Raw genomic sequence first — 56,827 nt, forward strand, 5'->3', positions numbered from 1 at the left:
GATTCATGTACCGACAATACCGACACTGATCCATCGGTCGATCACCCCTTTGGGAACTCCGATTCATGTACCGACAATACCGACACTGATCCATCCGTCGATCACCCCTTTGGGAACTCCGATCACATTGCCGACTCGATATCTTTACGATACCGTGAATCCGACCTTCACCCGTCCGTCGATCACCCCCGTGGGAACCCCGATCCCTGCACTACTCAAGATGTTTGTTGACCACGTGGGTTGATCCTGGAATTTCTGTCCAGTAAAAATTTAGTGTAAATCCGATTGTTAAAAACCAGAATTTTTTCCAAATAATTCTTCCACTCTTCCTACTGGACAAAAGGACGAAGGCAGAGCCGCGGGAAAAAATCACTTTCTATGTAAAAAACGTTTCCCGCATCAGGTCGCACGGGTTTGACCATGTAAGGGTTGCCCGCAATCGCGAAACGCAGGTAACGTCGCGATCGAACGATTTGAAACCCACAAAAAATGGTAAAAGTTCGGCCCTGCCGGGTCGGAACTCACAGGGATCCGGCCCGGAGAGGCACGGGGGTTCCCCCTGCCCCTTCCTTATCCGTTCTCCCCCTCTGCCCAACGGAAGGCACCGTCGGGAACCGTGATCTCGAACCGTGCACCTGTTCCAATTCCGCTCGTCTCCAGGATAGTAATGCCGGTGATGGCCAGGATCTCACGGGAGAGGAACAGGCCAAGCCCTGTATGTTTGCCGTGCCCCCGTTCGAAAAGGTGCAACTTGTCCTCGGCGGTTATCCCTTCCCCGTCATCCTCGCAGACGATCACCTCGGTATCCCCGGAGCGACGGGCGGAGAACCTGATATTCGTCATCTTCGACCCGCCGTAGCGAAGGGCGTTGTCGATCAGGTTGAAGAAGACCTTCTCGAGGAGCGGATCGGCATAGACTTCCAGCCCGGTAAATTCCACCTTCACGTCACAGTCCCTCATGGGAAGGCCCGACATCGCACCGACGATGGTCGTACGCACGTCCTGCCATACGGGGGAAGTCACCCCCATGTCCTGGTAGTCCCGGGTGAAGAGGATCTGGCGCTCGATGGCTTCGGTTACCTGCTCTTCCTTCCGGATAAATTCCGCCAGTTCCGGGACCATGGGGACCTCGTGGGAGAGCTCCAGGTAGCCCTTCAGCGCGGTCACCTGGTTGATGATATCGTGCCTGGTGATGCTCGAGAGCAGGTTGAGCTTCCGGTTCACGACCTGGAGCGCGAGTTCTGTCCGCTTCCGGTCCTGGATGTCGTAACACGCACCGAGATACCCGGAGAAATTTCCTTCAAGGTCGTAAAAGGGTTTCCCTGATGCCAGGATCCAGTGATAGGTTCCGTCATGGCTCTTGAGACGAAACTCCATCTCGAACGTCTTTTTCGCCTGGAACGACCTGCGGTAGGTTTCTTCGACCGCCGCACGGTCATCGGGGTGGACGCCGTCCTTCCATCCGTCATGGTATTCCTGCTCCAGGCTCCTGCCGGTAAATGAGAGCCATTCCCTGTTGAAATAGTCGAACGTGCCTGACAGGTCCGAACGCCAGACCGGGTTTGGAAAATCGTCGAAGAGCTTGAGGTAATAATCCCTTGATCTCCGGATGGTCTCCTCGACCGCCTTGAGCCTGGTCACGTCCACCACGATGACCCCGATCCCGATGGTCCTGCCCCCCCGGATCCGGATGGGGTAGAGATTGGCCAGAAATCTCTGCGCCATGACCGAACGCGGAACATCCTCGCCGGGAACGTCGATCCCGGTAACCGGAACCCCGTTACTGAGTACCTGTGTGAATATGGGTCCCAGTGCCGGCCAGTAGTCCGGGATAAGTTCGACGAGCATCTTACCGGTCTGTTCGTTGCGCGGGACCGGGCTGAACCCTGCCAGAGCTGAATTTGTAATGATCACCCTGAAATCCGTATCCACGAACCCGAACCCTATCGGGGAGTTCTCGAACAGGGTGGTGTACAATGCGAGAGATTCCTCTGCTGTTTTTTTTGCCTCCGAAAGGGCGATTTCGGCCCGTTTTCTCGGGGTGATGTCCTGGTTGGCCCCGTGAGTCTTCACCGTTTTCCCTTCCGCGTCCTTCGTTATCCGGATTCGGACCACGATAAAGCGTATCTCGCCGTCCCTCCGTATGATCCGGTGCTCCACCTCCGATACGTAGTCCGGGTCTGTGGCCGTGATTGCCTTTTCGACCTCATGTGCGACCACCCCTGAATCGTCGGGGTGCACGAATTCCCGGGCGTACACCTCCGCGGACATGGTGTACCCTCCCTCGCGTTCGGCACTGGTCCCGTAGAGTGCGTAAAAACGGTCGTTAAAGGTGAAGATCCCGGATGGGACATCGAACTCCCAGTCGGCCATATGCGCCTGGTCCATGGCTTCCTCGAGGAAGAAATTGCTTTTTTTCAGGGCGGCCTCGGCCTCTGCCCGCTCGGTGATATCCTGGGTCACGCCGAAGGCCTTGATCGTTCTTCCCCCGTCATCCTTGGTGATCCTCACCCGCACGGTGACGTAGCGGATCACCCCGTCCCTGCGGAGGATCCGGTGCTCGGACTCGGAGATAAACCCCGGGTCTTTGGTGTGCAACGCCTTCTCCACCTCGCGGCCGATGATACCCGCGTCCTCGGGGTAGAGGAACTCATGGATATAGGTCCCGGTCGGCATGGTGTACCCTCCCTCGCGTTCTGCGCTGGTCCCATGCAGGGCGTAGAACCGGTCGTTGAACGTGAAGACCCCTTTTTGGGGGTCGGCTTCCCAATAGGCCATGTGAGCCTGGTCCAGGGCATCCTCGAGCAGGGAATGGCTCTCTTGCAGGGCCTCCTCCGTCTCTTTCCGTTCGGTGACATCACGGATCGACTCTATTGCCCCTGCAATCTTCCCCTCGTCATCGTAAACAGGACTCGCCTTCCCCCAGAGGACTTGTTTTCTCCCGTCCGGACGGGAAATGGTCACTTCTGCGATGAGGATTTCACGGTCCTTCCGGATTACTCCGGGGTACATCTCGGTTACCCCGGGGCCGGGATCGAGGACCATATCTATCAGTATCGGGCGCCGTTTGCCATAGAACGGGATGGCGTACTCCTGGTTTCCCTTCCCGATCATCTCATCGGCACCAACACCCGTGAGCTCCTCCATGGCCCGGTTCCAGGTGATCACCACCCCCTGCCGGTCGACCACGAGGACCGCGTCGGGGATAAAGTCGATAATATCGGAGAGCCGTCGTTCCGACTGCTTCAGCGCCTGTTCGGCGATCTCCCTTCTTGCGATATCGTTACTGAGCGCTTCAGTCCGCTCCTGCACCCGCTTTTCCAGATCTTCCCTCGACTTCCTCAACTGCGCATCGACGACCCGCCGTTCGGCGACCACTGCGATGAGGATTATTCCGGTCATGCTGGTGATGGCGATAAATCCCTCGGTGGTGAACAGCTGGATGGCCAGGGTCTGGCCGGAGAACGGCCCGGTCCCGGTGATCACCGCCCTGACGGCGAAGACCCCCGCGAGGGCCGATGCGGCGGTGACATGCCGTTCGCCGAGCCGGAAGACCGCCCACACGATAAAGATCAGGACCACGTAGGGCATCCCCCTCGTGATTGCCGGGGAGAATCCGGTAGAGAAGATGAAATACGCCGTGAACACCAGGGCGACATAAAAAAGGGCGTATTCGGTGAGATATCTCGTTGGGAACTTCAGGGCGGAAGGTCTGGACCAGGAGATAATGAGCGGAGTCGCGACGAGGATTCCCATAACGTCTCCGACCCACCAGATGGCGGCATTCGCTGCATACTCCCCGGGAAGGATCGCGCCGAACGCGTAGAGCGTGGATACTCCCGTGACGGCTGCTGCGGTGCAGGCGACTCCGGTCCCGAGGGCAAACCCGGCAACCCCGGAGAGTCTGCAGTAAAACGGCCCGGATCCTGAGATCCTCTGCACCACGGTATAGAAGATCCATGCCTCCGCAACGTTTCCGAGACCGTAGAAAACCAGGATAGTGGGGGAAAGTCCGGTATAGAGGTTTCCGATGACCTCGCCGAGCCATACCCCGGGTAAAATTCTCGGCCCGAATAAGAGAACGGCCGCCGCGGCTATTCCCGTCGGGAGCCAGATCGTGCTGATATTCCCCTCGCCGATGGAAAAGAACAGGCTGAGCCTCGCAAAAACTACGTATGCGATGACGAGAACTGCATTCCGCACGAGGTCCGCACGATATTTTTTCAGGTCAGGTAACAGGGGCACTCCTCCTCGGGCCAGGAATATTCCGGGGATAACAGGTCAGGCGGTATGAGGGAATATTATCCCGGATATGAAAAATCTTCTCCGGGAAACCAGGGACTGACCGTGCCACCGGTAATCCCGGAAAAAAAGGGGCCGATCCAAGGACAGGATCGATCAGGGACCCGGGTTTATCGACTGGAACGGCACGATCTCGTCGTATACCTTAATCCTTCCTACCTGTGGCGCGGTCACCCAGATCTCCACCCGGTTATTGTATACGCTGCAGGGGAAGGTGACATTCTGCCCCATGTAGAACGGCGCATACATGGACTGGGTCTGCACGTTGCCGTCCGGAGTCGTAAGACTCACGTCGGCCTGGGAGTCGAGGTTAAACCCGTTCCCACCCCGGATGGAGACCATCATGATCGGGTTTGCGGTGTTGCCGTTGCTCTGTACCTGGAAATCAAGCGAGTACTGGGGCGGCAGGGCCTGGGTAGGACCCGGGGTGCCGAGCCCGGAGGTCGGTATGGTCACCGGGGCGGAGGTAGGTACCGTAGTCTGAATCGGGGTAGGAGTCGGCGTCGGTGTCGCCGGTGGCTGGGGGTTCTGGACGCAGCCCGCCGAGAAGATCATTCCGGCGGCAAGCACAAGGGCCAGGATAAGTACTAAACGCTTCATGATGCATGATGGGGTAAACGAGAAGGATAAGCCTATCGGTACATTTTTCCTACAGGAAACGGTTGGCCGCCGTGAGAACAGAAGCGGGTGAAACGGATAATAATGGGTAAAAGGTAGGAAATAGGATGATTCAGACGGATTTTGCCGCCAGATCGATGTCCTCTTCCTTGATGGTCTTCCTGCCCGCGTGGAGCGCAAGTTTGTTCGCTTCACGGGTCAGGTTGCCGATATAGTCCTCAGCCTTTGCCACAAGTGCCGCAGCGGCATCGCTGCCGACACGCTCTGCTCCACTGTTCTTTGCAATTCTAACAACTGCAGCTACTGGTAAATCTGCCATTTTAGCCACCTCACACAATGTGCAACAATTATAGATTTAAACCTTTCGCTGATTTCGACCGATTTCACCGATAAAAAAGGCAAAAGTTACGAAACCGGGGAGGGAAAGGGGAAGGAAAATTCCCGGCACCGTGCCCTCTCCCGGATCACTTCTGGTAAAAGTTACAATGATTAACCCTGAAAAATCACGTATTTTAGCGTTATTCTCCTCAAATTGGCAACAATAGAAAAACGGGCCTTGCAGGACCAGGGGAATTTTTCCAACAGGTCGCCGCAATTTCAGGTGGTGCGCCCTTAATACTCGTCCTGGGGCTTGCTGGTCACCACGTCCTCGACCTCCGGCTCCAGGAGCCATAGCGCTTCCCGGACCTGTTCCCGTACCCCAGGATCACGGTGGTCACGCATGGTGTCGAGGATGGCAATCATTCCTGCGGAGATCAGCTCCTCCTCACCATCGTTTGCGGCTATGGCGACGATGATCTCCAGCACCGAGGACACAGTATGCAGGTTCTTATCGAGGAGCCGCTCCTTGAGGACCTCTATCCCCCCCTGGCGGATCATCTCTTCCGGTCTCCAGTCTTCGTCCTCCGTGTTCATTGCCATTGCTTCCGCAGCCGCTTCCCGGACGTGCCCGTCCGGGTCGTTTAACCGGGTGAGCAGGTCCCTGGTCAGGTCCCTCTCCATCTGGACGTCTTCTGCCATAGTACCTCCGGGCCCGGACCTCACATGCGGTCGTTCCGGAACCATCGGATCCATACTGGACCGTCATTGGTAAAAAAACACATGATCCTCAGATCCAGGTCTCCAGGGCCGGACCCGGGTCATAAGAGGGGTTTGGAATTCCGGTTCCGGCGTATACATCCTGCCGTTCCACCGTTCAGGGAAGAGCTGTCACAGCCCGGGTCCCGGCACATTGAACCGGGCCCCCGGGGATTCTTGAGGAGGACCGGGTGTCCGTCCCCCCTGATGATTTCCCTGAACTGCGGGATGCGGTGCGGTATGACCACTTCCGAGGATATGATGTATTCCCGGTTTTTTCCGGATTATCTCCTCATTACAGGTCGAAACCCTTAACCCCATCCTGTGTGACGTAGTAAGGAATACCTTCGTACCGGACAGGTGCACCGGAAAGTCCTGCAGTCAGGCGATATTTTGGAGCGAGAAAAGCCGGAAACACACACGCCCGGGGAGCACGGAAAAGACGTGGAAGGTGGAGGGCTTGCCTACAAGTGAGTGGCCCTCTCGAATACCACGATCGGGACATTCACTATATCAACGAATTCGAGGCGGAGAGGGTCAGTGCAAGCCCGCCCCCAAAGAGATCATTCATGAAGCGCAAGAGAGAGTAGTACTCATCATCTGAACCGAGGGATCACCCATGCAGGACATATACAAAAAAATTCTTATCGCTACCGACGGGTCGGAGAAGAACCGTGAGGCCCTGAAGGAAGGTCTGAAGATCGCATCTGCGTGCAACGCGATCGTGTACCTGGTCTACGTGATCGATACGGGCACCATCAGTTCGGTCCCCACCGATGTCGCGGGCGGGAGCATGTACCAGGTTCTCGAGGAGGAGGGAAGGCGGGCCATGGAGAACGCGGGGATGCTCGCCGGGGACCAGAAGTCAGAGTGTCTCCTCCTCGCGGGAAAACCCGCCCCGGAGATCATCCGGTTCGCCGGTGAGAACGGCGTCGATCTCATCGTGATCGGGACCAAGGGAAAGACGGGAATAGAACGCCTTCTCCTTGGGAGCGTCGCCGAGAACATTATCAGGAGTGCCCGCTGCCCGGTGCTGGTAGTGAAATCGAACCCCGAATCCCCCCACGGCGGGAAGCCTGGAAAGAGTACGCGAGAACGGTAAGAATTTACCTCTAAACTCAGGCAGGACATTCATAACCCCTATTTTCATGAAAACAACATCCTTTCGTCTCACCCGTGTGAAAGGGTATGGTTCGGGAAAATCCGTCGGATTTTTTTGAAACAAACAATTATCGATACTTTTATGCTTCCCTTGACGAATTCCTGCCCTACAGGAGTCATTGAGTAATGAAGATAATCGGACTGAACGCAAGCCCGCGGGGGGCGGAAAGCAGGACGCTCAAACTGGTCGAGGCCGTCCTCGCCGGTGCCCGGGAGGAGGGTGCCGAGACCGAACTGGTGGATATCTACGACCTGAAGATCGAGTACTGCACCGCCTGCGGGGCGTGTTACGCCACCGGCGAGTGCACCCTGATGGACGACTTTCCCGACCTGTTCGAGAGGATGCTCGATGCCGACGGGATCGTGCTCGGCTCGCCCAACTATATTGACTCCATCACCGCGCCGCTCAAAGCAGTATTCGACCGGGTCGCCGATGCCATACACTGTCAGATGTTCTCGGGGAAATTCGGGTGCTCCGTCTGCACCGCGGGCGGGAGCGGCCAGGATAAGGTGGTCGAATACATGAATCATACCCTCATGGTGCTCGGCTGCACGGTGACCGGCGGCGTGGGCGTCGCCATCGGCAGGGACCCGCTCGCACTCGTTCCCGCGGAGGAGGAGTCCTTCAGGCTCGGGAAAAAACTGGCCCGGTCGATCCGGGGCGAGCATCGTTACCCGGAACAGGAACAGTTTCACCGGGAACGCAGGGATTATTTCTGCCAGCTGGTGATGGCGAACAAGGCAGTCTGGCAGCACGAGTACGACTGGTACGCCCAGATGGGGTGGCTCAAAGAAGAAGAGTAACAGGGCTCGCCCGGCGTATCCCTGTATGAATTTGTACAATCTCCTGCGTGATAAAACCGCTCGCACAGGCGGGCTGTCTCCAGGAGGTTCGAACGGGATACGCCGCAGGGAAATGCCGGTGCAGGGCTGTCTCCGGGCCTGTGCCTTCCGGCCGGAAGACTATCCGCCGGTCCCTGCCCCTGGGTTCAGAACGGGATTCCTCTGATCCTGTCCTCTTTTCCGAAGTCCGCCATGGTCCAGAACCGTGCCTCGCCGTGGGCGATCCGGTAGAGGATGTAGTGCACATCGTCGGGACCGCTGAATATCCCCTGGAGGACCGGACTCTTTCCGAGGATGCGGGCCTTCATCTCCAGGTCATCGACGAATTCAACGTCCCCGGCGACCCTGAGTACCGTTCCGCCGTCGGATGGGGTCGTTGGGTCGTAGAAACAGGCCTCCACGAGGGGGTTGTCCAGGAGCTGGCGGTGCATCCGTTTTCCTTCGACTGTCGCGAAGTAAAACCCGCTCTCTTCGTCCATGACCGATACCGGGCGGACACGGGGTTGTCCCTCTTCCCGTGTCGCCATGAAGCATATTCCTGTTTTTCTTGCAAATCCGATTGCATCGCCCAGATTCATCGTTCTCACTCACGCGTGAATAGATGTTTCAGGTATATGAATGATCCCCTGGCAGGGCGAATACAGCATCGTGCGCCCGGTTAGGGATATGGACCGGGGAATCCTGCGTTCCGGCGGTAAAGGCAGCGCATTAAAGAGATCTCCCGGACCTGGGTTCGACGGAGCCATACCAATCCTTTTTTTGTCCGCATGACAACGGATGCTGGAACAATGGAGGCTGAACCGGCGGTACTGGCGGTAGATATCGGGGCCACCAACACCCGGGTGGCACTCGTGGACACAAAGGGGATAATCAGGGCATCGTTGTCGGAAAAGACCCCGGTTTCCGGGAACGATCCGACGATTATCGCCCGACGGGTGAAGGAGATGGCGGAGCGTCTCCTCGGGCCTGCCGGGTGGGAGGCGGTCGGATCCGTAGGAATCTCGGGTGCCGGCCCTGTCGATCGTGAACGGGGTTCCCTGATCAATCCTCCGAATATTCCATTCCCCGAAGTTCCCCTGGCCGGACCGCTCGGTGAAGGGACCCGCCTCCCGATAACCGTGCTCAATGACTGCCACGCGGGGGTTATCGGGGAACGGTGCTTCGGCGAAGGAATGGGGTATCGTAACATGGTCTACCTCACCCTCTCCACCGGCATCGGGGCCGGGGTAATACTGGACGGGAGGCTCATCCTCGGTTCGGAGGGAAACGCAGCGGAAGTCGGCCACTTCCATGTCGATTCTGCGCTCGACCTCCCCTGCGGATGCGGGTACACCGGCCACTGGGAAGGGTACGCGTCCGGAAGATTCCTCCCCCGGTTCTTCTCCGCATGGTGGGGAAAGGACCTCTCGCACCTCCCGTTCGATCCCCGGACCCCCGAAGGTATCTTTTCCGCAGCAGGCGAGGGCAACCCGATAGCCTCCGCGTTCCTGGACCGGCTTGCGGTGATTAACGGGCGCGGGATCTCGGATATCATCGTTGCCTACAACCCCGACCTGATCGTGTTCGACGGTTCGGTGGTGGTGAACAATGTCCCTGAAGTACTGGAAAGGGCGATTCCCAGGATCGACCGGTACCTCACGCTCCCGCGTCTTGCGGTCACCGCCCTCGGAGGGACCGCCCCGCTCGTCGGGGCCGCGGTGGCGTCAGGAATCGAATGCAGGGGCGGGGATCTCGCCCGGGTCGACTGGAACGACCCGTGCGGTGCAGGCAGATGAAAGGATCTTTATTTGTCCCTTGTGCTCCATCCTACATTCACCGGTCAGACCTGACCGCCCGGTGAATGATGAACAAGGTCTACCCGTTCCTGCTTTCGGTCCCCCACGGGGGCACCGCGATCCCTCCCGGACTCGGGGACAGGATCCTCCTGACAGGAGAGGAGATCCGGTATTACAGCGATCCCGCCTCTCTTGAACTCTACGATTTCAGGGAACGTGTGCAGGGGTACCTCGAGGCCTCCGTGTCCCGTGTCCTGGTCGACCTGAACCGCCCCCCGTACTATCTTCCGCCCCGGCACACGGACGGGGTGGTGAAAACGGTCACCCCGGACGGGATAGAAATATGGAAGGACAGATGTGTTCCCGACCTTCCCTGTATCCACCGCCTCCTGATGACTCATTACTTCCCGTACCACGACCGGATCAACATCCTCCTGGATACGCTCCCGGTGGAACTCGCCATCGACTGCCATACCATGACCCCGGTCGGTGCCCCCCGGAACCACGATGCAGGGAAGAAACGGCCTTTGGTCTGCATAGGGAACAATGGGAATTCTTCCGGGGAACCACGCCCGCACGCCCTCCTTACCTGCCCCCCGGGGTGGGCCCGGGCACTCGCCCGGACGTTCCGGGAGATCTTCCCCGGTCCGGGGGACGTGCTTCTCAACGAGCCCTATCCGGGAGGCTTCATCCCGAACGCCCATTACTGGCACAAAGGTGTCCCCTGGATACAGCTGGAACTGAACCGGTCGCTCTACGAGGTACCCTCCGGGACGCACCCAGGCCCGGCAGCAGTTGACGGGGAGCGGGTCCGGAACCTGCACGACACAATCTGGAACGTGCTTTCCACGTTCTGGGACGGGCTCCAGCAGGGACCAGTATAAGTTTCTACATGCCCGTGACGTTCCCGGGAAGGCCCGGATGCAAATTGCCCGAATTCTTCCGGGGGAGCGCCGCTCGCGCTTTAGGACTGGCACTTGCAATACCCGGTCGAATCCGGATACTATCGAAATTATCTGCCGCAAAAAAAATTTGAGATATTCTTACCGGGCTGTGAATCCTTCAGGGGGGAGCGAGGGCGGGATCTGCCGGAATGAAGGGTTCCGGCTCCCGGACCCTGCCGCCGGAATTCCGGTACTCTCTTCCCGGTTATCCATACTCCTGGTATATTTTCGGGATATTCAGGTTTTATGTGAGAATTAATATTCGGAACGGTTAAATCGGGGCCTGACCTAATATCTGATGTGAGTGCGCATGCATATCCATGACATCATGTATAACATGGAGGAGCGGGAGATCAAGGGAAGATATTCGTCCCTTGACGGCTGGGCCGTTACCCGCCTCTACCCGAAGAACCCCGCAGACCCACATTTCCAGGTTTCGAGGCGGAACGGGCAGGTCCGCGAAACGATTGCGGTATACGCGTCCTATACCCCGGTATCTTCGATCAGGTTGCCTGCAGACGGTATGAAGCGAGCGGTGCTGGTCCCCTCGGGAGCGGACACCGGCAAGATCGATCCTGCCGTAAAGGTCATCCCTATGGCGAGCTACGGTTTTTCCGGCAAGGACCTCGTCTGGCAGACGAAGAAGAAGAACGCCAAAACCGGCGTTATGACCCCCGTTGATTTCTAAAGGATTTTTCAATCCTTATTTTTTTATTTCGACTCCGCCTGGACCAGGGTGTCGTTATCACCTGCCGAATTGTGATGATTTTGATTTCCCCCGGATCAGTTCCCGGGAAGACTTTACAGGAAGATACTGATATCGGAAATTACGGGAAAAAGGGGGAGATGTGAAAAAAGGGAGAAGAACAGAACTCCTTCGCCGGTGAAATGACAGGGTTGGCTAAGGTCGCACAATCCAGCATTTTTGTTCGACTTTATTCCAGTCCGCCTCCAGGAGAATGAATTGTGCGATCTGCATTTCCCGCTCAATCCGTAACTTTTGGCGTATTCCGAAAATTTTTCCGGAATATTTCTGATCCCTGCGATATGAGCATCGCGAACCCGGTTCGGGGGGAAAATTTCGACAAAATTTTAAATCCATATATCAATTCTGTTAAGTCAGCAATCCAGGTATCCATCGGTCCTTTTTCAGGCTCGATTCCCCCCATACCGATACCCGGATTGCTGACAGAAGAAGTTCAATCCCCGGATTCCGACGGGGAATCAAACTACTCCTTCTTCTGGCACCCTCGATGCACCCGCGGTGCGGTAATATCCGGTATCCCGCCCGTGCACCGGCATTTGTCCCTGCGCAGAAGTTCCCCGGCCCCCGGGCTCCTTAAGTTAATTACCCCGCAGGAGCATCATCCTGTAATCCCGGGGGTATACGTCCCCGGGGGAGAAGGTCGGGACATGGACGAGTATCTGGTAGCCCTGCTGGTGATCGGTATCATCCTTAACGGCATCGCGGCGGTCAGTATCGTTTTCCTCGAGCGCAAAAGTCCCACCTCAGCACTTGCATGGCTTATTGTCCTCGTTTTCCTCCCACTTGCGGGGTTCATCCTCTACCTGATCTTCGGCCAGAACATCCATCGCGAACGAATGTTCCGGATCAAGGAACGGGACGACCTTTTCCTCTCAAAGGTTATCGCCGGCCAGCAGGAGGAGCTCCGCTCCGAGGAACTCCGTATCCCGGGGGATTACGGGGGACGGTTCCGCGGTCTGGCGATGATGCTGCTGCAAAGCACGCTGTCGTTCTTCACCATGGACAACAGGGTGGAGATCTTCACTACCGGGGAAGAGAAGTTCGCTGCGCTGTTTCGGGAGATCGAAGCGGCCCGCGACCACATACACCTCGAATACTATATCCTCCGCAACGACGGGCTCGGGCGGAAACTCACCGACCTCCTTACGGAAAAGTGCGGGCAGGGACTCGAGGTCCGCCTGCTCCTCGACGGGCTCGGGTCCGGCGGCCTCCCCCGCCATTTCTTCGATCGTTACCTCGCCGCCGGGGGAAAACTCGCCTATTTCTTTCCTTCCATTGCACCGTTGATCAACCCGCGTATGAACTACAGGAACCACCGGAAGATCGTGGTGATCGACGGGAACACCGGATTCGTGGGAGGGTTCAACGTGGGCGAAGAGTACCTGGGGAAAAACCCCAGGCTCGGCGCGTGGCGGGACACCCACGTCATGATCCGGGGATCCGCCGCGATGGCCCTCCAGCTCCGGTTCATCCTCGACTGGAGTTACGCCTCGAAGGAGTACCTGGGATCAGGACCCCGATATTTCCCGGGGAGCACGGGTGAACAGGGTGCCCTGCTCCAGATCGTTTCCGGAGGGCCCGATGCCCGGTGGAGCCTTATCGAGGACGCGTATCTCAAGATTATCGCTTCCGCCCGGGAGAAGATCTACATCCAGTCCCCCTACTTCGTCCCTGACGAGAGTGTGCTCGATTCGCTCCGGATCGCCTCGCGCTCGGGGGTGGACGTGCGGGTGATGATCCCGAGAAAACGTGACCACCCCTTCGTTCACTGGGCATCGTATTCATTCCTCGGCGACCTGCTCGATTCGGGCGTGAAAGCATACATCTACGAAGGAGGGTTCATTCATGCCAAGAGCATCGTGGTCGACGGGCTGGTCTCCTCCGTGGGGAGTGCAAACTGGGATATCAGGAGTTTCCGATTGAATTTCGAGACCAATGCCTTCATCTACGACAGGGAGATCTCCGGGCGGCTGGAAAAGATCTTCTTCGGAGACCTCGAACACTGTACCCTGGTCACACCCGGCCTTTATGCCGCAAGGAGCGTCAGGGTGAAGATAAAGGAATCCGTATCACGCCTTTTCTCCCCGCTCCTGTAATTACTTGCCGTTCTCTTCCTTCTCCCGGGACACGTAGCGGTTCCAGATCCGGGGCACGTTCTGTTCGTAGTGAATCCGGAGGGAGGGCAGGGTGTAGGGGAGGAAGCGGCCCATGATCACCCCGGCGGAGAGTCCCTTCCCCACGGTGCGGGAGGTGCGTCCCACCACGATATTCTTCCGTTTACGGATGGCATCCAGGAGCTCCGCCCCGTCCCCGACCCTTGCGCAGGTGACCACCGTTCCCGTCTCCCGGAGCAGGTGCCCGTCGGACCCCCCCGTGAATGCGAGGCGGTGCTCATGCGAATATTCCGCCGCTCTCCTGTTAAGCGCGGCGCTCATCCCCCCGCATATGACCTCCAGCCCGTCGATGGGATGCATCACCTCGGGAGGCATGATCTTTTTCTCAACCGCTTTCAGCACCCCCCTGTTGAGCACCGCGTACCCGAACGGGTGGGCGGCTACGATAAGGCAGGAATAGTCTCCCGCCCGTTCGAGCAGTGTGCCCGTGGGAAGCCGGATCGCCATCCAGGGGTTTTCCCTGAGCGCCCTTTCGATAACCCGGTGATAAAAGTCGAGGAGATCGGAGATCTGGTAAAAATAGAACAGGATGTGCGGACCTTCCGGGGTACTTACCTCGATCCCGGGGATTACTGCGATCGAACGTTCTTCGCTGCAGGCCGCTTTGGCCCCGGAAACGACGTTATGGTCGGTGATGGCAAAGCCGAACCCATGATGCCCGGCCCTGGCGAGGAGGTCCCGCACCGCGGGGAGCCCGTCCGAGTGACGGGAATGGACGTGCATGTCCACCGCGAGGTATCCGTCCCGTGCCAGCGCGTCGTGGTCCGGGATGGCGAACGAGACTCCCGGATGGCCTGATGAAGCCGGTCCCCGCATACGGATCGGGTCAGAGCTCTTTGATGATCTCCATGGTGTGCCCTGCGGGGACGGCGACCATGGTCTCGGTCCTGACCTCTCCCTGCTCGCCGAGGATCAGGAGCGCCCTCATCATCTCTTCCTCCCCCGGCGCTTCAACCAGGGCGACGAAATCGTATCTCCCGAATGTATGGAAGAGTTCGATGAGGTTTCCTCCGACACAGCGGAATATATCCCGTGACTGGAGCATTCTCCCGTGTGCATCCCTGATCTTCGAGAGCCCTTTCTCGGTGAAGTTACCGAGCACAATATAGTGCGGCATGGATGTCTCTTTCTCCTGATGGTACAGAACGGCCAGATCAACAAAAAAAGTTACGGCCACACCGCGAAGGAAAGGTGAAGAGGTGGACTTGATATCGAACCGGCGGATTCACGAACCACCCTGATGTTTCGCAGGGATTTATGGCAGACTGGCAGAAACCGTGTATACGAGAATCATGTTCATCACGCCGGACGGGATCCGGACAAACGAGGAATGGATCATCTGGCTCCTCGGGGAGGAGTTTCATGAGAAGGCCGGGGCCGAGATGCTGGTCCAGCGCACCCATCTCTCCCCGGAACAGGTGGATGAGGCTGTGCGGAATCTCGAGCGCGTAAAGGCACTGCGGGCGGAACGGCAGGCAGGGGTTCTTTCAAAGGTGTTCATGCTCCCCTACGGCCGGACCCTCGTCGCAGACCTGAAGGAAAGATTGGGCAGATAAGCGCCCCGCCCAAGGCCGTGCTCCTTTCCCCTGGGGACGACCCGGCTTTATTCCCTCCCGTAGTGCATCGTGAAGAGGGTCAGGTATTCGTCTGCATAGCAGGGAGAATCGCAGCGCAGGGAAAATTCCGGGCCGAATGACGAGGCGAAGAGATCGTTCCACTGGCTCCGGAGCATGTGATAGTCTTTCCTGACCCCCCGGTGCTCGGTGAGGAACGAGACCAGTTCGGTGATCAGGAACAGGTCCACGCACGCGATCGCGACCTCGACGGGAGCGTCGTGGGAGAACACGAAATCGATGATCCTGCCGTAGGACTGGTAGAGCGAGAGGGCCAGTTCCGGGCTCCCGTATTCGGGGGTATCGTTGTTGGCATCGAGCTCGAAAAGGAGAAAATGATCGATCATGGGGGCGAGCCGCGCGAGCTGCACCCGCTTCTCTTCGATCGGCATATGGTGGAAGGCCAGGGAACTGATCGCGAGGTCGTAGTGTCCCTTGAGTTTACCGGAAAACTCCTGGAACGAGTGATTTATCGTGGTGACGGAGGCATCCGGGAACGCTTCCCGGACCTCTGTTTCCGCGAGGGAAAGCATTGCCGGCGAAGGGTCGACCAGCATCACCTCCGCCACGTTCCCGGCCTTTCCCGACGCGGTGAGAGACTCGAGGAGCGTTACGGTGAGGGTGCCGTTGCCGCACCCGATGTCCATCATCCTGAGGGGTTCGCGGAATTCGGGGAGCGAATGGGTCGCCTGGGAGACGAACCGTTCCCGGGCCGATGCCATAACCGGTACGCCGGAGAAATGGATGAACGGACGGGGATCCCGGAACACGACGTCAGGCTGGACAAACCTCCCTTCGTGCCGCTCGAGGAACCCGATGAGAAATGCCGAAGAGAAGAGGCCGTCCTCTTCGATCACCGTCCCGGACGCGAGCCATTCCCTGCCTGCCTCCCGCATCCCTTTCGAGATCAGGAGGGTACCGAGGTAAAAGTGGAACGCGGGCAGGAGATTCTTCCTGACCGGGCACGGGATGTCGCCCGGTAGTGCACCGGTGCGGAGTACCTCTGCGGCCATCCTCTTCCAGTGGGCCGCCTCCCGGTGCGATAAGAACAGCATGTAACATTGTTCGCCTCTGCGGGTGAGAAATCTTCCTTTCTTGATGCACGCGGATCGGGGCGACAGGTATTAATGAGCGAATCGTGAATAGTTCCCCAATCACGCTATGACGACGAACCTGGAAACTTGGACCTGCACGGGAGCGGCGCTCCTGCTCCTGGCCATGCTCGCGGTCCCGGCGGGGGCGATCGAGACGGTACCCCTCGGCGAAGGATGGAACATCTTCTCGACTCCTGTATCCCTCCAGGCGGGCCAGGACACGTTCTCCGCCATTTTTGCCGAGGGACGGGGAGATAACCTCTCGATTATCATCACCTGGGACGACGGCATGTGGGTCATTCCGGATCCCGGGTATCACGTCGGGCCACTCGAGGCGTATTATATAAAGAACAACGGCTGGGCGGAAGCGGTCCTGGTACCGTCGACGAGCCTTGCCCCCCCGCCTTCCCGTGAACTTGCCGCCGGCATCAACCTGTTCGGGCCGGCCCCACCCTATGAAAACTCGACGTTCGTCCCCCAGAGTGTGGAGGAAGCCCTGATCACGGTTGAGGAGGTCGAGGGCGGCCTTCCCGGGTACGTCATGGTGATCAGTCCTGCGCACGGCCAGCCCGGCTGGGTCTACACCCCGGGCATGCCCGGACGTGAGATGCTCCCCTTCAAGGGATACTGGGTGATCATGGAGAACCCCGGCATGGTGGGCGGATTTACCAGTACTCCGCTCCCGGGATAATGATTTTCTTTTTTTAGTCACCCCGGTCTTATCGGTTATGCAGATCTGTTGCGGCCTCCTTCAGACGTTACGCGGGATTCTGACGAAAGAGAATCTGCGCTGTATCACGCTCCAGTGATATGCTCCACGGTTTCGTCACTCCCGGTGGACCTGTACCGGACCATGGCGCCGGAAAACCGCCTGTCGCTGTTGATATTGGGTGTGTAGGGGTCCCGCTGCATCCGGAAACCCGCCACGTCCCAGGATGGCAGGATTCGTACTATTATCCAGGAGTATCGGGGAATGGTATTCCGGGAAATGTCTCAAAAAGGGATTCTACCACGCCCACAAAAGATATCCATATGGTCTTCCCTGGATCCAATTGGACGACTTCTCTTCGCACCGAATCAGGGGTCCGCCGGTCAGCTTCCACCAAGACGTCGGAAGACCCTCGCAAGCCGTCGCATCCCTTCCTTGATCTCCTCCTCGGTCGGACTTGAGAAGTTCAACCTGATAAGGTCGTCCCCGCCGCCGTCCACGAAGAAGGGTGTCCCCGGAAGGACCGCAACTTTTTCGCGGATACCCTCTTCGAACACGCGGGAAGCAGAGATTTCCGGAGGCAGGCGGGCGACCAGGAACATCCCTCCCTGCGGACGGGTATGGGACACCCCGGGAGGGAGGAGGTCGTCGATCTCGTCGCACATCACACTGCACTGTCCGGCATATGCATCGGAGACCCTCCGAATGTGGGCGTCGAGGTCGTGTCCGGCCAGGTAACGGGAGAGCACCATCTGGCAGAGATGGTTTGAATGAAGATCCGCGGCCTGTTTTGCCACGTTGAACTGCCCGATCACCGGTTCGGGGCCGTAAATCCAACCGATACGCATCCCGGGGGCGACGGTCTTGGAGAAGGAGCCCGAGAGCACGGACTGTTCCGGGATGAGTGCCGAGACGGGGGGTCGCGGCCGGTGATCGAAGAAGAGCTCGCCGAAGGCATCATCCTCGTAGAATATTGTATCGCTTTCCTCTATGGTCTCGGCGACCATACGCCGGGACTCCGTCGAGTACGTCGCCCCTGACGGGTTCTGGGAGTTGGGAATGGCGTAAAATAATCCCGGCCGGGCATCCCTGATCACCGCGGCGAACCGTTCCGGGTCGGGTCCCTCCTCGCCGAGGGGGACACCGTGAAATACGGGCTCGTAGAGGGAAAAAGCCTCAATTGCACCGAGATATCCGGGGCTTTCCATCCCGATGCCATCCCCCGGGTTCACAAAGATCTTTGCGACCAGGTCGAGGCATTGCTGTGAGCCGTTCACGATCTGGATATTTTCCGGCGTAGCGGGGAGCCCGAGCCTTTTCCGGTACCGTTCCGCGATATACTCCCTGAGGGGGCGATATCCGTCGGTGGTGGAATACTGCAGCGCTTCCTGGCCCTCGTGTTCCAGCACTTCTTCGGCCGCCCGGGCTATTCCTTCCGTATCGATGAACCTGCTCCCCGGGAGGCCCCCGGCGAAGGAGAGTATTTCCGGGTCCCTGGAAACGGCAAAAAGGGTTCCCAGGAAAGATTCCGGAGCCCGCCGCATTCGGTCGGCAAACCGATAGGAGTGTTCCATGCGTCCTAAAGGTCTCTCCCCGGGCTCTTCAAGGAAACGGAAAGGTTCCCCGGAGAGGGTCACAGGTCTCACACCGGTTCTCCGTTCCCTTCGCGGGGAACAGACTTTTTCAGGTCCGTTTGCCGGGTTCGCCCTTCTCCGCGACCGGCTCCTGCTGGATCACGGTGACCGTTTCGGTCTGCGAGGCGACTGTGATGTCGGGTTCGACTTCGAGTCGTTCCAGGATCAGCCGCGAGAGACGGGTGTTCACCACCCTGCGGTTCCGGACGTCCGTGGTATACCGTGCATAGAGTGCGATCCAGTTGTCGGTGAACCTGAGGTAGACCGCGGGCTCGATCACGCTCCGGGAGAGGTAGTATTTTTCCCCGAGACGCTCGATCTCCGCCTCGGCCCGCGAGGTCACCTCCCCGGTCTCCCGGGTGATCACCTCGGTGATGATGGAAATCGCCTTTTTCCAGTCGCTGTTGTAGGTAACCGGGATGAAAATCTCGTCCCAGATGAAGGAATGGTCTTTTGTATAGTTGTGGACCGTGTGGGCGATCACGAGCCCGTTCGGGACCAGGTTGATCCTTCCTGTCGCCTGGTCGCCGTCGACCCACTCCCGGATCTCCATCAGCGTGCTGTTCATCAGCCCGATGTCCATTACGTCGCCGTAAAACCCTTCGATCTCGATCCGGTCTCCGACCCGGAAGAGGTTCCCGCCCATGATAATGATACTTCCCACGAAATTTTTGAAGACGTCCTGAAGGGCAAACGCGATCGCCGCCCCGATAATTCCGAATGTCACCAGGAGGGAAGAGGGGTCCTGCACCACAAGGAGCATAGAGACGACCAGGAAAATAACGATCGACAGGACGTAAAAGACCTTGTTCAGGGAGTACCTGGTCCGTTTATCGCTTATTCGGCTCGACCCGAACTTGATTAACAGGATCTCGAAGACCAGGTAGGTGACGGTCGCCACCAGGAGTACGGTCGCGAGATCCTGCAGGTACATGTTCTGGTAGGTGAGGGTCGCCGCCCAGCTCGCAATCGTCGAGATGAGCAAAGCGGTGAAGGTGAGTAGCTCCCTTGCCAGAATATTCCACCATCCCGGATCAGGGCGCCTTCCCGGGACGGGGCAGTCCCGGGGCGGGCGACACTATCCAGTCCAAGTCTGGACATGGATTCTATAAAATAGCTCCGGCAGACCGTGCTCCCGGCTCCCCGGTTTTCCGGCCAACTATCGGGACAATATGCAGAGCTGAAAAGAGAATATGTGGAGATTCCCGGAAGATCCGGAGTCTTCCGCGATACCAGGTTATTCCGGCTCGAATCCCCGCCCGAACCCTCGTTTATAGAGGTCTTCGTTGTTTCTCAGCCATTCCGCGGTGGTATGAAACCCGTTATCCTCGGCCTTCTTGATCACCTGTGAATAGTCGAGCGTGTAGTGGATCTCGCGGTTTATCACCGTCAGCTCTTCATAGACTTTCCGGGGAACTTTGACCTTTGCCATAGCTCTCTTGAAAAATGTGGCATCGGGAAGGAGATAAACCCTCTCACGTTATTTTCGGGAATTAAAGGAAGAAATGACAAATAAAAAATGGATAATCTTATAACCATGGAGATATATGTACGATTTGGTGGAAAAACTGATGCGCTATTCTTTACTGCTTGTGAGTGTCCTTCTAATATTTGCGATATCCGGTGCCGGCTCGGTAATGGCCGCCGAATTAACCCCTCTCGGATATAAAGATCTCGATACAGCCTTTAAAGCACCTACCGTAAAGTCACTGGGGTTCAAGGATTACGATGCTGCCTTTACCGCACCGGCTCTCAAGCTGACAGGCTTTAAAACCCTTGATGCGGCTTTTACCGCACCGACTGTAAAGCCTTTAGGTTATAAAACCTATGATGCAGCCTTTACCGCACCGGCATTCAAGCTGACAGGCTTTAAAACCCTTGATGCGGCTTTTACCGCACCGACCGTTAAGCCTTTAGGGTTTAAAACTTATGATGCTGCCTTCGCTATTCCGACCATTAAAAGGACAAGTCCGTAAGTGATGTGAGCATACTACCAATTTCCGTCTATTTTTCAGAGAATTTTTGAATTTACATATGGTCTAGCGAAGAACTGCAAGGATAATGCAATTAAAGATTAATTTATTTCATTAACAGGAAATAGGAGATTGATTTTCGTGGTTTTTCAGGCGGGTTATCTGTTTATGTTCAGGAAAAGATAATGGAGGCCCTGGAATGGCAACGAGACCTCAACGTAATTTGGAAAGTAGGAACGAAACGGCACCCGGTAACCCGGGAACTGAAGCGATTACCCTCAGGGCCGCCATCGACGCCGATAAGGAACCGGTCATGCAGATCTTCAATCACTATGCGACCGCGAGTTTTGCAGCATATCCTGACGGACCGGTGCCGGAAAGGATGTTCGATCTCCTGCAAGGAGAGGCGCTCGCTCTTATCGTGGCCGAATCCGGAGGTACGGTGATAGGCTTTGGCATGCTGAAACCGTTCATGCCGTTTACGGCGTTCCGTTCTGCGGCAACAGCCAGTTATTTCATCGGGCCCGGGCATACCCGCGTCGGAGTAGGGACGATGATCCTCGAACGGCTCGAACACACGGCGAAGGACGCGGGGGTGACGACGCTCCTGGTGCACATCTCCTCGAAAAACGAGGCGAGTATCCGTTTTCACCAGAGAAACGGGTTCGCGGAAGTAGGAAGGTTACATTCCGTGGGCAGGAAATTCGGAGAGTCCTTCGATATTGTATGGATGCAAAAGGATATCGGGTCGACCGGATAGACCTGACCTTGCATTCCGGCTACCGCGTGTGTCCCTTCTAAAGCCGTTCTATCTGAAGGGACTTCAGTTCGTCGCTCGGGATCAGGCGGCTTTCCCGCGGGGACCTGATGACCACCGAGATGTTATTGATCTTCTCGCACAGCCCTGAGACCTGGTGACCGTCCGGGAATGTAATCTGGTATCGCTGACCGACCTTGATATTCATACGGTATCCTGATACATACCGGTACTATAAAAAATTTAGGTGGCGGAGGGGGTAATGTCACGGAGTGCAAAAAAATATCACTGATATCTGACCATTTTTAAGAATTATCAGATATCCGGGATATGTTGAATTTTCCGGCTCCCTTGTACGAGGTGCCTCATGAAGATTTTTTTTTGAGTGTCAGAACCAGTTCCCTGTTGTTTTCAGCGGAAACATCTTCACGGTCGGGCAGACACGAATCCGTACGCGGGAGAGAGTCTGCCAGGGTGTGTTCACGTACCCCCGGGACTGGAACCCTTATTGTTCCTCCTTCGCCTCTTCGGTGAGCTCCGCTTCGATCCGCTTTGCCCTCTTGGTGAGAACCTCAAGCAGTCGTTCCTCCTCCACCGCATGCCGCTCGTCGGGGGTGAGCTTCTCCGGGAGCCAGGACGGGGCCTGTTTGTCCTTGTAATAGTTCCTGATCGCCCGGCGAAGCGCCCCGACTGCCAGGATCCCGCAGTGGGACTTCACCACGGGGAGTGTCCCGAGATCGTCCGATATATCTTTCCAACTGATCTTCCAGGCCTCTTCCAGGGACTTTCCCTTCGCCATAACGGTCATCACGCTTGATGCCGCGATGTTTGCGGCACACCCGTAGCTCTCGAACATCGCCTCCCTGATGATCCCGGTCTCCCTGTCGATACGGAGGTACACGGCGACCATGTCCCCGCATGCCAGGCTCCCCGCGAGCGCTTCAGCGTCGGGGTTCTCCATCTTCCCCAGGTTCACGGGGTTCCTGAACAGTTCCAGGACTTTCGGGTTATAGGCAAGTGGTATACGACTCGACATCTTTTCAACCTCCTCTCCCGAACGGGGAGAGCGACCGGATCCTGTTCACCGCCTCCGGGATGCAGGAGCGCACGTACGCGATCTGCTCGTCGGTGTGGAACGGGGTGGTCTTCATCAGGATGCTCCCGTGTGCCTCCTCGTACTTCCTGTGGATTGCGAGGAGTACGTGGCTCGGCTCGAGGATTCTGCTCGAGCAGGCGCTCCCGCTCGAGACGTATACCCCCTTTAAGGACAGCTCGATGGTGAGGGCCTCGCCTTCGCAGTAGAGCACGCTGATATTCGCGTTATCCGGAGATCTTTTCTTCCCGGACGGGCCGTTCAGGAGGGTATCGTCCACGGTTCCCAGGATCCCGTCGATCAGCCCGTCACGCAACCGGCTCATCCGCCCGAGGTACTCCCCTGCATGCGCCTGCATAAGGGTGGCCGCAGTGGAAAAACCCACGATGGCCGGGACGTTCTCCACCCCCGGCCAGAGTTTCTGGGTAGAAAGCTGCCCCTGGAGGACCGGTTTGAGCTCGATACCCTCCCTGACGTAGAGTGCCCCTGACCCTTTGGGCCCGTATATCTTGTGGCCCGAGAAGGACGCCATGTCAGCACCCGATGCCCCGAGGTCGAGGGGAACCTTGCAGAATGCGTCGCAGGCATCGAGATGGACCTTCACCCCGGGATCGCGGTCGCGGATGATCTCTATGATCGCCCGGGTGTCCTGGACCGTGCCGATCTCGTGGTTGACCGGGGCGACGCTCACGAGGAGGGTCTCCTTGTCCACTTCACGTGCGAGCGCTTCCTGGTCGACGAACCCCTCGCGGTCGACCGGGACCTTCACCACCGAAAACCCCCGGTTCTTCAGTTCCTCCGCGGGGAAGACCACGCTCAGGTGCTCGATGGCGGAGATGACGATCTTTTTCCTTCCCTCGGGAGCGGTCATCGCGAGGCCATTGATGGCCAGGTTATTCGCTTCGGTGCCGCTGTGGGTGTATGCGATCTCGTCGGGTTTGCAGTGCATTGCCTCCGCAAGTGCCAGTGTTGAAGTATAGAGTGTCTCGTAGGCTTCCCATCCTTTCCGGTTGGTTATCGCGGGATGGCCCTGGCCGCTTTCCAGATACGCGGCCCGCATCGCTTCGAGGGCTTCGGGAAAGATCATCCCGGAGTTCTCAGAATCGAGGTAAACCTCCTTGTCGGGAACGCCGTGCGAGTCGAGCAGCGCCCTGATGTCCCGGGACATGTCGCTGTAGATCATCCTGCGACCCTGATGTAGATCTCGTATACCTCGCCCGACTTCCCGGATGCGAGGAATTCGTGCCCTGTTCCAGAAGCCCACTCTTTCACGTCCGATGGAGCCCCCTGGTCGGTGGCGAGCAGTTTGATCACCTGGCCGGGGCGGGCTTTCCCCACCGCTTCGGCGAGCGCGATCATCGGACCGGGGCATGATTTGTATTTCGCGTCCACCACGATATCGGCGTTCATGACTTCACCACCTCGTGACGATGAAGGGAAGAGAGCCGACTCCACACCTTCGGGGGTTCGTGTTCACGTCTCGCCGCCTCTCTCATATCCTGAAGAGGCCCCATCCATTGTGGTCCGGCGTTCACGGCAGATCACCTCAGGAGATAAAGAGCGAGACATTCGAGTCCTTCGCCTTCGAGAGGAAGGTCGCTGCTCCCACGATATCGTTCACATAACTTTCCAGGTCTTCCGATTTGAGCCCGAACATCCCGAGCGACGCCGAGCACGCGTAGACCCTGATCTTCCCGGTGGAGATGCCCTGGGAGAGGACGTTTCTCCAGTCCGGGATCGACCCGGAAGCAAGTGCTTCGGAGAATCGGGGTTCATACTCCTTGTAATCGAGGCTCACACCGGAAGGCTGGAATCCTTTCTTTAAGGAGAGCAGGCCCCAGAATGTAAAGAACATCTCCACGTCCCACCCGGATATCGCCGCAGTGGTGCCGAGTGTGGCCGCAGGGAACAGTTTGTCCATCTTCTCAGATGCGACGATCAATGCAAGTTTTGGCATCTTATACGACCTCCATCCACGCGATTTTACACAGAATAAGAGTAAGGGGTTAAATAGGTATGGTCGGCGGGGAACGCACCCCGGGGGCGGTGAAGGCTTCGTATGCGAATAACGCAAAGACTGGGAAACGGGACGAAAACAGCTGATTTTCAAACCCGGAGTATCCTTAACTACCGGGTGTCGGGCTTCCCGAATCCCCGGTAGGCTCCTTTCGGGACCGAAATAACGAACCGCGCTCCCTTTCCCGGTTCACCGTTCTCCGCGATGGAGATCCCGGTGATCGCCAGGATCTCCCTGGAAAGGAACAGGCCGAGACCGGTATGTTTTCCAAAACCATGTTCGAAGAGATGAGCCTTGTCTTCCGGCGGGATCCCGACCCCGTCGTCTGCAAATACTATGGTCATTTCCTTGCCGGTCTCGTGACACGTGACCGTGATTGTCGTGAACGGTGGAGCATATCGGAGGGAATTATCGATCAGGTTATAGAACACCTTCAACAGTAGGGGGTCGGCAAATATCTCCGCACCGCTGCACGTAACGGTCAGGGTCACCTGCGAGAGGTCGAACGCCTTCGCGGCGGCGGTTACCAGATCCCTGATATTCTGCCATGTCGACGCATTGACCCCAATCTCCTGATATTCCCTGGTGAACTCGATCTGGTGCTGAATCGTCTTTACCGCCTGATACAGGTGGCCGAAATATTCCTTCACTTCGGGGCTTTTTTCCGCGTCGCCGGCAAGTTCGAGATATCCCTCGAGGATCGCGACCTGGTTCAGGATATCGTGCCGGGTGATCCCGGAGAGCAGGTTGAGTTTCTTGTTTGCCTGGCGGAGGGCATTTTCGGCTCCGACCTGGTCGGTGATATCCATGATCGAGACCAGGACCTTTTGCCAGGTCGATTCGTATCCGGGTACGATGGAGCACCGGATCAGGATATTCATCGCTTCCCCGTTCAGCCTACAGTTGATGCTTTCTCCATGGAATTCGAGAGCTCCGGAGGCGAAGGACACGATCTCATCCCGGAACGCGGCGTAGGAATCCCCGGTGAAGATCGGACCGATACCTTGAGAAAACGGTTCTTCGGATTCTACCCCGTACATAGCCCTGGTCGCCGCATTGATCTTGTTCACCTTTACCATCCGGGTGCAGGCGATCAGGTCGTCGGGATGGGTCGCGAAATGCCCGGAAATGTCCTTGACTCCTTCCTCATGTTTTGCGTCAATCCAGGATTTCACCGCGGAAATATCCTCTTCCCACAGGGAGACCGGGGATTCCTCGAAGAGCACTCGATACCTCTTTTCGCTCTCGATCATTGCCTCTTCTGTGCGCTTCCGGTCGGTAATATCGGTCATTACCAGGAGCACGCAGGGCTCGTTCATGTAGGTAATGCGCGAACCCCGGAGTATCACGGTCGTGTTGTGGTCGTGCCCGGTCAGGATCTCCACCTCGTAAGGGTTGAGGTTCTCCCCGGAGAAGCGACGCTTCAGGTTTTGCTCCACATCGTCCCGTTGCGCCCCGACTATGTACGCGGGTCCGTAGGTCCCGATGACCTGCCCGGCCGGGAGGCCGATACTGTTCAGCGCGGCGGCATTGGCGTACCGGATTATTCCTTTATCGTCATAGATAACGATGAAATCGGGGAGGTTCTCCACGAGACCGCGGTTGAACTCCTCGCTTTCGCGGAGCGCCTTTTCGGCCATTACCCGATCCGTGATATCCGCCATGACATAATTGAACCCTGTGACGGTCCCCTCGGTCAGGATGGGGGTCTCGGTGACCCTGATGTTCCGTTCCTTCCCTTCCCGGGTCAGGATCCTGAAGACATTTTCGCTGCATTCACCGTCGTCCCTCCGGGCGAAGATTTCCGATACCCGGGGGAGGTCATCGGGATGGACAAAGAGGCTGAAGTGTTTGCCCGTCACCTCTTCCGGGGAATACCCGTAGAGCCTGCCGATAACCGGGCTCACATACCTGATGATGCCCTGGAGATCAATGGTCAGGATAACGTCGCTGATATTCTCGACCAGCTGGCGGTAATGCTCACGGCTTTTTCTCACCTCCTCCTGCATTCGTCTCCGTTCGGTGACATCGAGGATTATTCCGTCGATCGATACGACGGTTCCCCCATGGTTCACCGCCGGGCGCCCGCGTTCGACATAGGTGCAGATCCTCCCTGATTTGTGGCGGAAGCGGTATTCTACCTCGAACGGTTTATTTTGCAGGATGGCCTCTTCCACAGCAGCCAGGACCCGGGCACGATCCTCCGGCAGAATGAACGAATCGATGGAGCAGACCTTCCCCGATTTCAATTCCTTTTGAGTATATCCCGTCAGTACCGGCACCTGGTCGTTGAAGAACTCCATTCTGTTCCCCTCCGGAGTGACATAAAGCCGGTAGACGATCCCCGGAAGGTTCCGGGCAAGCGTGCGAAACCGCTCTTCGCTCTCCCGGAGGTCATTCTCCTCTTTTTTCCTTGCGGTAACATCTGAGATTGACATCCGGACCCGGCTCGTTCCAGGTTCGGTGCCGCGAACGCCTGTCCCGTCGACCCGGATGAAGACCGGGGTTGCCTCACCACGGAGGAGTTCGAGTTCACACGTCTGCATCTGTTCGTGCCGAAGGGCGTTATCGATAAACGCAAGGAAAACCGGGATGCTTGACTGGTGCAGAAACGACTGGAAACGCCTCCCGAGAATCTTCTCCCGCACGATCCGGAGGAGCCTGCACCCTGTCAGGTTCGCCTCGAGAACCCTTCCGGCAGTGTCGACGGTGAAATATCCCACGGGTGCGAAGTTATAGAGGTCTTCGTACTTCTCCCGGAGAACCTCTGCGTCTCTCCGGGCCCGTTCCAGATCCTCGTTCTGCAGCTCGAGCTCGACCTGGTGTACCTGAAGCTCGTGGATCAGTGCCTGATCGTCGGTAATCTGCGAAACTGGCGGCGTTTGTGCCGCCTTCAGATTTATCGTCTCTTCTGCACGTTCACGCAGCGTCCCGGAAATATCCTCTGCAGATTCTTTGGTTTTTCTTTTCTTCTCCCCCACTCACGTTCTCCCCCCTGATTTTTCCATGTTGCGGCCCGGTACGATGATTCTATCGGTGTACCGAATGCCTGATCTTCCCGGGCGGTCCCCTTCCGGACCGATCATTGCCATATATCACATGCCCGCCGAAGAATTCATCGGACCGAATAAGGGTTTGTTCCTGCACCATCGTTGGTTCTGATCCCTCCGCATCTCATACGGTGTTGTTACCCTCAGATCCCTGACACGGCTCCTGCGTGCGATTCGTGATATCTTCTATCGCGAGCAGGATGTAACCCGGCGAAGGTTCATCGGTGACAATCTGCCGGGCGTTGAGGAGCATCACCCTTTCGCCGATATTCGGGAACGTATGCCTGACCTCGTAATTATCAAGCACAGTCTTTTCCGGAAGGATCGTTTCCAGAAGTTTCCGGAGATCGGGAATATCCCACTGCCCGTTCCCCAGGGTATAGAGGTTTTTATCTTCGGTAGCGTCCTTGAGCACATGGAACGTCTGGTAGAACGCGCGGTTTGCGGTGACCACCCTCATTTTATCGTTCAGGACCAGCAGGGGTTCTCTCATCGTGGAAATAATCGCTTCGGCGAACTTGCGGGCGGCGGAAAGCTCTTTCTCCTTCTGTTTTACCGCGGTCATATCGATGAAGGTGATGACCAGCCCGTCGATGAGGTTATCTATCGTCCTGTAGGGGATTATCCGGACCTGGAACCACCGCTTATCCCTCGTGGGGATCTCTTTCTCGACGAAGGCAAGCGTTTCAAGAACAGTCTTCGCATCTTTCTCCAGGTCGGGATAGACCAGATCCGAGTTGATATCGGTGATCGGTCTTCCTTCGTCCGCATCGATGAGGTGGATTATCCTGACTGCCGAAGGTGTGAAACGCCTGATATTCAGGTCGTCGTCGGTGAAGATGGTCGCTATCTCGGTGCTGTTGAGCAGGTTCCGCATGTCATCGCTCGCCCGCGAGAACTCATCCAGCCTTCCCTGCAGTTCGGCATTGACCGTCTGGAGCTCCTCGTTCATGGACTGCAGTTCCTCCTTCGAAGTGGTCAGCTCCTCGTTCGTGGACTGCAGTTCCTCATTAGTGGACTGTAGTTCTTCGTTCGAGGACATCAGTTCTTCCTGGGAGGTCTGCATCTCCTCCCGGAGCGTCTGGCGTTCCTCGAGACTCTGCTGCAGCTCTTTCTCAAGTTCCTGGACTCTTACACTCTTGGTCTTGGAAACAGGTTTTGATTTCTCCGGGGTTTTCTCCTTCAGAGGGGGTACCGCATCCTGGAAGACGATAAGGACCAGACCTGCAAGGGTCCGCGGTTCTTTGATCACGTCGATGGTACAGTCCGTGTTCTGGACCCCGCCGTTCGTCGACACGGGAAGGTTTCTCACCGTAATGCTCGTCTGATCTCTCACCGCTTTCTGGAACGCGCTGATCAATTCGTAGCGAAGCCCTTCGCGGGCCATGGCAAAAATGTTCCAGTTGGCTTTTCCTGCGGCAGGTTCGAGGAACTTCCCGGTACGGCCGTTCACGTAGAGGATATCCCCTTCCTTCGTCGTGAGTACCGCCGGGGGGGCATACTGGTTCAGGATAAGACGGTCGGTCTGGGACTGGAGATTGATGACCGGGTGGCTTCCGGCTTGGATCTCATGGGGACTCGGCTTTTTCGGGAAGAAAGAGATGGGAAACTCGAGCTGTTCGGGGAGGATGAAGGTATCCATCCTCTTGTAGATCCTCATCTTCACATCGATGGGGGTGAAGAGGCTGGTGAATGCCCCCACGGTCTCGGCGCTCCCCAGGAGCAGGACGCCGCCCGCTTTCAGCGAATAGAAGAAGAGGGGAATAAGTTTCTTCTGCAGTTCCGGCTCAAGGTAAATTAAAAGATTCCTGCAGGAGAGAATATCCAGTTTAGTGAACGGGGGGTCCATGATAAGGTTTTGCGTGGCGAAGATCACCATCTCCCTGATATCTTTTTTCACGCGGTACCCGCTCTTCTCCTCAATAAAAAACTTCGAGAGCCGTTTGACGGTGACATCTGAGGCGATGTTCTGGGGATAATACCCCTGTCTCGCTTTCTCGATAGCGTCTGCGTCGAGATCGGTGGCGAAGACCTGCAGGCCGTAATTCGCGTTCGTCTTCACCTTATCCCTGGCTTCCCGGAACACGATGGCCAGGGAATAGGCCTCTTCCCCGGTCGAACAGCCGGCGATCCATGCACGGAATACGGTGCCTTCGGGATGTTCCTTTAAGAGGGGGACTAACACCTGGTCCCGGAGGTGGTCCCATACGGGCGGGTCACGAAAGAAACTGGTGACCCCGATCAGGAGTTCGCGGAAAAGGAGGTCGAGTTCTCCGGGGTTCTCCTGCAAAAAAGTGACATACCCGGAGATTTTATCTATCTGGTGGATCGCCATCCTCCGCTCTATCCTGCGGTTCATCGAGCTCTTCTTATAAAGCGAGAAGTCGTTTCCGGTATGTTCACGGAGCAGGATGAATATTTTCGCCAGGGAACCAAGGGACTTTTTCTCGACTTCCGGTTCTGGCGCGTGGATCGCGGGGACGTGGCGGGTATAGATAAGGATCTTCTCCGGCAGTTCGTCTGCGGACGCGATGATGTCCGCAACACCCGCTTCGATTGCACTTCGCGGCATCCCGTCGAACCGGGCGTTGTCGGGGTCCTGGATGAATACTCCTCCCATCTTCTCCTTGATCGCACGAAGCCCCATCGTGCCGTCGGTGCCCATGCCGGAGAGGATGACCCCTATGCTCAGTTCTTTCCGGTCTTCTGCGAGCGTGCGAAAGAACGCGTCGATAGGGAGGCGGAGTCCTCTCGGGGCGGCAGGTTCGACAAGATAAAGGACCCCGTGAAGGATTGTCAGGTCCTTGTTCGGCGGTATCACGTAGACATGGTTCGGTAGTGCATCCATGCCATCCTCGATCTGCTGGACTTCCATGACAGTCGAACGCTGGAGGAGCTCCGGCATGGCGCCCTTATGGGTGGGATCGAGGTGCTGGACAATAACGAATGCCATCCCTGTATCAGAAGGAGTATTGCTTAAGAACTGTTCAAGTGCCTCGAGCCCACCCGCAGATGCACCTATACCGACGATCGGAAACTCGTCTCCGTTCCGTTTTCCGGCTTTTTTCTTTTTCGTCTGCCTGGCCGTCTTCGAAACGGCCGTGGTCTTTTGTTTTGTGGCCGTTTTCTCCTTTTTCTCATCTGTTTCTGGGGTCATCATCGTATCCGCCATTTCACACGAACTGGTATCATTAATATCATCCTGATCCGTCACGGGTCCTTTCTCCCTGGCAGCAGGAGGGGTCCTCTCCGATCGTTATGCAACGAGAACGTCCCCCTGCATATTCGCATCGGAACCGCCGCGTAGTCATTCGCATCGGACCAGGTTATCCCGGCTCAGTTAACGACAGGGTATGTAAGTGCATAATTATACGAACTCCTATAAACGTGCCGATATATGGGATGAATCAGGACGCAGGAATAAAAATCTGTCGTGGTTCCCCCGGGTTCGACAGCTCATCCCAGGCAGGCAAATGTCTGTTGCGGACTGCGACTGCCTGGTCCTTCGCATGATGTGCGGCACATAGTCGAACCCGGTGGTCTCGATTTGTTTACGGGTGTATCCCCATGACCGTAAGAAACATCCAGGCGCACAGGAACCGGCCTTCGGCATCCGCGTCCTTCAATCCCTGCAACCACTCTATGGATTCGCGTTCCGAGAGAGCGCCCGTGGAGACCGCCGAGGCGAGCATGTCCGGGAGGGCATACACCTTTGACACCGTAGAGTAATCGGTCATGACAACCGGCTGAGGTATAATGCAGATCTCTTCGAGCCCTGCGTCCCTGAACAAACGGGGAAGTTGCCTCCCAATCCACCCGCACGGTACGACATCGCAGAAATAATCGAGGACCCGGCGCGTAACGTTCTTGTCAGCGGGATCGAAAAGAGGGGACCCCCAGTCGGGCTCGACCGCCACGAGTCGTCCACCCGGCCGGATCACCCGTGCGAGCTCGGCGACAACAGGACCCGGGTCGCCGATATGCTGGAGCGTCCGGTCGATCCGCACCGCATCGAAAGACTTGTCGGGGAACTGCAGTTTGTGGAGATCACCGGTCAGGAAATCCAGCGGGAGGTCTTTTCCCGTCACGTAGGATCTGGCCTGGCAGATCATCGTTTCGCTTATGTCGACCCCGGTCACCCGCCCCCTCGTACCAACCATCGAGGCCAGCCGGATGGCGTCGAAGCCAACCCCGCACCCCGCCTCGAGCACGGCCGAACCGTCCCGGAGATCGAGCAGGCGGTAAGTATGCTCCTTGATCTCCCGAAAACACCGGAGTGAATCGATAAACTCGAGGTAATCGGTATAGATACGGCGTTCCTTTGTCGTATCGACGTGGGTGAACCCGTCGTACAACTCGTCCTTTACCATGACCCGTACTCTGGAATTCATCCATTAATATGCCGCCGGTTTCCGAATGCCTGGGTATCAAAATCGAAGCTGCTGAGGTCACATTCACATGAGATTCGAAGAATTGAGTTCGCATCCACGAATAATCCCGCGAGCGGTAATTGTGCCACAGCAGGAACGGCAGAAGGGAGAGTGACAAATCTCTTATCCTGATGGGATACCGGTAGGAATACCCGGATTTTACTACGGATGTCCTGCGCGAATATCTGTTGATTCTTTAATATGAAGCGAACCTTTCGATGCAATCATGCGGTATTACACCTAATCCTCCGCAATGCGTGCAAAAGCGGGTCACTTTTGTTGTAGAACTCCTTCCTTTGCAATACGGACACGTTATATCCTTGCCACATTTCGGGCAAATTCTCCGCGACATACTCGTAGTTCCCATCCGGAAACAGTTATAGATTTTTGCCTATCGTGAGAAGTGAATCCCTCACATTCCACAATCAAATTTTATTAAAACAGGAATGAAACCATGAACGAATTTATGCTGCTATGGGGATTCGAACCCCAGTCGCGGGCGTGAGAGGCCCGCATGATTGGCCGGACTACACTATAGCAGCAAATTGCTCTATAACATCAGGCCTAGTGCTAAATAAATATGTTGATTCCATACCTGGAATTGGAGATTCCCGGGGGATTGCAGGTTCGGTTTCCCCGGGTTACCCGGTCGACTCGTGGTAATGGGTGACCGTCCACTCCCCGTCGATCTTCTGCCAGAGCCATGTCTCGGTGAAGGAGTAGGTGGTCTCCGGGGCTGCATCGTCCCGCTGAATCTGCCCGTCCCCGTACCCGATCCACACGGCCGACTGGGGGGAGAACACGAGAATCTCGGATTTCACCACCCGCAGCCTCAAACTCTTCGTCCCCCCGTATTCCTCCCCGAAGAACGCGAGAAGCGATTTAAGGGTATAATGACGGTTATTTAAAAAGAACATCCCGCCCGGCTTCCGGGTCAGGCGGGTAAACGTCTTCGCCCAGTTCCCCGTCTCCGCCGCGGACACGATATCCGCCATCAGCGCATTGATCGTGCGCTCGATCTCTTTTCTTGTCGCCCCATCGATACCCGTCATCTGATTCCCCACATTCTTCTGACTGTGATCACGGAATAAAAATTTTGTCCCGGGAGGCGGGATCTTCAGACAGTGGGATTGCGGGCGATTCATGCATGATTCAGGGCCTGTCCGGATAACCGACGGTCGTAGGCAGTGACCCGGACGGAAAAGCCGGATGATGTGGATCTTATGAGCCCGGATTCCGGCGTGTTCTTTGCACCGGTTAATGCGCCCGTGCATTCTTTCACCGGGGCTGAGGATTCCTTGAGGGACGGGCAGGAACCCGGTGCAGCACTGAGTTTTCTTCAATTCATCCCTCACGGTCATACCTCTGTGTGCTGATCAGGGTTTGTAGTGCCTTGGCGGGCACGGTGTTTTCGCGAGGCAATGGAATTCCGTTCGTCCCGATGCGGAAATCCGCAAGGATTCCTGCATACAACCCACAGGTTTTTCTGGCAAATCCTGCCATTAATATAGAGACACTCATGGCAGGGCTTGAGGACGAGATCCGCGAACTCGAGGACGAACTCCAGCGGACGCCCTACAACAAGGCCACTTCGAAGCATATCGGGCGGGTAAAGGCCAAGATCGCCAAGCTCCGCGACGAAGCGGTGAACCGGGCCATGAAATCCTCCGGGGGAGGGGAAGGGTACTCGGTCAAGAAATCGGGTGACGCCACCGTGGTGCTGGTGGGGTTCCCCTCGACCGGTAAGAGTACCCTCCTCAACCAGCTCACCGGGACGAAGAGCGAGGTGGGGGCGTACGCGTTCACCACCCTTACCGTGGTCCCCGGAGCCCTTGAGTACAAAGGGGCCCGGATCCAGATCCTCGATATCCCCGGTCTGATCGCCGGGGCCGCCATGGGAAAAGGGAGAGGCAAGGAGGTCATCGGAGTGGTCCGGAGCGCGGACATGATCGTGATCCTGGTGGACGTGTACAACCAGGGGCACGTCGACGTGCTGATGAAGGAACTCTACGATGCAGGGATCCGGATCAACAAGGAACGCCCCGACATCACCATCAAGAAGACCGCCTACGGGGGGGTGAAGGTGAGTGCCGTGGGGGCGCTCGACCTCGACCTCGACGAGATCAGGAGCATCCTCTCCGAGAACAAGATGATGAACGCCGAGATCCTGATCCGTGGCAATGCGACGCAGGACGAGCTGATCGACGCCATGATGGGGAACAGGGTCTATATCCCGGCGATCATCGCCGTGAACAAGGTGGACCTCGTCGACGAGAAGGTGAAGACCGCCATAGAAGACGATATCAACCGGCGCTTCGCGATGAACCCGGCGATGATCTCCGCCGCCACCGGATTCCACATGGAGGAGCTCAAGGAGGAGATCTACCAGAGTCTCGGGTTCATGCGGGTATATTTAAAGCCCCAGTCAGGGGAGGCGGACCTCGAGGAACCACTGATCGTCCGTACCGGCAGCACGGTCGAGGACGTGTGCAGGAAGCTCCATCGTGATTTCGTGGACCGGTTCCGGTTCGCAAGAGTGTGGGGCCGTTCGGTGAAGCATCCCGGCCAGAGAGTGGGACTTGTGCACCGTCTCAGGGAAGGCGACCTGCTCACGATAATTATCGAGCATTGATACTGGTCCGGTAGTCCGGGAACGAGGGCAACCCTCCATGGGCATCCCTGAGGGCGGAACTTTCGGTAGGATAACGGTTATTTTACCAACACTTCGCAAACACGCGATCCCTATAATTTTAAAAAGTTCAGGGTTTTTCGACCCTGATATCGACCGCGATAATGATCCGGGTCTCGTTAAGTCCAGGGGTTACAGGAGCGTATCCTGAGACGAAAGTGCCCCAGGAGTCTGTGTAGGGACCTGCTCCAATGGGTGAGCGCACCGGCTCTCCCAGCTCGACAGGGGCGTCCGGGTAGGCCGCGAGGTAGCCGGAACCGTCAGGCAGCCCGTAGTTTGCATCCGCAACGAATACGACACTCCCGTTTACCTGTTCGAGCGTGTACACATAGGCAATCCGGCTGTCCGACGCCTGGAAACTCTTCAGCTGGTCGACGACCTGTATGTAGGCCGTGGAGTTCGGTCCCTCGCGGTAGGCGGTTCCAAGCAGGGTCCCGTTAATTTCGCCGGCAAATTTTGCAGCGAGAGAGGTCGCTTCCGCTTTTTGGTCTTCCATCGGGAGGGTGGTGTTCAAGGGGACCGCGGTGGAGACCGCGGTGAGCGTGGCGGGTGCCGTGGTGACGGTCGGGGTTCCGGGAGCCCCGCCGGGTGACTGGACGCACCCGGTGGCAAAGAGGATCCCCAGGAGCACTACAAACGGCAATACAATCTTCATCTGGTCAAAGGATTTCATGAACGGAGATTTAAAAATTTTCGCGTAAAGAGATTCCGTTTTTTATACTGCCGCTATCGGATAATCACTAATCATCCCAGGAGACCCGGATTATCTGAGTGCCGCAAGGAGAATATCCAGTGGTGCATCCGTTTTTATCGCGTACCCGGAATAGTGGGCCCGGGTGGCGAGGTATCCTCGTTCCCGCAACCGTTCGAGGAGCTGGTCGATCGGAGGGGGCGATATCCCTTCAAATTTCGCGAGCCGGTGATAATCGTAATGGAAGGAGAGGTCCGGTTCCTCCCTGCAGATCTGAAGAAGGCGATCCAGGTCCTTCGCGCTGCCCAGGGTCATTCCCGGCAGGGCGGTACGCATCCTGTCGAGGAGGTCGTGATCCTGCACCCTCCCGAGCCAGAGCGGTCCCTGGGGGACAAGCCCGGCACCGCATCGGGGGCATTCCACCGGCTCCGGGAGGAGTCCCCGGCGTTCGGTGCGGAACGGGCACGCGGGACACTGGTACACGTGGCCGAGGTGTTCCATGGTCCGGTCGGCCTGTCCGGCCCCGTAGTGTACCCGGAAATGGACCCGGACGAAATGTTCCCTGACAAAACAGAAGAGCGGGGAGATCCCCCTGTCGTACTTGACCGTTTCCCGGGCGATAAATCCCATGAGTACGCGGAGCCCCGTCTCGGCATGGTACTCGTTGTTCAGGACCCGGGCGAAGTAGCGGCGCATCCCGGCCTTCTGGTGAGCACCGCAGAGCGGGGCGGTGTCGGTGGCGGTGACGAAGAGGTACCTTCCGGCGGCCCGGACCGCGGAATCGACGAAGAACGCGGGAGTGCCGAAGGGGTCCAGGTCGACCGCATCGAACCTCCGCCGGGAGAGGAGGACGTTGGCGTCCTCCTGGACCACCTCCACCCCTCCCCCTGCCCGGTACACGTTCTCCCGGATGAGGGCGAGGGCCTCGTCGGACCGGTCGTTGATGGTAACCGGGATCCCGCATTCCACCGAGACCCGGAGCCCCCTGACCCCTGTGGCACCCATGGCATCGAGGTAATGCTCGGGGCGGACGAGGGAGAGAGTGAGGACGGTTGCGTCCCGGTTTATCTCCATTCTCGGGTTGAAGAAAACGGGTGCCGTGCCGGGCGGGAAGTGTGAGGACTCGTCCTGCCGGGGGACGACAAAACAGGTTTTTCCCTCACAAATCTCGGTAAAATCCATATTCCACAATGTGTGGAGGTTCGTTAACCTTATACCTTCTCCTTGTCAATTGATATAGGCCCAGTGGGTGTGTGGCCTAGCCAGGATAGGGCGGTAGCCTCCTAAGCTATAGGTCGGGGGTTCAAATCCCCCCACGCCCGTTTGCTTCTTTCCTTCGGGTGCTTCACGCGAGCCGTCCCATTGCATGACTCCGCACGCTCTGCGGGGTAACGACCCCCCCGGTTAAAGAGTTCCTTCCGATACGGGGTTCGGATATCCGGAATCCTTCCATGTTCTCGGTTTAAGGCAGGTCCGCCAAAAAATGTTCCCAGTCGTTGTTCTCAGGGCGCTCCAGGCCAACTTTGACAGGTAAATTTGAATGGTCCGCGGTCGAACAATTTATCACGAACATGGCAGGGGAACCGGACCGACGTTATAATGCCTGGCGCATGTCGCCGGAGGTCCGCTCAAACCCGCGGCGGTAAGGAGATGCAGGTATCAGGCTATATCCGGATAATCCGTCCGGCAAACTCCGTCGTTGCAGGGATCGCGGCGGTGATCGGGTACATCATAGCCACCGGCACTCTCGTCCCTGAGGCATTTCTCCTCTTCCTGGTCGTACTGCTGGTGACAGGGGCGGGGAACACCATCAACGACTGGTCCGATGTGGAGATCGACAGGGTGAACCGCCCCGAAAGGCCTATCCCCTCCGGAGCAGTGAGCAGGAACGGTGCGCTGTACTTTGCGGGGGCACTCTTCCTCGCCGGTGTCGCGGTCTCGTTCTTCACCACCCCGCTCTGCGCAGCCATCGCGGTCATTAATTCGTTCGTGCTGGTCGTCTATGCAGTAAAACTCAAAAAGACCCCGTTCCTCGGGAACCTTGCCGTATCCTACCTCGCGGGCTCCATATTCCTCTTTGGGGGAGCTCTTGCCGGTACCACCGGGCTCGTGCACGCAGCGCCGGTATTCCTGATCACCCTCCTCGCGATGGTGACCCGGGAACTTCTCAAGGACGCGGAGGACGTGGAAGGAGATTCGCTCCAGGGAGCGTCGACCGTCCCTATCCGCTACGGCGTCAGGGTTACGGTCCTTCTCGCGTTCGCATTCATTCTTTGTGCAGTCGCGGCGAGTGCCCTGCCTGTATCCTGGTGGGGACCGCTGTATCTCGCGGGGATCGTCCCGGTCGATCTCTTCATCGTGTATTCGGTCCTGCGGTCGGTATCCTGCCGGGACTCGGGATGCGTGAAGAAGAGCAGGTCGGCATCCCTGCTCAAGTACGGGATGTTCGCCTCACTGGTCGTGTTCCTCGTTGCGGCGCTCCTGCTGTGACCTTGCAGGGGAGACAGATACACGGGATTTTTCGGTAGAATGCATATTCCGGGCATATTCTCCCGGATTCGGAAATCAGCTACTTTAAGAAAGGGTTTTTGTAAAAATTCTCTATTCTTTTTGGCACTCCCGGGAGCACGCCCCCATACCCGGACCCGGATCAGGCGGGGAGGTAATGACGGACCTCTTCGGGGACCTTCGCCCGGTCGATGCCCAGGAGGGCGACCTCCATAACGTCGTCCCAGTTCACGTCGGTCTCCACGCATCCTTCCCGGGTGGTGACCACCCCCATGGGGATCAACCCGATCTTGTCCGCCATCTCGAGCCCTTCTTTCACCTCGCCCAGGCACCCGACACCGATTATCGCCCGCGGATGGTACTTCTTTACCATCCGCTTGATGAAGGAGGACCCCGGCACGATGAACACCCTGTACCCGATCTGTTCCAGGATCTGGCGCCAGTACCCGAGCGAACACTGCCCGCAGCTCCGGCATTTCAGTCCCTCGGGGGTGAGGTGGGCCGGGCACCGGGACGACCGCAGGCACTGGGGGAAAAACACCGCCCGGTCTTCCACCGGGACCGCCTCGAACGGGCCTTTGTTGATGGCATTCTGGATCTGGATGAAGAACGAGAGGACCTCCCGGTCCTCGAGGCCGAAGATCCGGAAGATGACCCGCGCCACTCCTTCAAGGAACACCATCCCGGCTTTTAAAAACCGGGGAAAATAGGGCCTTCCCCGGTGGATGGAGTACAGGGAGATCCCCACCAGGAGGAATGCGATAAAAATGATCCCGAGGATGACGATGACCGTGATCTCCCCGATAATGAAGATGACCTGGCTCCAAAGGGAAAGATCGCTCACCATTCGGCAAAAGATGATGCGGGAGAGATTAAATACTCTTCCGAATGTACGGGCCCGCGCCCGGTAAACGCCCCGTCAGGGCGAATGGCGCTCCCGTTCTTTCACGACGAGATCCCAGTCCAGCGGAGGCGCGAGCACCCCGATCTCGGTCACAATCCCCCGTACCAGTGAGAGCGGGGTCGCATCGAACCCGTAGTTCAGTACCGGGACTCCGTGAGGGACCGTCTCCACCCCTCCGAAGGTCGCCACTTCGTCTCTCCCCCGCTGTTCGACCTCGACCTCGCGCTCAGTCCGGTCCGGGTCGAAGGTGGAGAGCGGTGCCGCGACATAGAACGGGATCTTGTGGTGCATGGCGCAGATAGCGTGCATATAGGTCCCGATTTTATTGAACACCACATCGCGGGTGACCCTGTCCGCTCCCACCACGACCACGTCGATCATCCCGAGACGCATGAGGTACGCCGCCGACGAGTCTGGTACGACCGTGACGTCGATCCCGTCCCGCTGGAGTTCCCAGGCGGTGAGACGGGCTCCCTGGAGCAGGGGGCGGGTCTCGCAGGCGATCACCCTGACCTTCTTCCCGGCCTCGACCGCAGACCTGACCACCCCGAGCGCGGTCCCCCATTCCTTGCAGGCGAGCGCTCCCGCATTACAGTGGGTAAGGACGGTGCACTGGTCGGGAAGGATCGCGGCACCGGCGGCCCCGAGGGCATGGCAGCTCCTCGCGTCCTCCTCGGCAACCGCCAGAGCCTCGGACAGGGTCAGTTCCCTGACCTCCTTCACCGAGAGTCCTTTCCCTGCCTTGGCCATGACCCGGTCGACTCCCCAGGAGAGGTTGACCGCCGTAGGTCGTGCGTTCCTGAGTCGTTCCGCATCGGCGGAGAGCTTTTCGCTGAAGTTCCGGAAGTCTTTGTCCGGGATCTTCCGGGCAGCCAGTGCCACCCCGAGCGCTCCCGCGACCCCGAGTGCGGGAGCACCCCGCACCTCGAGCCTCTGGATCGCCCGGACGAGACGGTCGACCGAGGCGCACCGCACGTTCCGGTAGGCCCCCGGGAGACGGGTCTGGTCGATGAGGTGGACCGCCTGGTCGGCCTCGTCCCAGGATATGGTCTCCACCGTTTTCATCTACTCCTCCCGGATGGCGTCGATAAACGCCCGCATTGCCGCCGCTTCCCCCTGCGCCACGCAGTCGGGGATGTCTTTCGGTGCGGCGCAGGTGCCTGCGATGTAGATCCCGGGGCGCACCGTTTCCACCGGGGCCATCGCGTCGTCGGGGGACCTGAAGAACCCGGTCGGTTCTCGGGAGATCCCGAACTTCTCCGCGATCTCGCCTGCATCCTTCACCGGCTCGAGCCCCACGGAGAGGACCACCAGGTCGGGGGTGAGGGTCTCCATCTCACCGGTCTCGGTGTTCTCCACCCGGATGGTCATGCCGTTCGCGTCCATGCTGATCTCGCCGGGCATACCCCGGAGGAACCTGACTCCGAGGGACTTTGCCCGCTCGAAATACTCCTCGTATCCTTTGCCGTACGCCCTGACGTCCATGTAGAGGATGGTCACCTCGATCTCGGGGTGTTTCTCCCGGATCAGCATGGCGTTCTTCATGGCGTACATGCAGCAGACCCCCGAACAGTAGGGCCGGTCGAGAGGGACGTCACGTGAGCCGACACACTGGACGAAGACGACGCTTCGGGGCGGTTCCCCGGTCGAGAGCTTCCGTAACTCTCCGCCCGTCGGGCCGCTTGCGCTGATCAGGCGCTCGAACTCGAGGCTGGTCACCACGTCGGGCTGCCGGAGGTAACGGAACTGCTCCTTTCTCGTGGCATCGAATACCTGGTACCCGGTGGTAATCACTATGCTTGCCGCGGAAACGGAGAATTCCCGCGCTTCGTCTTCCTTTTTTATCGCTCCCCGGTCGCATGCGTCGTAACAGAGCCCGCACTCGATACAGTGCTCCTGGTCCTTGATCACCACGTCGGGGACCACCTGCTGGTGAGGCTTGTAGATGGCTTTCCGGACCCCCATCCCCGCATCGTACCGGTTGTACACCTCGACCGGGCAGATCTGGATACAGTCGCCGCATCCGTTGCACAGCTCCTCGTCTACGTAGCGGGGGTTCTTCCTGATGGTCACCGTAAAATTCCCCACCTCACCCTCGATGGCGGTGACTTCCGCACAGGTATAGAGCCTGATATTTTTGTGGCGGAGCACCTCCATCATCTTCGGGGAGAGGATGCACATCGAACAGTCGTTCGTGGGGAAAGTCTTGTCCAGCTGGGCCATGTGCCCCCCGATGGTTGGCTCCCGCTCCACCAGGTGCACGGTAATCCCATGGTTCGCGAGGTCCAGCGCCGCCTGGATGCCGGCGACCCCGGCACCGACCACGACCACGTCACCCATGGCGGTACCGCTCCGCGAGTTCGCGGTATGCCTTCGCGTTCTGTACTATATGCCGTTTCTGGTCCTCGGATGCCTGTTTCACCACTTTTCCCGGGACCCCGATCACCACCGATCCGGGAGGGATAACCGCCTTTTCCGTGACTACCGTTCCCGCTCCGAGGACCGAGTCTTCCCCCACCACGGCCCCGTTGAGCACGATGGCACCCATTCCGACCAGGACACGGTCCCGGATGGTGCAGCCGTGGAGGATCGCCCCGTGTCCTACCGACACATCCTCGCCCATGATGACCGGGAAGTTCGTGGTGGTATGCACCACCGCATTGTCCTGGATATTCGACCGGGCTCCGACCTCTACCCGGTCCTTGTCCGCCCTGACGACCGCACCGAACCAGACGCTCACCCCGTCCCCGAGGGTGACATCGCCGAGGACCGTGGCGTTCCCCGCAATAAAAGCAGCCCGGCCGGTATTTGCATCAATACCCATAATAACATAGGAAGTTAATTATCAAAACCAATGAAGGTTATGGTAGGGGGCACGTTCGATCCCCTGCACGACGGCCATAAAAGGCTTATCACCCGTTCGTTCGAGCTTGCCGGGAGAGAGGGTTCGGTAATCATCGGGCTTACCTCCGACACGTTCGCGAGCGCGAAGAGCCACCCGATCAAGCCATACCCGGTCCGGAAAGCGAACCTCGAACGCTACATCCTGGACCAGGGATTTCCTGCATCGTTCTCCATCGAGGAGCTGAACGACCGGTACGGGTCGGCGCTCGACGCGGAGTTCGATGCGCTGGTAGTGAGCGAGGAGACGCTCCCTATCGCGAAAGATATCAATATCCTCCGTAAAGAGCGGGGGAAGAGAAAAGTGGACATTCACCAGATCACCTGCGTCCTTGCCGAGGACGGCAGGTGGATCTCGAGCACCAGGATCTACCGGGGAGAGATCGACGAACACGGGAAACTTCTCAACGAGCCGTGAGTCGCTCGAAATCCCCGGTTCACGGGCTCGCGTGAATTCGGTTCGACCTTCTCCCCGTACGGCAGGGGGTTATCCGGCCTCGGTAAATTCCAACGGGCTCATTCTGATGCAACAGTCACCCGCGATTCCCCCCCCTCGGGAACGCGGGAACCTCCCGGATCCGGCCATTCGGGGGGCACGATCCCTTTCTTCCCGGTTTCCTCCGCCCCCCGATCCGCGGCGGTGGTGGTGACCGCAATCCATGGGAAATTCATAAGGATCCCCCTTAAAATGACGTTATTCCGCGTACCGGTCCCGTCGGTCATAGTTCACGAGGGTCAGATCATATGCGGAAGGGATACAGAAACGAACCCCCCGCATCCGACTAATTAATAGGGAGCACTAAAAAATCATATGCTGATACCCTCAGCATCACTTTTTTTGTGACGACTCCGGTTGCGGTGCACACATCCAGTCACCGTGAAAAGATCGGAATATGAATAAATCCTGGTAGAAACCGGGAGCGAACAAAAAAATTGCGATGTGGTGCTGCCAATCGCATGTCGCATTCGAACGACATCGCATTCGATTGTCATTTCTGGATCGACATGAGGTCTTCAGCGGCCTCTTTCATGTAGGTGTAAGAATCAAAGACGCCCTGGTTGTAAAATTCCGGTGCAAGTTTCTCCATGATAAAGTCAAAAAACAGAATTGCAGCCAGATCCCCAATTTCTTCTTCCCGCTCGTGTGAAAAATAATTCTTTATCTCCGATATCATCTCGTCTTTTTGTTCTTTTGAGACTTTGATAGAATTTTCCTTCCGCATTCAGCGCATCCCCCTTAAAAATCGGCTCGTGATTACTTAATTAATTCATCCGGAGACCCGGTCAGATTGCCGACTTCTCACAGACCCGGATTGAATCTTCTTATGAGGTTTCTTTGCCTGTAGTGTTTTCTTTTAAAAATTTTCTTTTAAAAAAAGAATCTCACCCGGGGCTTTTAATCCTGTCCCTTTCCCCAAGATGAGAACCTCGAGATACCCTCCCGCAATCCAGGGAAAGGAATGGGAGCCGGTCAGGGATTACCGGTATTTCCGTAAATAGATGGCGCCTGCTCCCGCAACTCCAAGCGCCACAACCGCGAACCAGGGGTTCACCGGTGCCTTCGTATCGGTGGGATTCCCGGGGGTTTCCGGGGTGATCATCGCCTGGGCCAGCTGGTAATTGACCAGTGCTACGGGAGAGTTCGGGTCGAGCTGCAGGGCCTGCCTCGACGCCTGGACGGACTCCGCGTACCGTCCCAGGTCGAGCAGTGCCGATCCTTTGTCGATCCATGCCTCGGGTATGGTCGGGTCGATCGCGATCGCCTGCTCGCTCGCGTTCAGCGCTTCGTCAGGCATCCCCAGGTTGATCAATGCCGTCGCCTTGTTCACCCACGCGTAGGGCAGGCTCTGGTTCTGCGCGATGGCCTGGTCGGAAACGTTGAGCGCCTCCTGGTACTGACCCAGGCTGTTGAGGATCCCTGCCTTGGTCGTCAGGGCCAGGGTGAAATTCTGGTTCTCCGCGAGCGCAAGGTCGATCTGTTCGAGTGCCTGGGTGAAGTTCCCCTGGTAGGCGAGCTCCACGCCGTTGTTATAGTATTCGATGGCTTTCTGGTTGTCCGCCAGTGCAGGAGCGACTCCCGCCAGGCTGAGGATGATAAACCCCGCGAGGAGGGCGGGGATCAGGATGCGTCGTTGCATGAGATCACGGTACCGTAATGGTTGTCACTAAAAAAGTGGAGATGAAAGAATATCTCCTTTCCCGTGGCGATCCGGGGTTCAGATGATGTGGCCGGTGATGTCCCGGGTGATTACCCAGTCGCAGTAGAGGCAGTGGAGTCCGTTCGGCACCACCTCGAAACGGGACTGGATCGGTTCGTTGGTATTGGAGATACATCCGGGGTTCGGGCAGCGGACGATTCCCACCAGCAGGGCCGGGATGGTGACCCCTTTCTTCTCGAAGACCTTGTAGTCCCGGATGATGTTGATCGACGCATTCGGGGCGATGAGCGCGATACGGTCGACCTCTTCCTCCCGAAGCTCGCGGTTCTCGATCTTCACGATGTCCTTTTTCCCCATTATGCGGCTCTTCACGTTCGTCGCCACCGAGAGGCATTCGTGGGTGGTGCCGGTGATGCCGATGATCTTCAGCACGTTGAGCGCCTCTCCCCCGGTGATATGGTCGATCACCGTTCCGTTCTTGATGGGGCTGATCAGGAGCCCCTGTTGTGCGGTCTCGTCTTTCATTTCATCACCCGCTGGAGCATCGCCATACGGACCGGGATGCCGTTCCAGGACTGTTCGAAGTACCGGGCATAGGGCAGGCTGTCCACCCGGGGGTCGATCTCGTCCACCCGGGGGAGGGGATGGAGGACGATCAGGTGGTCCTTCACCCCGGTGAGAAGTTCGGGAGTGATCCGGTAACTCGAGGCGACCTTGAAGTAGGAGGCAGAGTCCGGAAACCTCTCACGCTGGATCCTGGTCACGTAGAGGACGTCAAGGTCCCGCACCACGTCCTCCACGTTGTCGCAGCAGATCACTTCGGTGCCGTGGGCGGCGAGCTCCCGGACCAGGGCGTCGGGGAGTTCCAGCCCTGTGGGGGTGATGGAAAAGATCGTCGCGTGGTAGAGGGAGAGTGCATACGCGAGCGAATGGGCAGTTCTCCCGTAGCGGAGGTCCCCGAGAAGCCCGATACGGATCCTTTCGAGCGGCATGGACTGCCGGATGGTATAGAGGTCGAGCAGGGTCTGCGAGGGGTGCTGCCCGGCCCCGTCGCCTGCGTTGATCACAGGGACGGATGCGAACTCGCTCGCGAGCCGGGCTGCGCCTTCCTTGGGGTGACGGAGCACGATAGCGTCCGCGTACCCGCTCACCACCCGGATGGTGTCGGCAAGGGTCTCGCCCTTCGCCATGGAGCTCGCCTCCACGCTCCCCACGGAGAGCGACGTGCCACCGAGACGGGCCATCGCCGCCTCGAACGACATCCTCGTCCGGGTACTCGGCTCGAAGAACAGAAGGGCAAGAATCTTGCCGTTCAAGGCATGTTCATCAAAACAACGCTCCTGTATCCGACCGGCTTCCGACAAAAGGAAGTCGATCTCCTCTCTTTTCAGGTCCCGTATGGAGATGATATGCGTCACGTGCTCGCCCCGTTACCGGGAGACCCGGGAAAGGCGAATGCCACTACTGCGCGCTGTTCCCCGGACCGCCCGGCACATTCTGTATTTCTTATGGCCCCCCATGAGGTATGAGACTATTGGAGGTCGTCCGGGATCGCTTCCGCCCCGGCGGGGAGGGGCGTGACCCTGCTCTGCCGGGTCACCAGGATGTTCCATGCATCCTTGGCCGTATTGAACCGCACCGTCACCCCGGACAGGACCGCCACGTCGCCGTAGACCCGGGAGAGGAGGGGAGCGTTCTCCGCAGTCGTGTGGAACGAAGGGAGCACCGCGAACACCGGTTTTTTCGCGGTGCCGTCGCAGATCTTGAAGACGTGGGTTGCGGTATCACCGATATCGGGCGACATCACCGTCACGAGGAGGTCCACCGTCCTCCCCTTTACCTGCCGGAGCGCGGAGAGCCGGGTGTACCGACCCTCCGGAGGCCGTACCGAATCCCCACCTGCGGTCTTCTCCCTAAGCAGGACCCAGGAATACTTGATGTCGGTATTCAGGAACCGGTAGGCATCTCCGGCCTCCGCGACCTTCCGCATCAGAGGAGGTGGAGCGACCGGCGGCTGTTCCTCGAAGCTCCAGCACGACGCGGGGTCGCAGTGCAGACCCCACGGGTATCTGCAGGGAGCGACAAGTGCGAGCGCCCCGGCTGAGACCGCGGCGAGGGCACCTTTCCGGAGCTGGGTCGCGTTCTGGTAATCCGCGGGCTCGGCTATGAGCACCAGCCCTCCCGGGGCGAGAAGCCCGGATATTTTTGCAAGAACGGCCAGTCGCTCCCGTTCATCGGGGATCTCGTTCAGGACGTTCTGGAACACCGCAAGGTCCAGGCTCGTAGGCAGCGACGCCTGCGGAAGGGTGGAGAGGTCGCCCTGAAGCGGAGGATGAATCCTGATCCCGCCGGGATCCTCCCTGCCGGGGTGGTGGAGTTCCCGGAACGCATCAGCGAATTCATCCGATCGCTCGACCGGGAATATATCCGCTGAGAATCCTCCGATCCTCCGGGAAAAGTCGAGGATCGCGGAGGTGAAGGTTCCGGGCCCGGTCCCCGCATCGAGGATGCGCATACCTTCTTTGAGGAAGCCCCGCTCCAGGAGCATCAGCAGGAGGTGCTCGGCCTGGATGAAATAGCCGGGGGCCTGGTAGGCGAGGTACGCCATCACCGCGTATCCTTTCCGGTACCCGATGCGCCGGGTATCGCCCTCCTTCCAGTACTGGGCTTTCTGGGCGAGGATCGCCTGCCGGATCCGTTCCCGCACCGCCGGGTCGTCCCAGGACTTTCCGGTCTTCTTCCCGATATACGCCTCGACCCGATCCTCCCACCAGCCGGGCACCCCGGGTGCCCGGAGAAAACCCCTCACCGCACCGGTACGTCCCGGGTCCGGGGAGATCGTCTTCTGCGGGCCTCTTCGTTCGAACCTAACCTTCCCCCGCTCGACCTGGGCGGCAAACCCTGTCTCCGGGATCAGCGGCCAGATCTCCGCCTGGAGTTCCTCAAGCGTCCCCATGTAGGACAAGGCCCTTGATAGGTCCATGAGCGAGAAGGATTTCCTGGTTGCCGCCAGGCTCTCGAGGCCGGCCCGGACTTCATCCTTCTCCATATCGGAGTATAATCGGGGAGCATGGCGGATAATAGTTTGTCAGCCGGTGTTCTTCACGGGAGATACGGACTGTATGCCCTTTATAGCCTTTACTGCACAACGGAGGATGACGGCCCGTACCGGTCCTGTACCGGGAAAGAATTTCTCATCCCCCGGGGTTCGCGGGCACCGGCCGGGCATTCCAGGGTGTTCCCATGGATGCGAGATTATTGACCGAACCGGAAGGAATGGAAGTATTACGGGCCCGGGGCATCCCGGTCCCCGATTCAACGGTGGTGAATTCCCCCGGGGAGGCCGAAGAGGCTGCCCGACGGATCGGGTTCCCGCTCGTTATGAAGGTGGTGTCTGCGGGGGTGGTGCACAAGAGCGACAGCGGAGGGGTGATACCCGGTATCAGCTCACCGGAAGGTGCAGGCGATGCCTACCGGCAGATCCTCGCCCGCGTAAGTGAGAAAGTCCCGGGAGCGGTCATCGAGGCGGTCATCGTTGAACGGCAGATGCCTCCCGGGCTCGAACTCATTATAGGCGGAAGGGAGGACCCGGCGTTCGGCAAAGTGATCACGTTCGGTATCGGCGGGACCCTCGTGGAACTTATCCGCGATGTAGCCCTCCGGGTGCTCCCTCTCTCCCGGGAAGAGGCCTTGAGGATGGTCCGCTCCATCCGGGGCAGTACCCTCCTCATGGGATACAGGGGGAGCCCGCCCCTCGATGAAAATGCTCTCGTCGACCTGCTCGTGGCAGTCGGGCGGATGTTTCTGGAAAAGGAAGACCTTGCAGAGTTCGACTTAAACCCGGTCATCCTTTATCCCGAGGGGCTCGTCGTGGTAGATGCCCGGCTCTACGAAAAAAACGTACCTTCCCCGGGCCAGGAACCACGAGAGCCCTTCGACGCCGGACTCTTCTCCCCCTCCTCCATTGCGGTGATAGGTGCATCTTCCGACCCGGGTAAGGTGGGGTACGCCGTGCTCCGGAACCTCCTCCCCTACCCGGGAACGCTCTACCCTGTCAACCCCCATCACAACGAACTGCTCGGAAGAAAGGCTTATCCCTCAGTCTCCGCCATACCGGGCCGGGTGGATGCCGCAGTCGTCGCTATCCCGGCGGCCGGCATCCCGCCGCTGATGGACGACCTGGGGAAGAAAGGGGTCAGGCTGGTGATCATCGTATCGTCCGGCTTCCGGGAGGTCGGGGGCGAAGGAGTGCTCCTCGAGGAGCGTGTCCTCGAAAAAGCCCGCCACTATGGGATGCGCGTCGTCGGTCCGAACTGCCTTGGCGTGATATTTCCCCATAAAAAGATCAACACCACGTTCGACCCCATCTCCCCGCACCCGGGTCATATCGGGTTCATATCCCAGAGCGGGGCGGTAATCACCACGGTGGTCGACTGGAGCATCCCCGAAGGGATCGGGTTCTCCGCGGTGATCAGCGTAGGAAACCAGATCGACCTCGGGTTCGTGGACTTTATCGCTTTTACTGCACACGACCCCGAAACGAAGGCGGTGATTTTGTATATCGAAGAGTTACGGGGAGGAAGGGAGTTTCTCCGTCTTATGGAAGAGGTCACCCCCACGCTCCCGGTCATCGCCCTGAAGTCCGGCTCTTCGGCGGTGGGGAAAAAAGCGGCGGCCTCGCATACAGGGTCCCTTGCAGGTTCGTTCGAGATCTACCAGGCGGCGTTCGCCCAGAGCGGCGTCATCCCGGTCTTTTCATTGAAAGAGGCGTTCGAAGTGGCGGAGCTCCTCGCATCCGAGGGATATCCCAAAGGGAAACGCGCGGTGGTAATCACCGGGGCGGGAGGATTCGGGGTGCTCGCCGCCGACTACGCCGAGAAGTACGGAATCGCGATGGCTCCCCTGACCCCGGCCATGATGGAGGAGTTCAACGCATTCCTCCCCCCCATGTGGAGCCACGCGAACCCGGTGGACCTTATCGGGGACGGCGGCGCGGAACGGTATGCAAAAGCCTTCGACGTCCTGATGCGCCACCAGGACGAGTGGGACATCGCGTTCGTGATCGGGATTCCTTCCGCGGTCCTCGATACCGGGCACCTCGCGCAGGAGATCGTCCGGTTCTCCTCGCACACCCGGAAGATGGTAGTGGGGTGCCTCCTCGGGGGGGATAGCGTGAGGAGCGGGATCGGGGTGCTCCGGCACAAGAAGATACCCAACTTCTCGGACCTCGAACGGGCATTCCTGGCCGTCGGGAGGAGCCTGAACTCTATCCGTATCCACGAGCACGAAGAACGCGCCGGATAAAGAGGCCCCGGTCCCTGAAACCCGCCTCACCCTTTTGCCGGCTGTGCTCCCCACAGCGGCCGGGCGACGAAGAGAAGTTTACCGGGTTCTCCCCTGCCCTGGATGGTATCTATTCTCACTTCAAGCGGGACGATGTCTCCGGAACTCCCGACGAACTCGAGGACGATGCTCCGGCAAGTGCCGGAAGATCTTCTCGTGGTGCAGCAGGGATCTTCCAGGCAGGACTGCAGGCACGACTGACCGCTCGCAGTGAGCAGGTTCCGTAGGGAGGTCCCGGGACATTCCGTGTCATATCCAAGGACTTTCGAGACCGAAGGGGAGTTGTAGAGAACGCGGAGATCCTGGTCGGTGAGCCAGACCGCGTCGCTGATGTGCTCGAGTATGATCCTGTGATAAGTCCCGAAGGTGTTCGGCTGCATCCCGCCCCTCCTCGCCCGAACCTCGTCGTGGATCATCTGGCGGAGCGTGGCGAATACCATCTGGGGCGGGCCGGCCTTGGGAAGGTAATGGTTCGCGCCCGCGGAGAACGCTTTCACGGCGACCTCCTCGTTCCCCTTTCCGGTGAAGAGGATGAACGGGATGGTGTTTCCGCTCTTCCGGATGAGGGTCAGGATCTCGATCCCGTCCATCACGGGCATCTGGTAATCGCAGACCATCGCGTCGAAATTTCCGGAGCGGAGCATTTCTAATGCTTCAGACGGTGAATTACAAAGCTCGACCGTCATGTCCCCCTCTTTTTCCAGGAGTATCCGGGTGACATTGAAAAGGGCCTGGTCGTCGTCGACTAAGAGTACCTTGATCATGGGGGCTCCGCACTCTGCGCAATCAATGTGATGACCCGCAATGTGCCATGAATTTTTCGAAAAAAATCCTGTTTCAACGTGAGATATGTTCGGTAGTGCCGTTGAACCACGCGGATCGACGGATGAACTCCGCTTTTCTCCGGCGTTACCCTGCCGATAGGGCCAATATATATCGTTCCTCTGCGACTTTGTCTGTGGTGGAGAGAAGAGGTGCCCGGGGCGCCGGGAACGGGCGGCCCCGAACGGACACACCACCGGATCCCTGAACGTCGGGGAACTGTTCCAGATGCAGGAAAGATCACGAAGAAAAGAAATCCCAGGAATTCAACGCCTCTACAAAATCCAAGCACACACTCACATATTTCCACAATACAATAACTGTGGCCGTATAAAAGGGTTGACCAAGAGACCGTAATCCGGCGGGGGCATGCCCCCGCAGGGAATCCAATCCCGGCCACAGGAGACTCCTTACCACTTTTTTCGCCATCGTGAGATGGAGACACCAAAGGTGACTTCGGCGTGTTATTTCCCGGTAATTGTCCGAAAATCTGAAAAACAGTTCAAACCGGGCGATGCCGGTAAATGATCAGCGAGGTATTGTCCCCCGCAGACTTCAGGGACTCCCCGATGAGTTCCCTGACCAGTTCCGAGGGTTTCCCGGTCCGGGAGAGGGACTGCAACCGGCTCTCGGTCACGGTGTTGTGGAAGCCGTCGCTCGAGAGGAGGACGAGGGCCCCGGGGTAGAGCGGCATGCGGTAGGTGTCCACCCCAAAGGGGCCGCCCAAACACTGGGTGATGCAGGACCGGAGCGGGTGGGTGGACTCTTCTTCACCGGTGATCATGTTCCTCTCCCGGAGCGTCTGGATCACCGAGTGGTCCCGGGTGTGGAACATCTCGTGATCCTGGATGACGTATGCCCTGGAGTCGCCCGTATTAGCGATTACCACCGAGTTTCCATGAATTACCGCTGCGACGAGTGTGGTACCCATCCCTTCCAGGCCTTCGCGGGCCCTCGCCTTCACGGCATGGTGGGCGAGCCGGAATGAGTTCTTCACGATCTCCTCGGTATTGAAGTCATGCCGCTCGGCGAGGCACCGGGTCATGGCCTGCTCGAGCACGGAGAGTGCGAGGCTGGCCGCAATATCGCCGCCACGTGCGCCACCCACCCCGTCGGCGACCGCGAGGAGGAGACAGGGGCCGATCCTGGAGATAAGGATGCGGTCCTCGTTCCTTTCGCGGGGCCCCCTGCACGAGACCCCTGCGGCTTCGCCGTCCATGGTGACCAGGTCCTCGGGGTCCGGCCGCTCGTCAGGGTTAGTCATCGAAGATCTCGTACTCCCCCTGGCTCTCCAGGTACTGTTTCAGGTCGGCGATCAGTTCGTCGACCGTCTGGTAGCGTTCGCCGGGCTGTTTTTTGAGGCATTTCAGTATGATGGGATCGAGCCCCGCCGCGGTGGGGTTCAGCACTGACGGGGGCACGGGCTCCTCGGAGAGAATCCTCGCACTGACCTGACCGATCTCCTCTCCTTCGAAGAGGACTTTCCCGGTGACCAGCTCGTAAAATACCGCACCCAGCTGGTAGATATCGGTCCTCTGGTCCGTCGGCCCGAACCCCGTCGATGCGACCTGCTCCGGGGCCGCATATGCAAGGGAAAAACCGGTGATGGTGGGCACCACGCAGGTCCCGAGCACCTTGCTCATTCCCCAGTCGGTGATCTTCGGGGTCCCGTCCTTCGCGATAAGGACGTTATGGGGTTTGATGTCCCGGTGGATGATCCCCCGCGAATGGGCGAATGAAAGCCCTTCGGCGACCCCGAGGATGATCCTCGCCGCGTCCCTCACCGGGAGGGGTTTCTTCATCTCGGAGAGGGCGCTCTCCACGTATTCCATCTCTACGTAGGGGACGGGGAGGATGTTCACCTCGGAGACTTTCACGATATTGTCGTGGTGGAGCCCCTCCCACGCGACGATCTCCTTGGTGAAGCACTTGCCCGTGTTCTCGTCCTTGTTGATGGGGATCTTCAGGGCGACGGTCTCGCCGGTCCGCCAGTTCCTGGCCCGGAAGACTCTCGCGATCCCACCCATCCCGATGAACGTGACGTGGTCGTAACGTTCCCCCAGTTCGCTGGGAAAGAGTTCGCCCGTCCCCGGTTCACCATTCTGCGGGGAAGACGGAAACGTTGTTGCGCCCGGTACGGGGACCGCTCCCCCGGGGACCATGTTCCGGAGCTGCCACTGGGCCAGTGACGCGGAGACCACCGCGCCCGCGACACCGAATGCGACCGGGATGCTGTTGGTGAGTTCAGGGCTGGTGAACGCGATGAGCCCGGTGGCACAGGCCGCGATCCCGAGTGCGATGTGCCCCCTGACGATCCACCGGAGCGGCCTCGCCGCAAGGGTCGCCCCGATGAGGACCAGGGTGGAGATCACCAGGTAGAACGAGATCGCCGCCAGGAGATCGATCGCCGGGAACCGGAGCAGGGGATTCGTCCGGAGGTAGTAGTAGAGGAGGTATATGACCGCGGCCCCCGAGAGCAGGTACCCTGTGCTTCCCGCGATCTTCTCTGTCAGGGACAGGGGGAGGCGCGATCCCTTCCCGTTCAGCAGGTCGTAGGACAGGAACAGTCCGCAGAGCCCGACCAGGACGACTCCCGCAAGAATCGAGTCTTCCAGGGTGGGGAACATGGATGCGGCTCCGGGGGGTGTCGTGGGAGGGGTGACGGGGCCGGTCTCATTCCCCGGGGAATCCGTGGTTACGGAAGTGTCGGTCGGCCGGGTGGTAAACGGTGCACCGGTGGTGCGGGTCGCCGTCGGGGTACTGCTCGTGGTGGGGGTGATGGTGGGGGTGACGGTGGTAATGGTTGCCGGGGTGAAGATGGCGCTTACCGTGGTGGGCTGGCCCGCATTCACCGTCACCGTGGACTGCCAGTCGGAATAGCCGTCGAGCTCGAGGAGGACATCGTAGGAACCGGGGGCGATGTTCTGCATCGTGACCGGGGTTACGCCCCGGTAGATATCGTTCACGGTGGCCTTCGCCCCGGAAGGGTTCGAGGTGATCGTGAGCGAGCCTGCAAGGGACGAGGTCACGGTGGGGGTCGGGCTCGTGGTGGTGGCCGTGGCGGTCGTGGTGGTGGTGGTCGCAGTCGTCGTCACGGTGGTCGAAGGTTTCGTGGTAGCAGTAGTTGTCGTTGTAGCGGTCGGACTGGTTGTCGCCGTGGTAGTAGCGGTAGTGGTGACCGTTGTGGTCACCGTCGTCGTAGGCCTGGTCGTTGCGGTGGTAGTGGCTGTCGTGGTGGAAGAGGGAGTAGGAGTCGGGGTCGGGCTCGTCGTGGCGGTTGTGGTAATGGTCGTCGTTGGGACCGGTACCAGGTGTATTGTCGGCACTACGGTCGTAATCCCGTCACTTATCGTGACGTCCTGGCTATAAGGCTGGTATCCCTCGAGTTGGAGGGTGAGCGTATAATCCCCGGTCGGGTAGCTTCCCAGGGTGATCGGGGTCTGGGCGATGTATTCGCCGTTGAGGTAGAACTGTGCGCCTGATGGGATTGAGTCCACCGAGATGCTCCCGGTCAGCCGGGAAAATGAGGCAGTTATGGTGTGATCCGAGTTCAGGCTGTTAAAGATATAAAATGGTTGACTTCCAATGGATTTCGAATCTACCAGGACTTCCTTTATCTTATAACCGTCGGACGCCTGGATATTATACACCACCATATCGCCCCTGTTATACGTGAACTCCCCGTCCGGGTTTATCGTCCCTCCCACTCCTGCCGTGGAAGAGATGACAAAGGTGTCCCCCGCTGCCGCCGATGCGAGGGGAACGCCTATGCTGACCAGGATAAGGCAGGCAAGAATAAGTGCGGAGGCAGTGCGTGTGCGGATCATGGGTGGGCGGGAAGTGGAAGGTTCAGGGAGTGTCATTGGGTATGATGATAAGGATCCTCGCTCCGGCGGCGCCTTTGGCCAGTTCAACGAGGTCTCCGTCGTGGAGCTGTTCGGGTTTTCGCGCGATGAGCGGGGTGCTGTTAAGGAACGAGCCTCCCTTGCTCCCCCGGTCCTCGATGAACCACTTCGTCCCCTGCCGGGAGATCATCCCGTGGGGCTTGGTCACCCGGGTGACCGAGGTATAGTCCGCGGAGAACAGGATATCGTTCTGGGGGTCGTACCGGTCCTCGTTCCCCGGGTCCACCCTGCCGACCCGGACCTCGGGCTTCTGCAGGAGGAAGACCTTACCGTCCTCAGGCCCCCCGAGAAGGATGGCCATGGGGGTGTCCCCGGTGATCTCGTCCTCCACTGCTTCCCTGACCTCGTCGAGCCGTTTCTTCAGTTCGCCGTCGGCAAGGTGGAGCTTGATGTTCGAGAAGATGCCCAGGTTCCGGATCAGCGCCTCCATGGCCCCCGGGACCAGGGAGTATTTCCATACCGGGTGGACGCCCTTCGAGGTCTGCTGGCCGAGCCCGACCTCCTTCTTGATAAGGCCGGTGCTGATCAGCTTGTCGAGATGTTTCTTGGTGTTCTCGTAGCTCGTGTTGATCTCGGATGCGATCGTCCGCACGTCCCGCGGTTTCTTCTCCAGTAATTTCAGGATCTTCAACCGCTGGCTGTTCGACAGGACCTCGAGATACTCGGAGAGCTCCATGTAATAGTCCGGAACTTCTTCAAGCACAATGGTCCTGGCTGTATCGTGCGGCGAATCGGTCACCCAAGAATCACATCCTGGGTTAATATTCGTAAGACACGGTCAAAAACATTCTCACCGAATTTCTCTCCTGTTTAAGAAGGTTGCATGCCGGGACAGTTATCTTATTAGCCCTGAACAAGCTGCCGCGGGGGCGTTAAGGCCCCTCGCAGAACAATCAGTGGAATCTGGTCCGCGGTGGAAAAACCTTCCATAATTCCCGGGTCAAGGGTAAAGTTTTAAGGGCCACCCGCCTACATCTGCACAGTACAGGTCGCGGGAGGCGCAAGGCCGGGGGGGCCGGATGAAACGATCCGTAATTGCACAAATCGCTGTTCTTATTACAATATCTCTGGCCGCACTTTATGGGAGCGCAGTCGGGCTCCAGGGAGACTTTTACCCGTTTGCCCCCCTCCTGCTCTTCCCTCCGGTAATCCTCGCGGCATACTGGTTCCCACGGCAGGGTATCTACTTCTCGCTCGCCCTTGGCCTGCTCCTCTTTCCGCTCTCGTATCTCGGGCTCCTGACGGGAATGCCGCTTCCCGGTTTCGCGCTCACCACCGCTAGCTTCTACGTGCTGGTTGCGGCGGCGGTGACGGTCTCATCGCTCTCATCCAGGCTGAAGAGCGAGGAAGGCAGATACCAGGGTATTTTCGACCGGTGCGTTGCCGGGATGGTCATGGCCCGGAAGAAGGACGGTGAAGTACTCGGGACCGATATCAATATCCACGGGGCTGCGATGCTGGACTACGGGGAGGGAGATTTCAGAGGATCATCACTCGCCTCGATCTTTGCCCGTTACCAGGACTACAAGGTGATGATGGAGACCCTGGACCAGGAGGGGATGATCCTGAACAGGGAGGTGACCCTGCGGGCACATAACGGAGACCAGAAACCCTCGCTCCTCTCGGCGACCCTCGTCCCCGACGACCTCATCCTGGTCACCTTTATCGACATCGGCCAGAGAATGGCTGCGGAAAAGGCAATCCATGAGAGCGAGAAGAAATACCGGACCCTGTTCGAAAATTCCAGCGTGGGGATCTTCCTCATGAACGATCGGTTCATCGACTGCAACGAACAGCTCGCGACCCTGCTCGGCTGTCCCAGGGACCGGATTATCGGATATGACCCCTCCGGGTTTTTCCCCCCGCTCCAGCCTGACGGCACCCCCTCGGAATCGTCGTTCAGGGATCACACGGCTTCTGCAACCCTCGGTCACCCTGAGCACTTCTCCTGGAGGTACCAGCGGGAGGATAAAAGCCCTCTCGATACGGAGATGACGCTGAAAGCCCTCGAGACCCCCGATGGAAAGGTGCTTTTTGCGACCCTGCACGACGTGACCGAGCGGTTACGGGCCGAAGAGGCCCTGGTAAAAGCTAACGCGAAGTTGAACCTTCTTTCAAGTGTTACCCGCCACGATGTGTTCAACCAGCTGACCATCATGACCGGGTACCTGGAACTTGCAAGACTGAAGGCGAGGAGCCCGGATGTCAAAGACTACCTTTCGAAGGTGGAGACGGCCGCCGAGACCATCTACCGGCAGATATCCTTTACCCGCATCTACCAGGATATCGGAACATCGTCCCCCGCCTGGCAGGATCTCCGGAAGACATTCGACAAGTCCCTCGAAGGACTCGATACCGGGAAGATCTCGTTCGCGCTCCCCCCTGAAGGGCTCTGGTTGTTTGCCGACCCCCTCCTGGAGAAGGTCTTCTTCAACCTGGTCGACAATTCGCTCCGTCATGGAGGGACGGTATCCAGGATCTCGCTCGAGGCAGACCCTTCGGCAGGGAGCCTGGTCCTGGTCTACCGGGACGACGGCGAGGGGATCCCACCCGGGGAGAGGGAGGAGATATTCAAGAGGGGGTACGGAAAAAACACCGGTTACGGGCTGTTCCTGATCAGGGAGATCCTTTCTATCACCGGCCTTTCAATAAAAGAGACAGGAACTCCCGGCGAGGGAGCACGGTTCGAGATCCATGTCCCCGAAGGCAGTTACCGGCTTGCACCGTAGTGAATATCTAATCTTACGGATAAAAATCGAAACACAAACAGTACGCTCATCGATTGCCAGGAAAAAGATTGGTTTTTTTTGCCCGGATAAATGTAGTTCCCGTCTCAACAGGGGTCGATCCGAGCCTTTATGGCACCGAGACGGTC

General features: G+C 58.3%; 52 protein-coding genes and 2 tRNA genes (1 of these 54 cut by a window edge). 16 read left to right on the forward strand and 38 right to left on the reverse strand.

All coding sequences use genetic code 11. From position 1 onward, the window contains the following. Positions 1–570 precede the first annotated feature (570 nt). From J2741_RS00005 to J2741_RS00020, 4 genes are all read right to left on the reverse strand, one after another. Complete coding sequence (locus J2741_RS00005) at positions 571–4,245, reverse strand: PAS domain S-box protein (RefSeq protein WP_209672882.1); 3,675 nt, start codon at positions 4,243–4,245, stop codon at positions 571–573. A 153-nt stretch (positions 4,246–4,398) separates the two neighbouring features. Further along, positions 4,399–4,902: a hypothetical protein gene (locus tag J2741_RS00010; RefSeq protein ID WP_209672884.1), complete on the reverse strand. Its 504-nt coding sequence runs from the start codon at positions 4,900–4,902 to the stop codon at positions 4,399–4,401. 130 nt (positions 4,903–5,032) lie between these two features. After that, positions 5,033–5,239 carry a histone family protein gene (locus J2741_RS00015; protein WP_209672886.1) on the reverse strand — a complete coding sequence of 69 codons (207 nt, stop codon included), beginning with the start codon at positions 5,237–5,239 and terminating at the stop codon, positions 5,033–5,035. Positions 5,240–5,532: 293 nt separating this feature from the next. Then, entirely contained in the window at positions 5,533–5,940 is a 408-nt protein-coding gene (locus J2741_RS00020) for a hypothetical protein (RefSeq protein ID WP_209672888.1), read from the reverse strand. A gap of 676 nt (positions 5,941–6,616) precedes the next feature. Between J2741_RS00020 and J2741_RS00025 the strand changes: the two genes are divergently transcribed. Continuing rightward, entirely contained in the window at positions 6,617–7,099 is a 483-nt protein-coding gene (locus J2741_RS00025; RefSeq protein ID WP_209672890.1) for a universal stress protein, read from the forward strand. Positions 7,100–7,284: 185 nt separating this feature from the next. Then, entirely contained in the window at positions 7,285–7,962 is a 678-nt protein-coding gene (locus J2741_RS00030; protein WP_209672892.1) for a flavodoxin family protein, read from the forward strand. 185 nt (positions 7,963–8,147) lie between these two features. On the opposite strand, the gene J2741_RS00035 is transcribed toward J2741_RS00030, so the two are convergent. After that, positions 8,148–8,579: a pyridoxamine 5'-phosphate oxidase family protein gene (locus J2741_RS00035; RefSeq protein ID WP_245249522.1), complete on the reverse strand. Its 432-nt coding sequence runs from the start codon at positions 8,577–8,579 to the stop codon at positions 8,148–8,150. Between the two features lie 189 nt (positions 8,580–8,768). On the opposite strand from J2741_RS00035, the gene J2741_RS00040 reads away from it, so the two are divergent. The 4 genes from J2741_RS00040 to cls all read left to right on the forward strand — a co-directional run bounded on the left by J2741_RS00040 (position 8,769) and on the right by cls (position 13,582). Continuing rightward, entirely contained in the window at positions 8,769–9,776 is a 1,008-nt protein-coding gene (locus J2741_RS00040) for an ROK family protein (RefSeq protein ID WP_209672896.1), read from the forward strand. A 65-nt stretch (positions 9,777–9,841) separates the two neighbouring features. Then, positions 9,842–10,660, forward strand: a complete 819-nt coding sequence (locus J2741_RS00045) for an N-formylglutamate amidohydrolase (RefSeq protein ID WP_209672898.1) — start codon at positions 9,842–9,844, stop codon at positions 10,658–10,660. A 370-nt stretch (positions 10,661–11,030) separates the two neighbouring features. Then, on the forward strand, positions 11,031–11,408 hold the full coding sequence (locus J2741_RS00050; protein WP_209672900.1) for a hypothetical protein: 378 nt from the start codon (positions 11,031–11,033) through the stop codon (positions 11,406–11,408). Positions 11,409–12,133: 725 nt separating this feature from the next. Then, positions 12,134–13,582, forward strand: coding sequence for a cardiolipin synthase (gene cls, locus J2741_RS00055; RefSeq protein WP_209672902.1), 1,449 nt, complete (start codon positions 12,134–12,136; stop codon positions 13,580–13,582). On the opposite strand, the gene J2741_RS00060 is transcribed toward cls, so the two are convergent. Both J2741_RS00060 and J2741_RS00065 read right to left on the reverse strand, forming a co-directional pair. Next, positions 13,583–14,476: a PHP-associated domain-containing protein gene (locus tag J2741_RS00060; protein WP_209672904.1), complete on the reverse strand. Its 894-nt coding sequence runs from the start codon at positions 14,474–14,476 to the stop codon at positions 13,583–13,585. A gap of 10 nt (positions 14,477–14,486) precedes the next feature. Next, positions 14,487–14,777, reverse strand: a complete 291-nt coding sequence (locus tag J2741_RS00065; RefSeq protein ID WP_209672906.1) for a GYD domain-containing protein — start codon at positions 14,775–14,777, stop codon at positions 14,487–14,489. Positions 14,778–14,937: 160 nt separating this feature from the next. Here J2741_RS00065 and J2741_RS00070 point away from each other — a divergent pair, with 160 nt between their 5' ends. Continuing rightward, positions 14,938–15,216, forward strand: a complete 279-nt coding sequence (locus J2741_RS00070; RefSeq protein ID WP_209672908.1) for a hypothetical protein — start codon at positions 14,938–14,940, stop codon at positions 15,214–15,216. A gap of 47 nt (positions 15,217–15,263) precedes the next feature. On the opposite strand, the gene J2741_RS00075 is transcribed toward J2741_RS00070, so the two are convergent. Then, positions 15,264–16,328, reverse strand: a complete 1,065-nt coding sequence (locus tag J2741_RS00075) for a class I SAM-dependent methyltransferase (RefSeq protein WP_209672910.1) — start codon at positions 16,326–16,328, stop codon at positions 15,264–15,266. A 106-nt stretch (positions 16,329–16,434) separates the two neighbouring features. On the opposite strand from J2741_RS00075, the gene J2741_RS00080 reads away from it, so the two are divergent. Further along, on the forward strand, positions 16,435–17,058 hold the full coding sequence (locus J2741_RS00080; protein WP_209672912.1) for a hypothetical protein: 624 nt from the start codon (positions 16,435–16,437) through the stop codon (positions 17,056–17,058). Between the two features lie 401 nt (positions 17,059–17,459). On the opposite strand, the gene J2741_RS00085 is transcribed toward J2741_RS00080, so the two are convergent. From J2741_RS00085 to J2741_RS00095, 3 genes are all read right to left on the reverse strand, one after another. After that, positions 17,460–18,650 (reverse strand): aminotransferase-like domain-containing protein, encoded by a 1,191-nt coding sequence (locus J2741_RS00085; RefSeq protein WP_209672914.1) that lies wholly within the window; start codon positions 18,648–18,650, stop codon positions 17,460–17,462. 109 nt (positions 18,651–18,759) lie between these two features. Beyond that, positions 18,760–19,695 (reverse strand): mechanosensitive ion channel family protein, encoded by a 936-nt coding sequence (locus tag J2741_RS00090; protein WP_209672916.1) that lies wholly within the window; start codon positions 19,693–19,695, stop codon positions 18,760–18,762. A gap of 252 nt (positions 19,696–19,947) precedes the next feature. Then, positions 19,948–20,142: a hypothetical protein gene (locus J2741_RS00095; protein ID WP_209672918.1), complete on the reverse strand. Its 195-nt coding sequence runs from the start codon at positions 20,140–20,142 to the stop codon at positions 19,948–19,950. 115 nt (positions 20,143–20,257) lie between these two features. On the opposite strand from J2741_RS00095, the gene J2741_RS00100 reads away from it, so the two are divergent. Together J2741_RS00100 and J2741_RS00105 are read left to right on the forward strand one after the other, a co-directional pair. After that, a complete protein-coding gene (locus J2741_RS00100) occupies positions 20,258–20,686 on the forward strand; it encodes a hypothetical protein (RefSeq protein ID WP_209672920.1) in 429 nt (142 codons plus the stop codon). Between the two features lie 196 nt (positions 20,687–20,882). Next, positions 20,883–21,443 carry a GNAT family N-acetyltransferase gene (locus J2741_RS00105; RefSeq protein ID WP_209672922.1) on the forward strand — a complete coding sequence of 187 codons (561 nt, stop codon included), beginning with the start codon at positions 20,883–20,885 and terminating at the stop codon, positions 21,441–21,443. A 37-nt stretch (positions 21,444–21,480) separates the two neighbouring features. Here the strand turns inward: J2741_RS00105 and J2741_RS00110 are convergent, their stop codons facing one another. From J2741_RS00110 to J2741_RS00155, 10 genes are all read right to left on the reverse strand, one after another. Beyond that, a complete protein-coding gene (locus J2741_RS00110; RefSeq protein ID WP_209672924.1) occupies positions 21,481–21,648 on the reverse strand; it encodes a hypothetical protein in 168 nt (55 codons plus the stop codon). A 297-nt stretch (positions 21,649–21,945) separates the two neighbouring features. Next, positions 21,946–22,476 (reverse strand): iron-sulfur cluster assembly scaffold protein, encoded by a 531-nt coding sequence (locus tag J2741_RS00115; protein ID WP_209672926.1) that lies wholly within the window; start codon positions 22,474–22,476, stop codon positions 21,946–21,948. A 4-nt stretch (positions 22,477–22,480) separates the two neighbouring features. Further along, positions 22,481–23,716: a cysteine desulfurase family protein gene (locus J2741_RS00120; protein ID WP_209672928.1), complete on the reverse strand. Its 1,236-nt coding sequence runs from the start codon at positions 23,714–23,716 to the stop codon at positions 22,481–22,483. Beyond that, positions 23,713–23,943, reverse strand: coding sequence for a sulfurtransferase TusA family protein (locus J2741_RS00125; protein ID WP_209672930.1), 231 nt, complete (start codon positions 23,941–23,943; stop codon positions 23,713–23,715). Before J2741_RS00125 ends, J2741_RS00120 begins: the two co-directional genes overlap by 4 nt. Positions 23,944–24,079: 136 nt before the next feature. After that, positions 24,080–24,490, reverse strand: coding sequence for a DsrE/DsrF/DrsH-like family protein (locus tag J2741_RS00130; protein WP_209672932.1), 411 nt, complete (start codon positions 24,488–24,490; stop codon positions 24,080–24,082). Between the two features lie 170 nt (positions 24,491–24,660). Then, positions 24,661–27,531 carry a PAS domain S-box protein gene (locus J2741_RS00135; RefSeq protein ID WP_209672934.1) on the reverse strand — a complete coding sequence of 957 codons (2,871 nt, stop codon included), beginning with the start codon at positions 27,529–27,531 and terminating at the stop codon, positions 24,661–24,663. A gap of 193 nt (positions 27,532–27,724) precedes the next feature. Further along, entirely contained in the window at positions 27,725–30,760 is a 3,036-nt protein-coding gene (locus tag J2741_RS00140; protein WP_245249304.1) for a chemotaxis protein CheB, read from the reverse strand. Between the two features lie 391 nt (positions 30,761–31,151). Next, positions 31,152–31,991 (reverse strand): methyltransferase domain-containing protein, encoded by an 840-nt coding sequence (locus J2741_RS00145; RefSeq protein ID WP_209672936.1) that lies wholly within the window; start codon positions 31,989–31,991, stop codon positions 31,152–31,154. A 506-nt stretch (positions 31,992–32,497) separates the two neighbouring features. Beyond that, positions 32,498–32,572, reverse strand: a tRNA-Glu gene (locus J2741_RS00150). 99 nt (positions 32,573–32,671) lie between these two features. Further along, on the reverse strand, positions 32,672–33,082 hold the full coding sequence (locus tag J2741_RS00155; protein ID WP_209672938.1) for a nuclear transport factor 2 family protein: 411 nt from the start codon (positions 33,080–33,082) through the stop codon (positions 32,672–32,674). Positions 33,083–33,549: 467 nt separating this feature from the next. Between J2741_RS00155 and J2741_RS00160 the strand changes: the two genes are divergently transcribed. Then, on the forward strand, positions 33,550–34,662 hold the full coding sequence (locus J2741_RS00160) for an OBG GTPase family GTP-binding protein (protein WP_209672940.1): 1,113 nt from the start codon (positions 33,550–33,552) through the stop codon (positions 34,660–34,662). 127 nt (positions 34,663–34,789) lie between these two features. Here J2741_RS00160 and J2741_RS00165 read toward each other — a convergent pair whose 3' ends face one another. Then, entirely contained in the window at positions 34,790–35,392 is a 603-nt protein-coding gene (locus tag J2741_RS00165) for a hypothetical protein (RefSeq protein WP_209672942.1), read from the reverse strand. A 90-nt stretch (positions 35,393–35,482) separates the two neighbouring features. After that, positions 35,483–36,592 carry a tRNA (guanine(10)-N(2))-dimethyltransferase gene (locus J2741_RS00170; RefSeq protein ID WP_209672943.1) on the reverse strand — a complete coding sequence of 370 codons (1,110 nt, stop codon included), beginning with the start codon at positions 36,590–36,592 and terminating at the stop codon, positions 35,483–35,485. Positions 36,593–36,657: 65 nt separating this feature from the next. On the opposite strand from J2741_RS00170, the gene J2741_RS00175 reads away from it, so the two are divergent. After that, positions 36,658–36,732: transfer RNA gene (locus tag J2741_RS00175), tRNA-Arg, on the forward strand. A 328-nt stretch (positions 36,733–37,060) separates the two neighbouring features. After that, complete coding sequence (locus J2741_RS00180; RefSeq protein WP_209672945.1) at positions 37,061–37,900, forward strand: geranylgeranylglycerol-phosphate geranylgeranyltransferase; 840 nt, start codon at positions 37,061–37,063, stop codon at positions 37,898–37,900. Positions 37,901–38,060: 160 nt separating this feature from the next. On the opposite strand, the gene J2741_RS00185 is transcribed toward J2741_RS00180, so the two are convergent. From J2741_RS00185 to J2741_RS00200, 4 genes are all read right to left on the reverse strand, one after another. Continuing rightward, positions 38,061–38,765 (reverse strand): DUF116 domain-containing protein, encoded by a 705-nt coding sequence (locus tag J2741_RS00185; RefSeq protein WP_209672947.1) that lies wholly within the window; start codon positions 38,763–38,765, stop codon positions 38,061–38,063. 72 nt (positions 38,766–38,837) lie between these two features. Next, positions 38,838–39,887 carry an S-methyl-5-thioribose-1-phosphate isomerase gene (mtnA, locus tag J2741_RS00190; RefSeq protein ID WP_209672949.1) on the reverse strand — a complete coding sequence of 350 codons (1,050 nt, stop codon included), beginning with the start codon at positions 39,885–39,887 and terminating at the stop codon, positions 38,838–38,840. Continuing rightward, complete coding sequence (locus tag J2741_RS00195) at positions 39,888–41,162, reverse strand: CoB--CoM heterodisulfide reductase iron-sulfur subunit A family protein (protein ID WP_209672951.1); 1,275 nt, start codon at positions 41,160–41,162, stop codon at positions 39,888–39,890. It lies immediately after the preceding gene. Next, positions 41,155–41,646, reverse strand: coding sequence for a gamma carbonic anhydrase family protein (locus J2741_RS00200; protein ID WP_209672954.1), 492 nt, complete (start codon positions 41,644–41,646; stop codon positions 41,155–41,157). The genes J2741_RS00195 and J2741_RS00200 overlap by 8 nt, the downstream gene beginning before the upstream one ends. A gap of 30 nt (positions 41,647–41,676) precedes the next feature. On the opposite strand from J2741_RS00200, the gene J2741_RS00205 reads away from it, so the two are divergent. After that, entirely contained in the window at positions 41,677–42,141 is a 465-nt protein-coding gene (locus J2741_RS00205) for a phosphopantetheine adenylyltransferase (RefSeq protein WP_209672956.1), read from the forward strand. A gap of 98 nt (positions 42,142–42,239) precedes the next feature. Here J2741_RS00205 and J2741_RS00210 read toward each other — a convergent pair whose 3' ends face one another. The 6 genes from J2741_RS00210 to J2741_RS00235 all read right to left on the reverse strand — a co-directional run bounded on the left by J2741_RS00210 (position 42,240) and on the right by J2741_RS00235 (position 46,931). Then, positions 42,240–42,395, reverse strand: coding sequence for a hypothetical protein (locus J2741_RS00210; protein WP_209672958.1), 156 nt, complete (start codon positions 42,393–42,395; stop codon positions 42,240–42,242). A 317-nt stretch (positions 42,396–42,712) separates the two neighbouring features. After that, entirely contained in the window at positions 42,713–42,946 is a 234-nt protein-coding gene (locus tag J2741_RS00215) for a DUF2164 domain-containing protein (RefSeq protein ID WP_209672960.1), read from the reverse strand. A gap of 255 nt (positions 42,947–43,201) precedes the next feature. Then, complete coding sequence (locus tag J2741_RS00220; RefSeq protein WP_209672961.1) at positions 43,202–43,861, reverse strand: tetratricopeptide repeat protein; 660 nt, start codon at positions 43,859–43,861, stop codon at positions 43,202–43,204. Between the two features lie 78 nt (positions 43,862–43,939). After that, positions 43,940–44,407 (reverse strand): aspartate carbamoyltransferase regulatory subunit, encoded by a 468-nt coding sequence (gene pyrI / locus J2741_RS00225; protein ID WP_209672962.1) that lies wholly within the window; start codon positions 44,405–44,407, stop codon positions 43,940–43,942. Next, positions 44,404–45,300, reverse strand: coding sequence for an aspartate carbamoyltransferase (pyrB, locus tag J2741_RS00230; RefSeq protein WP_209672964.1), 897 nt, complete (start codon positions 45,298–45,300; stop codon positions 44,404–44,406). The genes pyrI and pyrB overlap by 4 nt, the downstream gene beginning before the upstream one ends. Positions 45,301–45,413: 113 nt before the next feature. Continuing rightward, positions 45,414–46,931 carry a methyltransferase domain-containing protein gene (locus J2741_RS00235; RefSeq protein WP_209672965.1) on the reverse strand — a complete coding sequence of 506 codons (1,518 nt, stop codon included), beginning with the start codon at positions 46,929–46,931 and terminating at the stop codon, positions 45,414–45,416. A 194-nt stretch (positions 46,932–47,125) separates the two neighbouring features. Here J2741_RS00235 and J2741_RS00240 point away from each other — a divergent pair, with 194 nt between their 5' ends. Further along, positions 47,126–49,186 carry an acetate--CoA ligase family protein gene (locus tag J2741_RS00240; protein ID WP_209672968.1) on the forward strand — a complete coding sequence of 687 codons (2,061 nt, stop codon included), beginning with the start codon at positions 47,126–47,128 and terminating at the stop codon, positions 49,184–49,186. A gap of 26 nt (positions 49,187–49,212) precedes the next feature. On the opposite strand, the gene J2741_RS00245 is transcribed toward J2741_RS00240, so the two are convergent. The 4 genes from J2741_RS00245 to J2741_RS00260 form a co-directional block, all read right to left on the reverse strand. Then, the gene (locus J2741_RS00245; protein ID WP_209672970.1) at positions 49,213–49,989 is read right to left on the reverse strand and encodes a response regulator; all 777 of its coding nucleotides are present in this window, start codon (positions 49,987–49,989) and stop codon (positions 49,213–49,215) included. A gap of 560 nt (positions 49,990–50,549) precedes the next feature. Next, complete coding sequence (locus J2741_RS00250) at positions 50,550–51,311, reverse strand: PP2C family protein-serine/threonine phosphatase (RefSeq protein WP_209672972.1); 762 nt, start codon at positions 51,309–51,311, stop codon at positions 50,550–50,552. Beyond that, positions 51,304–53,874: a protein kinase domain-containing protein gene (locus J2741_RS00255; protein ID WP_209672974.1), complete on the reverse strand. Its 2,571-nt coding sequence runs from the start codon at positions 53,872–53,874 to the stop codon at positions 51,304–51,306. Before J2741_RS00255 ends, J2741_RS00250 begins: the two co-directional genes overlap by 8 nt. Before the next feature lie 22 nt (positions 53,875–53,896). Next, complete coding sequence (locus J2741_RS00260) at positions 53,897–54,691, reverse strand: FHA domain-containing protein (RefSeq protein ID WP_342452196.1); 795 nt, start codon at positions 54,689–54,691, stop codon at positions 53,897–53,899. Between the two features lie 280 nt (positions 54,692–54,971). Here J2741_RS00260 and J2741_RS00265 point away from each other — a divergent pair, with 280 nt between their 5' ends. After that, positions 54,972–56,681: a PAS domain-containing sensor histidine kinase gene (locus tag J2741_RS00265; RefSeq protein ID WP_209672976.1), complete on the forward strand. Its 1,710-nt coding sequence runs from the start codon at positions 54,972–54,974 to the stop codon at positions 56,679–56,681. Between the two features lie 104 nt (positions 56,682–56,785). Here the strand turns inward: J2741_RS00265 and J2741_RS00270 are convergent, their stop codons facing one another. Next, on the reverse strand, positions 56,786–56,827 hold the end of the coding sequence (locus J2741_RS00270; protein WP_209672977.1) for a response regulator. It continues 624 nt past the right edge of the window; only the last 42 of its 666 coding nucleotides appear in the window; its start codon lies beyond the right edge, outside the window; it ends in the stop codon at positions 56,786–56,788.

The sequence above is a fragment of the Methanolinea mesophila genome (assembly GCF_017873855.1).
GTDB classification, from domain to species: domain Archaea; phylum Halobacteriota; class Methanomicrobia; order Methanomicrobiales; family Methanospirillaceae; genus Methanolinea_B; species Methanolinea_B mesophila.

What these genes read in the sequence shown, in the direction of transcription:
- J2741_RS00120 (WP_209672928.1), bottom strand. Translation starts at nt 23,716, where the DNA reads ATGATCTACAGCGACATGTCCCGGGACATCAGGGCGCTGCTCGACTCG.
- J2741_RS00255 (WP_209672974.1), bottom strand. Translation starts at nt 53,874, where the DNA reads ATGATCCGCACACGCACTGCCTCCGCACTTATTCTTGCCTGCCTTATC.
- J2741_RS00030 (WP_209672892.1), top strand. Translation starts at nt 7,285, where the DNA reads ATGAAGATAATCGGACTGAACGCAAGCCCGCGGGGGGCGGAAAGCAGG.
- J2741_RS00105 (WP_209672922.1), top strand. Translation starts at nt 20,883, where the DNA reads ATGGCAACGAGACCTCAACGTAATTTGGAAAGTAGGAACGAAACGGCA.
- J2741_RS00040 (WP_209672896.1), top strand. Translation starts at nt 8,769, where the DNA reads ATGACAACGGATGCTGGAACAATGGAGGCTGAACCGGCGGTACTGGCG.
- J2741_RS00130 (WP_209672932.1), bottom strand. Translation starts at nt 24,490, where the DNA reads ATGCCAAAACTTGCATTGATCGTCGCATCTGAGAAGATGGACAAACTG.
- J2741_RS00215 (WP_209672960.1), bottom strand. Translation starts at nt 42,946, where the DNA reads ATGCGGAAGGAAAATTCTATCAAAGTCTCAAAAGAACAAAAAGACGAG.
- J2741_RS00265 (WP_209672976.1), top strand. Translation starts at nt 54,972, where the DNA reads ATGAAACGATCCGTAATTGCACAAATCGCTGTTCTTATTACAATATCT.
- J2741_RS00220 (WP_209672961.1), bottom strand. Translation starts at nt 43,861, where the DNA reads ATGCAACGACGCATCCTGATCCCCGCCCTCCTCGCGGGGTTTATCATC.
- pyrI (WP_209672962.1), bottom strand. Translation starts at nt 44,407, where the DNA reads ATGAAAGACGAGACCGCACAACAGGGGCTCCTGATCAGCCCCATCAAG.
- J2741_RS00170 (WP_209672943.1), bottom strand. Translation starts at nt 36,592, where the DNA reads ATGGATTTTACCGAGATTTGTGAGGGAAAAACCTGTTTTGTCGTCCCC.
- J2741_RS00075 (WP_209672910.1), bottom strand. Translation starts at nt 16,328, where the DNA reads ATGCTGTTCTTATCGCACCGGGAGGCGGCCCACTGGAAGAGGATGGCC.
- J2741_RS00125 (WP_209672930.1), bottom strand. Translation starts at nt 23,943, where the DNA reads ATGAACGCCGATATCGTGGTGGACGCGAAATACAAATCATGCCCCGGT.
- J2741_RS00110 (WP_209672924.1), bottom strand. Translation starts at nt 21,648, where the DNA reads ATGAATATCAAGGTCGGTCAGCGATACCAGATTACATTCCCGGACGGT.
- J2741_RS00155 (WP_209672938.1), bottom strand. Translation starts at nt 33,082, where the DNA reads ATGACGGGTATCGATGGGGCGACAAGAAAAGAGATCGAGCGCACGATC.
- J2741_RS00100 (WP_209672920.1), top strand. Translation starts at nt 20,258, where the DNA reads ATGTACGATTTGGTGGAAAAACTGATGCGCTATTCTTTACTGCTTGTG.
- J2741_RS00245 (WP_209672970.1), bottom strand. Translation starts at nt 49,989, where the DNA reads ATGATCAAGGTACTCTTAGTCGACGACGACCAGGCCCTTTTCAATGTC.
- J2741_RS00165 (WP_209672942.1), bottom strand. Translation starts at nt 35,392, where the DNA reads ATGAAATCCTTTGACCAGATGAAGATTGTATTGCCGTTTGTAGTGCTC.
- J2741_RS00085 (WP_209672914.1), bottom strand. Translation starts at nt 18,650, where the DNA reads ATGGAACACTCCTATCGGTTTGCCGACCGAATGCGGCGGGCTCCGGAA.
- J2741_RS00020 (WP_209672888.1), bottom strand. Translation starts at nt 5,940, where the DNA reads ATGGCAGAAGACGTCCAGATGGAGAGGGACCTGACCAGGGACCTGCTC.
- J2741_RS00060 (WP_209672904.1), bottom strand. Translation starts at nt 14,476, where the DNA reads ATGCGGGGACCGGCTTCATCAGGCCATCCGGGAGTCTCGTTCGCCATC.
- J2741_RS00035 (WP_245249522.1), bottom strand. Translation starts at nt 8,579, where the DNA reads ATGAATCTGGGCGATGCAATCGGATTTGCAAGAAAAACAGGAATATGC.
- J2741_RS00010 (WP_209672884.1), bottom strand. Translation starts at nt 4,902, where the DNA reads ATGAAGCGTTTAGTACTTATCCTGGCCCTTGTGCTTGCCGCCGGAATG.
- J2741_RS00115 (WP_209672926.1), bottom strand. Translation starts at nt 22,476, where the DNA reads ATGTCGAGTCGTATACCACTTGCCTATAACCCGAAAGTCCTGGAACTG.
- J2741_RS00145 (WP_209672936.1), bottom strand. Translation starts at nt 31,991, where the DNA reads ATGAATTCCAGAGTACGGGTCATGGTAAAGGACGAGTTGTACGACGGG.
- J2741_RS00240 (WP_209672968.1), top strand. Translation starts at nt 47,126, where the DNA reads ATGGATGCGAGATTATTGACCGAACCGGAAGGAATGGAAGTATTACGG.
- J2741_RS00050 (WP_209672900.1), top strand. Translation starts at nt 11,031, where the DNA reads ATGCATATCCATGACATCATGTATAACATGGAGGAGCGGGAGATCAAG.
- J2741_RS00205 (WP_209672956.1), top strand. Translation starts at nt 41,677, where the DNA reads ATGAAGGTTATGGTAGGGGGCACGTTCGATCCCCTGCACGACGGCCAT.
- J2741_RS00250 (WP_209672972.1), bottom strand. Translation starts at nt 51,311, where the DNA reads ATGACTAACCCTGACGAGCGGCCGGACCCCGAGGACCTGGTCACCATG.
- J2741_RS00185 (WP_209672947.1), bottom strand. Translation starts at nt 38,765, where the DNA reads ATGGTGAGCGATCTTTCCCTTTGGAGCCAGGTCATCTTCATTATCGGG.
- J2741_RS00210 (WP_209672958.1), bottom strand. Translation starts at nt 42,395, where the DNA reads ATGAATTTCCCATGGATTGCGGTCACCACCACCGCCGCGGATCGGGGG.
- J2741_RS00065 (WP_209672906.1), bottom strand. Translation starts at nt 14,777, where the DNA reads ATGCCGCACTATATTGTGCTCGGTAACTTCACCGAGAAAGGGCTCTCG.
- J2741_RS00045 (WP_209672898.1), top strand. Translation starts at nt 9,842, where the DNA reads ATGATGAACAAGGTCTACCCGTTCCTGCTTTCGGTCCCCCACGGGGGC.
- J2741_RS00160 (WP_209672940.1), top strand. Translation starts at nt 33,550, where the DNA reads ATGGCAGGGCTTGAGGACGAGATCCGCGAACTCGAGGACGAACTCCAG.
- J2741_RS00095 (WP_209672918.1), bottom strand. Translation starts at nt 20,142, where the DNA reads ATGGCAAAGGTCAAAGTTCCCCGGAAAGTCTATGAAGAGCTGACGGTG.
- J2741_RS00025 (WP_209672890.1), top strand. Translation starts at nt 6,617, where the DNA reads ATGCAGGACATATACAAAAAAATTCTTATCGCTACCGACGGGTCGGAG.
- J2741_RS00080 (WP_209672912.1), top strand. Translation starts at nt 16,435, where the DNA reads ATGACGACGAACCTGGAAACTTGGACCTGCACGGGAGCGGCGCTCCTG.
- J2741_RS00180 (WP_209672945.1), top strand. Translation starts at nt 37,061, where the DNA reads ATGCAGGTATCAGGCTATATCCGGATAATCCGTCCGGCAAACTCCGTC.
- J2741_RS00200 (WP_209672954.1), bottom strand. Translation starts at nt 41,646, where the DNA reads ATGGGTATTGATGCAAATACCGGCCGGGCTGCTTTTATTGCGGGGAAC.
- cls (WP_209672902.1), top strand. Translation starts at nt 12,134, where the DNA reads ATGGACGAGTATCTGGTAGCCCTGCTGGTGATCGGTATCATCCTTAAC.
- J2741_RS00235 (WP_209672965.1), bottom strand. Translation starts at nt 46,931, where the DNA reads ATGGAGAAGGATGAAGTCCGGGCCGGCCTCGAGAGCCTGGCGGCAACC.
- J2741_RS00015 (WP_209672886.1), bottom strand. Translation starts at nt 5,239, where the DNA reads ATGGCAGATTTACCAGTAGCTGCAGTTGTTAGAATTGCAAAGAACAGT.
- J2741_RS00195 (WP_209672951.1), bottom strand. Translation starts at nt 41,162, where the DNA reads ATGGGTGACGTGGTCGTGGTCGGTGCCGGGGTCGCCGGCATCCAGGCG.
- J2741_RS00140 (WP_245249304.1), bottom strand. Translation starts at nt 30,760, where the DNA reads ATGATGACCCCAGAAACAGATGAGAAAAAGGAGAAAACGGCCACAAAA.
- mtnA (WP_209672949.1), bottom strand. Translation starts at nt 39,887, where the DNA reads ATGAAAACGGTGGAGACCATATCCTGGGACGAGGCCGACCAGGCGGTC.